The following is a 57,671-nucleotide window of genomic DNA, read 5'->3' on the forward strand; positions in this document are numbered from 1 at the left end:
TCATTTTGGAAAAAGCTTGGAGAAATGGGCTTTTTAAGTCCTCAAGTAGAAGAGCAATACGGCGGGCTTGGCCTGGATTTTCGTTATGCGGTCGTAATTGGAGAAGAAATGGAGCGGGTGGGCGCCAGTTTGACAGGTGTTGGGCTCCATAATGACATTACGGTTCCTTACATTGAAGCCTATGGAAACGAAGAACAGAAACAGCGCTGGCTGCCAGGCTGTGTTTCTGGCGATCACATTACAGCGATTGCCATGACAGAGCCGGGAGCTGGATCTGACCTGGCTAATATATCAACCACTGCCGTTCGGGATGGCGACAATTACATAGTCAATGGCCAGAAGACCTTCATCACCAACGGCATCAATTCGACGTTGGTTTTAGTGGTGGTGAAAACCGATCCAAAAGCAGAACCGAAGCATCGCGGAATTTCGTTGCTGATGGTGGAAGAAGGAACGCCAGGCTTTACAAAAGGGCGCAAGCTCGACAAGGTCGGCCTCCATGCACAGGATACATCCGAGCTGTACTTTGAAGACTGCATAGTTCCTGCAGCAAATTTGATCGGCGAAGAAAACAAAGGCTTTACTTACCTGATGGAAAAACTGCAGCAAGAACGCCTGGTGGTTGCCATGGCAGCTCAAGTGGCTTCAGAAGATATGCTGGAAATGACCTTGGATTACGTGAAATCAAGAAAAGCCTTTGGCAAACCGATCGGCTCGTTCCAGAATTCCCAATTCAAGTTGGTGGAAATGGCGACGGAAATCGAATTGGGCCATTCGTTTTTGGAGTCGCTCATTGAAGACCATATGGCTGGCAAAGACATCGTCTCCAAAGTATCGATGGCGAAATTTTGGCTGACCGATACGGCGAAAAGGATTTCCGGAGAATGCATGCAATTGCATGGGGGATATGGATATATGGAAGAATACAAAATTGCCCGGCGCTACCGTGACATTCCGGTAGCCGCGATTTATGCGGGTTCCAATGAAATCATGAAAACCATCATCGCCAAACGGATGGGGCTCTAAATGAAGGATGCGTTGAAAGGCGTTCGCGTACTGGATGTCACTTATTATGTTCCGGGACCGTATGCCAGCATGCGGCTCGCTGAATTGGGAGCGGAAGTCATCAAAGTGGAGCCGCCTGCCGGTGACCCTGCTCGCTATATGAGCGGCGGCCATGTCCATCGGGCCAATAACCGGGGGAAGAAAATTGTCCATATCGACTTGAAATCACCTGAAGGGCGTTTAGAGATGTTGGATTTGGTGAAAAGTGCGGACGCGCTCATTGAAACATTCCGGCCGGGCGTCATGAAAAAATTAGGCTTGGATTATGACAGTTTGAAAGCGGTTAAACCGGATTTGGTTTATTGCTCTTTATCGGGGTACGGGCAAACCGGTGAAATGGCAAGCCTTGGCAGCCATGATCTGAACTATATGGCTTTATCCGGTGCCTTGGATCAATTGGCGGATGCTTCCGGAAAACCGGTCCATCCGACCAATACTTTTGCTGATTTTACTGGAGGCCTATTGGCGTCTGAACAGCTGATTGCGGCATTGTTGAAGAAATTCAGGACCGGCGAGGGACAGTATTTGGATATCGCCCTTGTGGAAGTAATGGCGGAATTTCTTGGCAACCATGATGTCTACCATGAAGCGGGCATTTCAGAAAAAGGAGTACCTGAAATCGGCGGCGCACGTGTCAGCTATGCTATTTATGAAACAAAGGATAGCCGTTATATGACGTTAGGCGCGCTGGAAGACAAATTCTGGCGGGCGTTCTGTGAGTTTGCCCAACGGCCAGAATGGCTTGAGTGGGCAGAGAAACCACTGGATAGCCCCGAACACCGAGAAATAACGGAGTTTTTCAAATCGAAAGACTGGCTGGAATGGTACCAAATATCCTTGCAGGTGGATGCCTGCCTGGCGCCTGTATTAAAAGCGCATGAACGGCATGAGCACCCGTTTTTCATCGAAAAAAATAGAGCGAAAAAGGAGTCGGATGTGACATGATGGATTCGCCATTATTATTATCAGCTTTCGTAAAAAGAGCAGAGCGTTACTTTCCGGAAAAACTGATCATTTCACGGACTGGAGAAAACAAGGTCCATCGCATTCCTTATAAGGAGTTTGCTGTGCGGACTCGAAAATTGGCTGCTGCTCTAACGAAAATGGGGATGGAGCGGGGCACGAAAGTTGGAAGTTTTGCCTGGAACCATCATCGTCACTTGGAATTGTATTTTGGCGTGCCGGGTGCCGGCGCGATTCTGCACATGATCAATATTCGCTTGTCTCCGGAACACATCGCCTATGTCATCAACCATGCGGAAGATGAAATTCTGCTGGTTGACCATGATTTATTCCCATTGATTGAAAAATTGGCGCCGATGTTGAAAACAGTTAAACATTTTGTCGTCATGAAAGATGGCAACGATTTGCCGGAAACGGCACTTGAAAACGTCTATTCCTATGAAGAGTTGTTGGCTGCTGAAGACGGCAGCTTTGAATTCCCGGAAGATCTGGATGAAAATACACCCGCTGGCATGTGCTACACGTCGGCAACGACCGGCAATCCAAAAGGCGTGGTCTATACGCATAGAGGATTGGTGCTCCACAGCTATGCGTTGGGTATGAATGATGCTATGGGCTTGTCAGAACGTGACATTGCCTTATCGATTGTGCCGATGTTCCATGCCAATGCATGGGGCTTGCCGTTTGCTTGTGTTTTGTTCGGGACGACGCAAGTATTGCCGGGGCCTGGATTTGCTCCAGGGATGCTGCTGGATTTGATTGAATCGGAGAAAGTGACGTTGACTGCCGGCGTTCCGACGATCTGGATGGGTGTTTTGAAGGAATTGGAAGCCAATCCGCGAAATATTGATACGCTGCGGATGATCATCTGTGGGGGATCCGCTTCACCAAAAGGGTTGATCCGGGCGTTTGAAGAGAAATACCATGTGCCTTTCGTAACAGGATACGGCATGACGGAAACATCGCCGCTTGTCAGTCTGGCCGTCACAACTTCAGCTATGGCTGATCTGACGATGGACGAGCGCATCGAGCGCCGCTCCATGGCCGGCTTGCCGATGCCGGGACTGGAAGTGCGGATCGTCAACGAAAACGGCGAGGCTCCATGGGATGGTGAAACGATGGGTGAGCTGAATGTCAAAGGCGCATGGATCGCTGATGAATACTATAAAGACGAACGGACCACAGATGCGTTCAAGGATGGTTGGCTTTATACGGGTGACATTGCTGTGATCGAGCCGGATGGCTACATCAAGCTGACAGACCGCACGAAAGACCTGATTAAGAGTGGCGGAGAATGGATCTCCTCTGTCGATTTGGAAAATTCCTTGATGACCCATGATGCAGTCTTTGAAGCAGCTGTGGTCGCCGTTCCTCATGAGAAATGGATGGAACGCCCACTTGCTTGTGTGGTGCTGAAAGAAGGCTACGCGGAAGACGAGGCGACGAAATCGGAATTGCTGGCCTATCTGGAGAGCCAATTCGCCAAATGGTGGGTACCGGACGATGTGGTCTTCTTGAAGGAAGTGCCGAAAACATCAGTCGGAAAATTCCTCAAAGCGGCTTTAAGAAAAGAATTGAACGGCTATTACCAGTAATTTTTATTGATTTGAGCGCAAGTGCCCAGAAAACTTTGGGCACCTGCGCTTTTTTTTTATCCGTTTTGATGGAAAATAGAACTACTTTGCTGGTCTTTCTTGTATCGGTTAAAGTGGTATGGTGCCTACGCATTTCTTTTACTTGACAGAATATACAAAACCTTTTAACATAAGGGTCAACTTGTTGTACGAGAAGCAAGTCCTTTTGAGAGAAGAGCCCAGAGAAGACGAGAATAGAAGAGTGTATAAATCGAGGATTGAGACGAGTAGGCAGGGAAATCCATTTAGAGAGTCAGCGGCTGGTGGGAGCTGATTGGGTGATCTGCGCGAATGGACTTAGGAGAGCTGGCCTGAAAGCGGAAGCGAGTAAGGGAGACGTAAGCCCTGCGTTAAAGGGAAAGGCGAAGAGCCTGTTTAAGTGAGTGCAGAAATTTATTGCATTAATGCGTGGTGGTACCGCGGTTTCAACCCGTCCCCGCAATCAGATAGCTATCTGATTGCGGGGATTTTTGTATTTAAAAACGAGACGAGGAGAGATTAGCATGAGCAGAGTAGAGAATATGAGCGAGCAAACAATGTACGAAAAATCATTGGAAATTTTGAACGGCACTATAGATGAGCAACGGGTAAAAGCATTTTTAACAGGTTTGCATGAAAAAGGTGAAACAGCAGATGAATTGGTGGGCTTAGTCAAAGCGATGCGCGAAAAAGCGGTAGAGCTGCCAATGGTAGAAGGGGAACTGGTTGATGTTTGTGGTACAGGTGGTGACCGCTCATACAGTTTCAATATCAGTACGTTGACCGCTTTTGTGCTGGCAGGTTGTGGGTTGACAGTAGCGAAGCATGGAAATCGCAGTGTTTCGAGCAAAACCGGCAGTTCGGATGTATTGGAGGCGCTTGGCATTTCCACCGAATCGGACATCGAATCGATCCCAATGATGCTTGATCAGACAGGGATAGCGCTTTTATTCGCCCCGGCCATCCATCCGGCACTCGGAGGAATGCGCCAAATCCGTAAAGAGATCGGGACTCCGACTATTTTCAATTTGGTGGGGCCATTGGCGAATCCGCTGCCGATTACCGTTCAAATGACCGGCGTCTACCGCCGCGATATGCTGGAACCGATGGCGGATGCTTTGATCCGGTTAGGCCGAAAGAAAGGCGCACTGGTTCATGGGGCCGGCGGACTGGATGAATTATCGCTTGCAGGAACCAATGAATTGATCATCTTCGACGAGAACGGCAAGCGGAAAATGACCATCCATCCAAATGAAGTCGGTTTGGAAGTTGCTTCAATTGAAGCGATTCGTGGAGGCGATCCGGAGCGCAATGCAGAAATCTTTATGGATGTACTGTCTGGAAATGACAGCCCTTATCTGGATACAGTGGCATTGAATGCAGGTACGGTTCTGTATGTCAGCGGCAAGGCTGAAACGGTGAAAGAAGGCGTTCAGCAAGCGAAGGCTTCGCTGCAAGCAGGCGAAACTGCACGGGTCTTTGACTTGCATCGCTTAGCGGCGGGGGTGTTGGTATGACGACGATACTGGATAAAATCATTGCAACCAAATATGAAGAAATAAAAACATATCAACCAATCGGACAAAGTGCTGCTGTTTTTCCCGAAAAAACGAAGTTGCTTCAGCGCCTTCAGGAAAAGAATGGCGTCATTTCGGAAATCAAACGTGCTTCTCCTTCCAAAGGTGATATTCAGACCGAAGTGGATATCGTAGCACAAGCAAAAAAATACGAAAAAGCAGGCGCAGCTGCAATTTCAGTGCTGACCGATGAAACTTATTTTAAGGGATCGATCGATGACTTGCGCGAAGTGGCGCAAGCGGTGTCCATTCCAGTCTTGTGCAAAGATTTCATGGTCAGTGAAATTCAGATTGACCGGGCTCAACAAGCAGGGGGCACCATTATTCTGTTGATTGTCGCAGCGTTGGAAAAGCAGCAGCTGCAACATCTTTACCGATACGCGCTCTCTAAAGGGCTCGAGGTTTTAGTGGAAGTTCACGATGAAGAAGAGCTGCAGGCGGCATTGGAGCTGGATGCCAAATTGATCGGCATCAATAACCGTGATTTGAAAACTTTCGAAGTATCGATCGAACGGACCGCTCGATTGGCGGAGAAGTTCCCCTTTGACGGCGAACGCGTACTCATCAGTGAAAGTGGGATGCACACAAGAGAAGATGCGAAATTTGCCTATGCGAACGGAGCTTCCGGAATTTTAGTGGGCGAAGCGTTGATGCGGTCTGAAGATCCCGGCAACTGGATCCGTCAAGCAACCAGTGAGGAGGCAGTCAAGTGACCAAAGTGAAAATCTGTGGTTTGAAAGAAGAACAGCATGTCCAAGCAGCGAAGCGGGCTGATGCAATCGGATTCGTCTTTGCCCCAAGCAAACGGCAGGTGACAATTGAGCAAGCCGCGCAATTGGCTAAGCACATTCCAGCAGATACAGATAAAATCGGTGTCTTCGTCAACGCTTCTTTAGAAGAAATTGAAGATACAATAGCTGGCGTTCCGTTGACGATGGTTCAGCTGCACGGGGATGAGCCGGACGAATTGGTCGAGGCGATTCGCGTACCCGTCATACAAGCTTTCTCGATCCGCACAAAAGAAGACGTCGACCAATTGAAAAAATCACGGGCAGATTATGTACTGGTGGATGCACCGGGTACCGATTACCGTGGAGGCAGCGGCAATGTCTTTGATTGGACTTTATTGGACGGAGCCGATATCGACTCATCCCGCCTGATTGTGGCGGGAGGCTTGAATCCCGAAAACGTCCATGCGGCAATCGGCCAAACGGCTCCTTATATGGTGGACGTTTCTAGTGGAGTTGAAACCGAGGGACGCAAAGACTCTTCGAAAATACAGGAATTCATTAAACAAGTAAAGGATGATTCGATGGAACAGACAATAGAAAAAACAGGATTTTTCGGTAAATATGGTGGGCAATTTGTGCCGGAAACCTTGATGAAAGCAGTTAAGGAATTGGAGGATGCTTACAACGAAGTAAAAGAAGATCCTGAATTCCAAAAAGAATACCATCACTATTTGTCTGAATATGTGGGACGTGAACAGCCGTTGACATTCGCGAAACGGATGACTGAAGCATTGGGCGGTCCGAAAATCTATTTGAAGCGCGAAGACTTGAACCACACCGGCGCCCACAAAGTGAATAACGCGATTGGACAGGCGCTGCTTGCTATGCGCATGGGCAAACGCAAAATCGTGGCGGAAACAGGAGCAGGACAACATGGTGTGGCGACTGCAACCATTTGTGCACTTTTTGATTTGGAATGCGTCATTTTCATGGGGGAAGAAGACATTAAACGCCAACAATTGAATGTCTTCCGCATGAAATTATTAGGTGCCCGTGTTGAGAGTGTCACCAAAGGCAGTGCGACGTTGAAAGATGCTGTCAATGAAGCTTTGCGCTACTGGGTTGCCAATGTAGAAGATACTCATTATTTGATCGGTTCGGCTCTTGGGCCGCACCCATTTCCGACGATGGTTCGCGATTTCCAAAGTGTCATCGGCGAAGAAACCAAACGGCAGATTCTTGATAAAGAGGGCCGACTGCCTGATGCCATCCTGGCATGTGTCGGCGGGGGCAGCAACGCCATCGGCATGTTTTATCCGTTCATTCAAGACAAAGATGTCCAGTTGATCGGTGTTGAGGCTGCAGGTGAAGGTGTGGATACAGAAAAGCATGCTGCAACGTTGACCAAAGGAACCGAAGGCGTGCTTCATGGCGCATTGATGAAATTATTGCAGGACGATGCCGGCCAGGTGCAGGAAGCGCATTCGATTTCTGCTGGGCTTGATTATCCGGGAATTGGTCCAGAACATGCGCATTTGGCAGACATAGGCCGTGTTGAATACCGCGCGATTACCGATGAAGAAGCGTTGGCTGCGGTCATCAGCATGTCCCGCCTTGAAGGGATCATTCCTGCACTTGAATCGGCTCATGCGATTGCGGAGGCCGAAAAGCAGGCGAAGGCGATGACTGCCGATCAGATTATGGTCATTTGCGTATCAGGGCGCGGCGATAAAGATATGGCTACGTACGCTGAAAAATTGGAGGGACTGTCATGAATAGACTGGAACAGCTGAAAAGTTCAGGGAATAAAGCATTTGTCGCTTATATCATGGCGGGAGATGGCGGTCTCGGCCGTTTGAAGGAACAAGTGCAGTATTTGCAGAAATCAGGCGTGACGGCCATTGAAATCGGTATCCCTTTTTCGGATCCGGTAGCGGACGGCCCGACGATAGAAGCGGCGGGAAACCGTGCCTTGAAACAAGGGGTCACCCTTCAGAAAGTATTGGAAGAACTGCAAAGCTGGACTTTTCAGGTTGAAATCCCGTTATTGGTCATGACCTATTTGAACCCGGTGCTGAGATTCGGTGTGGAACGTTTCGCTACTGAATGCGGCAAGGCTGGAGTCTCAGGCGTGATTATTCCGGATCTTCCTTTCGAACATAAACAGCTGGTACAGCCTTACGTGGATAAAGAGGGCATCAAGCTGATTCAGTTGGTGACTTTGACGACGACCGATGTTCGTTTGAACGATATTCTCAGCGAAGCGGAAGGTTTTGTTTATGCAGTGACGGTTAAAGGCATTACAGGGTCGCGTGATGAAATGTCCGAAGAAGTCAAAGCGTTCATGCGGAAAGTCCGGGAGAAAAGCCCGGTTCCGGTCTATGCCGGTTTCGGTATTTCGAAAAGCAGCCATGTCGACTTGCTGCGTGATGACGTGGATGGCTTTATTGTGGGAAGTGCCATTGTCGAAGCTTTCAATGACAATAGAATTGAAGAAATCGAACCGCTTATCCATGCAGTGACTGCCGCCCATTCGGTATAATACCGATAGGAGGGGATTTTATGTTTACACCACTTGCTGCTGATTTCTTTCATGCTCCCACTTTGGAACTGTCCCGTAATTTGCTTGGCCAGATTTTGGTCCATGAATTGCCGGAAGGCCTCGTGGCGGGACGCATCGTCGAAACGGAAGCCTATATGGGAGCGGAAGATCGCGCTGCCCATAGCTTCGGCAATCGGCGCACGAAACGAACAGAAATCATGTTCGGAAAACCTGGCCTTGTTTATACCTATCAAATGCATACCCATACATTGATCAATGTCGTCAGCGGGCCGGAAGATACCCCGCGGGCAATTTTGATTCGTGCAGTCGAACCGGTCGAGGGCATTGACTTGATGGCAGAACTGCGCGGAAAACATATGCCGATCAAGCAATGGACCAGCGGACCCGGAAAGCTGACCAAAGCGCTGGGCATTACAATGGATTATTACGGCCATCACTTTACAGAAAAGCCGCTTTACATTGCACAAGGAAATCCGGTCCATGCAGTCGCAGTCGGGCCGCGTGTCGGCATCGGAAATTCACTGGAAGCTGTCCATTACCCTTATCGTTTCTGGGAACAAGACAATCCGTTTGTCTCGAAATTTCGTTAGTTCTGTGTTTAATTTCCTTCTTTCGTGGAATACTGAGAAAGAATGATTAAAACAGAAGGAGTGGAAGATAGTGGCTAAAATTGCAACGTTAATTACAGATATGTTCGAAGATGTAGAATATACAGATCCGTCGAAAGCATTCAATGACGCAGGTCACGAAGTTTTCACCATTGAAAAAGAAGCGGGCAAAGAAGTGACAGGCAAACAGGGTGAGGCGGTTGTTGCAATCGACAAGGGAATTGACGATGTCAGCCCGGACGATTACGATGCACTGTTCCTGCCGGGCGGATTTTCACCGGATCAGCTGCGTGCAGATGACCGTTTTGTTAAATTTACAAAAGCATTCATGGATGCGAAAAAACCGGTCTTTGCGATTTGTCATGGCCCGCAATTATTGATTACGGCCAAAGCGTTAGAAGGCCGCAAAGCAACAGGGTATAAATCGATTCAAGTTGATATGGAATATGCAGGAGCTACAGTAGTCGATGAAGAAGTGGCAGTATGCCAGGACCAATTGGTGACGAGCCGCCAACCGGATGACTTGCCGGCATTCAATCGCGAATCACTTCGTCTGCTGGAACAATTGGCTTAATAAGAAAATGGAAACCGGATCAGCGTTGCTGGTCCGGTTTTTTATGGATAAAAGTAAAATGAAATGGAAGAGAGCGAAAACGTTATACCGGTAGTTACAATTTCCCTCTTGAATACATAAGCATTTACTTATATAATGAAATGATTGCAGCAGGAATAAAAGAGAATGATAAGCAGGGAGTTGTATAGCACGTGGATGTTTGGTTAGCGAGTTTTATATTTATTGTGACATTGATATTTGTTATTTGGCAGCCTAGAGGCTTGTCAATCGGCTGGTCGGCAATTGCGGGGGCTGTTGTGGCGCTGTTATTTGGCGTGGTAGATTTCGGTGATGTCTGGGATGTGACCGGCATTGTCTGGAACGCGACGTTGACGTTTGTCGCCTTGATCATCATTTCATTGATTCTTGATGAAATTGGATTTTTTGAATGGGCAGCTTTACATATGGCGCGTTTTGCCAAAGGCAGTGGCTTGCGGATGTTCTTTCTCGTCATCATGTTAGGCGCGGTCGTTGCCGCTTTGTTTGCAAATGACGGTGCCGCATTGATTTTAACCCCAATTGTGCTGGCGATGGTTCGGGCTTTGAAATTCAAAGATGCCATGATTTTACCGTTTATCATGGCTTGTGGATTTATCGCCGATACGGCGTCTCTGCCTTTTGTCGTAAGCAACTTGGTCAATATCGTCTCTGCAGACTTCTTTGGCATCGGATTTACTGAATACGCCATCCGGATGGCTGTGCCGAACTTGTTCAGCATCGCTGCAAGTATGCTTGTGCTGTATCTGTATTTCCGAAAAGACATTCCAAAGCATTTTGATGATAGTGTTTTGAAAACCCCGGCTTCAGCAATAAAGGATATCAAGATTTTCCGTTTGTCATGGGTGGTGCTGGTGATTTTGCTGATCGGCTATTTCAGCAGTGAAGCTTTGAATATCCCGGTTTCCTTGATTGCCGGAGCGGTAGCCATCATTTTCCTGGCGATTGCACGGAGAAGCAAATCGGTTGAAACGATGACCGTTTTAAAAGGAGCGCCTTGGGCCATCGTCTTTTTCTCGATCGGTATGTATGTTGTCGTTTATGGCCTGAGAAATGTTGGGCTGACATCGGTGCTCGCGACGGCCATCGAATGGACAGCGAGCCATGGGTTGTATGCAGCCACCATTGGTATGGGCTTTATCGCAGCTATTCTTTCGTCGGTCATGAACAATATGCCGACAGTCATGATCGATGCACTTGCCATAGCTGAAACCGATACGACGGGAGTCGTGAGGGAAGCGTTGATTTATGCCAACGTCATCGGGTCGGACCTAGGCCCGAAAATTACGCCAATCGGTTCATTGGCAACTCTATTATGGCTGCATGTGCTGAAAACAAAAGGTGTGAAAATCACATGGGGCTATTACTTCAAAATTGGAATTATCCTGACGATACCAACTTTGTTCATCACATTGACGGGCTTGTATTTGTGGCTCAACATTTTAAATTAAAACAACGAAAAAAGGAGCTTGCCGCAGGCGAGCTCCTTTTTGCTAGTCTAGAAATTTTGCTAAATAGATTTCGTTATGTGGTTTTCCGTCGATCATCATTGATTTTTGGCGGATGCCTTCAGATTCAAAACCGGCATTTTCATACAATTTGCGTGCAGGTTCATTTTCTTCGACAACGGTCACTTCCAGTCGGGTGATGCCTTTTTCCTTGGACCATTCTTCTGCTTTTTCAAGAAGCGATTTTGCGATGCCTTTGCCTTGCGCATCTTTTTGCAGGCCGAGGTCGATAAAAGCACGATGCGCAGCACGTTTTGCATCATTCCCCATCACCATTAAAAAGCCGACATGCTGGCCATTTAAAATAGCGATGATGATGGTGGAGTGTCCGCTTTGTTTCCACTCGATGATTTGCTTACGGACTTTTTGTGTGGATTGCGTCCGCTCATCTTTTGCGTACAGCATATAATCAGACTCAGATTCCACTGTCTTTTGCAAAGCGGCCAGAGAACGTGCATCTCCATGCTCTGCTGTGCGGATAAGAAGAATGTCCTGGTCCTCATCGTCTTTATTGGAACCTTTTCCATTTGAAAGATTGGCTCTTTCGAATACAACGAAACGGTCAGGTTCCACATCGCTTACAAAATAGCCGGCATCTACCCAAGCGTGAAAATGCTTGGCAGGTGGTTTTGTTTTTTTCCACCAGCTTTTATTCAGGTAGGCAGCATTGGGCAAATTCTGCCCCATAATCTGTTCAATCTCAGAAAAGGTTAATCTTATTGAGGCATTCGTCGCTCCGGAGAAATAATCGGCCAGAGGAATGTATTTCTTTTCCAGTAAAATGGTCACAGGCATCTCTTCCTTCCACCTAACTTTGAATTAGTTAGTCATATTATACCATTCGCATATGCTAAAGTACATAATGAATTTTTAAAATACAGATAATTCTATAAACTTATACTCTTTTAGGTCTATTTTTCTTTCTTTACCAGTTGGATTTATTTGAATAGCGGTCTTATGGTAGAATAAATACAGAAACTAAGAATTCCAGGAGGCTATTATTCATGTCAAATGTTTTAGTATTGGGCCACAAAAATCCGGACACTGATTCGATTTGTTCGGCCATTTCATATGCGTACTTAAAAAATGAAATGGGCATGGTTGCGGAACCGATCCGTTTAGGAGAAGTGAACAACGAAACAATTTTCGCACTGGAAACGTTTAAGTTTGATCATCCACGATTGGTGACACAGGTTTCCAAAGAAGCATCACAAGTGATTCTGGTGGATCATAACGAACGCCAGCAGAGTGCTGAAGACATCAATGAAGTACAAGTGATCGAAGTGGTGGACCATCACCGTATCGCGAACTTCGAAACCACTGACCCGCTTTATTTCCGCGCGGAACCTGTTGGCTGCACAACGACCATCATCTTGAAGTTATTTAAAGAAAACGGTATTGAAGTACCGCCGAATATTGCGGGCTTAATGCTGTCAGCCATTATTTCGGATTCACTGCTTTTCAAATCACCGACTTGTACGAAGCAGGATGTTGACGCTGCTGCCGAATTGGCAGAAATTGCAGGCGTTGATGCACAAAGCTACGGCCTTGATCTGTTGAAAGCCGGAGCTGATCTAAGCAATAAAACATTGGAAGACTTGATTTCATTGGATTCAAAAGAATTCGAAGCAGGCGACCGCCGTTTTGAAGTCGCTCAAGTCAATGCAATTGATGTAGAAGAAGTCATGATTCGCCAAAAAGAGCTTGAAGTGCTGATGGCAAATACCATCGCTGCTAAAGATCTTGATCTTTTTGTCTTTGCTGTTACCGATATCCTTAACAACAATTCGGTTGCCATCGTCCTTGGCGAAAGATCCGGCATCATCGAAAGCGCCTTTAAATCGAGCGTTGTTGATAACCGTGTATTGTTGCCAGGCGTAGTTTCACGTAAAAAGCAAATCGTTCCAGTCATTACAGAAGCATTAAGCTGATTCCCAATGGGAGTCAGTTTTTTTCTTGGGGTGGTATTTCCGTTTGGGTTAAGATGAGTGCTTGTGCATTTCTTATTGTCTACCTTCGGCGCCTTGAATCTCGGGGTCTTAAGTCATCCCGTCTGTGCGGCAAAAAGCGCCGCTTCGACGATCTGCCTTAAGCCCGTCGATTCAGGACAGGCACCTCAGCTTTTCCTTCTTGTCCAGACTTCAGCAGCCAGCTCCTCGAGTCGCTTCACCCTTGCCAGCAATGGCTGAAGAACGACATTACCGGCAAGGCTTCCAGCGCATGTCAGAGCTTAACGGCTGCTTCCGCTTTTCTTTCCACAGGCAAAAAAATTGAGCGCTTTTGTTTTCGTTGCTATAGTTAATGGCGAGGTGGATAATATGAAAATTGAAGTTTGGTCAGATTATGTGTGCCCATTCTGCTATATAGGCAAGCGAACTTTGGAGAAGGCATTGGTTCAATCAGGTTTTGAAAGCCAAGCGGAGATTTCGTTTAAGGCCTACCAATTAGACCCGAGTACACCCATCGATTCGACTGTTTCAACTTATGACAGTTTAGCGAAAAAATTGGGGCAGACGGTGGAACAGGCAAAAGAAATGACTAAGGGAGTGGCACAACATGCCCGCTCAGTTGGTTTGGAATATGATTTCGATAACATGATGGAAGCCAATACACTGGCTGCACATCGTTTGGTGAAGTGGGCTGAAACCAAAAATAAGGATGCAGAACTGACTGAACAGCTTATGCACCAGTATTTTGTGGAAGCGAAAAATGTTGGCAATCATGATATTTTATTGAGCATTACAGAATCGATTGGATTGCCGCGAGACGAAGCAAAGCAAGTGCTGGAGTCAGATCAATTCATGGCTCAAGTTCAGTTTGATATCGCGGAAGCTGGCCAAATCGGCGTACAAGGCGTACCGTTTTTTGTAGTCAACCGCAAATATGCGCTTTCCGGTGCACAGCCGTTAGATGCCTTTGTAGAAGCCTTGGAGCAGATTGCTGAAGAAGAAGGCATTCGCCCAAAAATTAAGCCGATGGGTAAAGCGAAAACCACTTATTGTACGGGAGATTCCTGCGAAGGGGTTTAAGTTTGAGGCAGAGTAATTGACTTTTACTCTGCTCTTTCTTATGATAAGAAAGTGCTTTTAATTTGAGATAAATAATTTTAATATAATTACAAAAGGAGTTTTACATTAGATGACTAACGTTTTAGTAGTAAAAGCAAATAACCGCCCTGCATCTGAAGGAGTTTCAAGCAAAATGTATGAAGTATTCATGGATTCGATCGGAACAGGTTCTGATCTTGACATCAATACGTTCGACGTATTTAAAGAAGATATGCCTTATTTCGGTCAGGACTTCTTTGACGCAATGCAAAAATCAGCTCAAGCTGAAGAAATGACTGAATTGGAGCAACGTATTCTGACTGCTGCCAACAAAGCAATGGACGCATTCATGGATGCTGATGTGGTTGTCTTCGCATTCCCATTATGGAATAAAACAATTCCTGCGCCTTTGCAAACGTTCATCGACTATGTTTACCGTGCAGGCGTTACGTTCAAATATACAGCTGAAGGCCCGGTTGGCCTAGTTCCTGAGAAAAAAGTCATCATCTTGAATGCGCGCGGCGGAGTTTATTCAACACCAGAAATGGCTCCTGCTGAAATGAGCGTTAACTATATCCGTTTGATCATGGACTTCTTCGGCATCACTGACATTGAAGAAGTGATCATTGAAGGACACAACATGTACCCAGACCGCGCTGAAGAAATCATTGCGGACGGCATGAAACGCGTAGAGCAAGCTGCAAATTCATTAGTAAAAGTAAACGCATAATTTTAAAATGAAGGACTGCCCTTAAGGGGTGGTCCTTTTTTGCGTTAACAGGCGGTTGGACAGTAAATATGCCGGAATGGACAGTAAATGAGTCGAATCGGACAGTATGTCCAAATAACTGGAAATTTCCACTGCTCTCCCATTATATTGATTAGGATTTTTCAATGGGGGTAGACATTTACTAAAAGCTTTCTTAAGGAGGAACGGCATGGTACAAGGTGATAACGTGAGTCGGGTTCCAGAAGAGCAGAAGTCGTATTGGAGAGAATACAAGGATATACCGAGCTATCCCGCTTTACAGGAAAATGAATCGACAGATATTGCAGTTGTAGGCGGAGGCATGGTTGGGATCATCAGCGCTTACCTATTGGCGAAAGCCGGCAAAAAAGTGACGTTGATTGATGCTGGGAAATTAGTGGACGGGGTTACGGGTTATACGACGGCAAAAATTACGGCGCAGCATGGCCTGTTTTATTACCCGCTGGTCAAGCTGGTGGGAGAAGAACAGGCGAAGCTCTATTATGAGGCAAATATGGACGGGCTGAAATTCATTGAAGAAACAGCGAGAGAGCTCAATATCGACTGCGATTTTTCCTATCACAATGCATTTGTTTATGCCAATACGGCAGTAGGAGCGAAATTGGTAGAGAAAGAAGCCGAAACTTATCGGAAGCTGGGCATCGAGGGAGAATTGGCGAAAGATGAAGTTGAGTTGCCATTCCAAGTAAAAGAAGCAGTGGTCATGCGCGGACAAGCGCAATTCCATCCGGTGAAATTCCTTGCTGGGCTGGTAAAGGAAATTGAGCGGCTGGGCGGCAAGATTTATGAACAGACCCGTGCTGTGAAAATTTTAAGCAAAAACGATCCCGTGATCCAAACCGAAAATCTATCGCATTTATCGTGCAATAAAGTCATTGTGGCTACCCATTACCCATTCAATGATTTTGATGGGATGTATTTCTCCCGCTTATCGATCAATCGATCATATATCATCGCAGCCAAAGTGAATGGAGATGTACCGAACGATATGTACATCAGCGGCGATATGCCCTCCCGTTCGTTGCGCTATGCACCGGGTGAAAACGGAGAGAAGCTGTTGTTGATCGGCGGCGACGGCCATGCGACTGGAAAAAGCTCCAGCGAAACGATGGAACATTACCGCAATCTCGAGAAATTCGGAGAAGAGCATTTCGGCATCCAGGAGATTCCGTACCGCTGGTCTGCACAGGACATGACAACACTGGACCAAATTCCATATATCGGAACCATCACTGCAGGCTATGACAACATCTTGGTAGCTACAGGTTTCCATAAATGGGGGATGTCGAACGGCGCACTGGCGGGTATCCTGCTGACTGATCAAATTTTAGGCAAAGAAAATCGCTACGCACCGGTATTCAGTCCGACCCGCCCGAAAATGAAAGCGGTGGATGTTGCAAGCTTTGCGAAAGACAACGCCTCAGTTGCGAAGGAATTGGTGAAAGGCAAGCTGAAAAGAGCTTCCAAAACAGTGGATGATTTGGGCAAAGATGAAGGTTCACTTGTTAAAGTCGGCAAGAAGAAAGCAGGCGGCTACCGTGATGAATATGGCCAGGTCCATCTTGTTGATACCACTTGCACCCATATGGGCTGTGAAGTAAATTGGAATGATGCAGAACGGTCCTGGGATTGCCCATGCCACGGTTCCCGCTTCTCTTATACGGGGGATGTGCTGAACGGACCGGCCGTAAAACCGTTGAAGAAAATTGAACAGGAATACTGAAAAGCGTAAGCGCCCGTTTAGCTCTGCCGGGCATAAGACGATCTGGCGAAGCGGCGTGTTTTCAGCCGCATAGGCAGAGTGGCTTATGACCCAAAGAGCTGGGCGCTGGAGTCTAGACACTGAAAAGCGTAAGCGCTTGTACAGAGGAACGTAAGCTAAAGGCGCGACTTCCTGTCGCACCGCTTACGTGATCCGCGTCCTGCGGACCTTTGGCAGACATAAAATAATAAAATAAAAAAGCAGTGCGAGAAAATTTTCTCGCACTGCTTTTGCTTTATTCCTTAAGCTGGGTTGCCTTCTAATTCTAATGTGATTTTGATATCTTCGCCGACAAGTACCCCGCCAGTTTCAAGGGCTTGGTTCCATGTAAGGCCAAAATCTCTGCGGTTTACTTTGCCTTCTACGTTAAATGCCACAACTTCAACGCCCCATGGGTTTGTTGCTTTGCCGCCGTATTCCACTTCAAATGTAACAGGGCGAGTAACGTCTTTCATTGTAAGATCGCCAGTCAATTCGTATTCATCACCTTTTTTGATGATGTCATTCGCTTTGAATGTAATATATGGGAATTGTTCAACATCAAAGAAATCAGCAGAGCGCAAGTGGTTGTCGCGATCTGTGTTGCTTGTATCGATGCTTGCTACGTCAATTTTAAAGTCGATCAATGCGCCTTGCAAATCTTCTTCATTTGCTTCAACGGTTGCTTCGTAAGATGTGAAAGCGCCTTTTACTTTTGAAATCATCATGTGTTTTACTGAGAATCCGACTTCCGAGTGTGCTGTGTCTACTGTCCATTTTTTCATGTTAAATTCCTCCTAGATATAATGTTCTGAAATCAATATACCAGGTATAAATCTCGATGTCAATAGTTATTAATTAATAATTCTCGAATTCAAGATATTATTTTATTGGACTTTCGTACCTAAGAACGTTATATCGCTTGTCAAATCGGGCTGAAAATTGGATACTAGTAGAAGCTATAAGTTTAGAAGGGATTTGCTTTGAATGACGAAAGAACAATGGTTGACGGATTTACGCGAGTTTTTGGCGGATGATCACGTCAAGATGGATGAGCCGCTACACCTCCATACATTAACTAAAATGGGTGGGCCAGCTGATATTTTTGTGACACCGACTACTGAAGACGAAACTGCATTTGCAGTTAAATACGCATATAAAAACAATATACCTTTATTGCTTCTAGGAAACGGATCCAATATGGTTGTCCGGGACGGAGGGTTCCGTGGAATCGTTCTGACGCTGAAAAGCCTAGAGGCGATTCGTATAGATGGAACTCATGTTTATGCGCAAGGTGGAGCGAACATCAAGAAAGTCTCGAAAATCGTGGCAGCGAAACAACTGACTGGATTTGAATTTGCTTGTGGGATTCCTGGGTCCATCGGTGGCGCCATGGCGATGAATGCCGGCGCATACGGCGGGGAAATCAAGGACATCATTAAACAGGCGACAGTTCTTTCGAAAGAAGGAGAAAAATTGGTTTTGTCCAAGGAAGATTTGGCTCTTGGCTACCGGAAGAGCATCATCACTAAAAAAGGCTTTTACGTCTTGTCGGCCGAATTTGAACTCGAAGTCGGTAAACAAACGGTCATTGATGCCAAAATGAGTGAATTGACTTATCAGAGAGAAAGCAAGCAACCGCTGGAATTTCCTTCTGCAGGCAGTGTCTTTAAACGGCCGCCTGGTAATTTTGCGGGGAAATTGATTCAAGAAAGCGGTCTGCAGGGACGAGGATTCGGCGGAGCGGAAGTATCCACTAAACACGCTGGCTTTATTGTCAATAAAAACAATGCTTCCGCCAACGATTATATTCAGACGATTGAAATGGTCAAAGCGGCTGTTCAGGAAAAGTTTGGCATTGATTTGGAGCTTGAGGTGAAGATTGTAGGAGAAGATTTAACTTAATTAGACGGAAGATGCCCTTTTGCCGGGCATCTTTTTTTTATGGAAAAAGGAATTGATCCTTCGACAGTCGAATAAAACATAATACGAAAAAAGGGGGCACGACAATGGGTGGGAAAGTTAAGAATAAGAGATGGCTGAAATGGCTTTTAGGGATTTTGGGTGTACTCGTCGCAATTGCAGTAGCAGCGCTTATTTTTGTAAACGTTTACATAGGGAAATCCAAGCCGCTTATTGAAGGGGAAGCGGCAGTAGCAATATTGGACAGTAATGTGACAGTTGTGCGTGACGATATCGGCGTTCCGCATATTCGAGCTGAAACCGACGCAGACCTTTACCGTGCGCAGGGCTATGTGCAGGCACAGGATCGCATGTTCCAGATGGATTTATCCCGCAGGCAAGCAAGCGGCCGTTTGGCGGAAGTGATTGGAGCGGATGCAGTCGATACCGACAAGTTTTTCCGGACATTCAGTTTACGGGATGCTGCCGAGAAATCCTGGGACGGCTATGACGCAGAAGCGAAACAGGTGCTTGAGTGGTATGCAGAAGGCGTTAACGCTTATATGGAAGAAGCCAAAGAAAGTGGGGATTTGAGTTTTGAATTTGCGCTGCTCGGTTTTGAACCGGAGGAATGGACACCTGTCGATTCCTTGACGATCGGTAAGTTCATGGCTTATGACCTTGGGGGACATTGGAACACGCTGGCCGTCCGCCACTGGGCAATAAATGAATTCCCGGAAGACAAAGCACGGGAATTGTTTATCGAATACCCTGAAGATGCACCGGCTATCTTGGCGGCCAACAAACAATCGCAAGTTAAAGTGGCAGGTGAATTCGATGCTTCTGTCATTCCGCCCGAATTCAACGGCAGCAACAACTGGGTGGTATCCGGAGATAAAACAGCAAGCGGCAAACCGTTGCTTGCGGACGATCCGCATCTGGGGCTCAGCACCCCATCCATTTGGTACCAAATGCATTTGGAATCGCCCGAACAAAACGTCAGTGGCGTCATTTTTGCCGGCATTCCTGGGATTATTCTGGGGCATAACGAAGAAATTGCATGGGGTGTGACCAATGTGGGGCCGGATGTTCAGGATCTTTACATTGAAACGCCGAACCCCGATGACCCGACACAATTTCAGTATGAAGGCAAATGGGAACAGGCGGAAGTAAGAGACGAACCGATTAAAGTGAAAGATGGAAAAACAGAGGCATTTGAAGTGTTGGTGACGAGACATGGGCCAGTTGTATCGAATGTCCTCTATGAAGACGAAGATCCGGGCGCAGTCTTTTCGATGCAGTGGACTGCCCTTGAACCGACGCTTGAACTGCAAGCGGTCCTTAATTTCAATAAAGCATCCAATTGGGAAGAGTTCGAATTGGCATTAGAGGATTTTCAGGCTCCTGCACAGAACTTTGTTTTCGCATCCACGGATGGCACCATTGCCTATAAAGCGAATGGCCGTATTCCAATCCGCAAATCCGGGGACGGCCAGTTGCCGGTTCCAGGAGACTCAGCGGAATATGGATGGGAAGGATATGTGCCATTTGATGAATTGCCGCAGTCGGTCAATCCGGAAAACGGATTTATCGCTACAGCGAACAACGAAGTGGTTGACGATTCCTATCCTTATCACATCACCGATTTCTGGGCACAGCCCTATCGCTATGAGCGAATTGCGGAAGTGCTGGAAGCATCAGATGAGTTGACTGCGCAGGATATGATGGACCTGCAGATGGACCAAAAGAATTTATATGCCGCAGAGTTTTTGGCAGACATGATTGCTAACGTACGCAACAGCACTGATGAATACAATGAAGTGCTGGCTTTGCTTGAAGAGTGGGATCAGGTGGACAGCAAAGATCAGGCGGCGCCATTGGTTTTCCATAAATGGATGAAGCAATTGCCTGAGACGTTATTGAGCGAACAATTCCCTGATGACGTATTTGAAATGTTGGCAGGCAAAAACCACATCACCGATGAAATGATGCGGAATGCATTTGCAGGAGATGAAGGTGCTTGGGTAACCGAATACGGCGGATTGGAAAAATGGCTGCTCGATTCGCTGGAGACGGCAGTGAGTGACATTGAAGAAGAGCAGGGAAGTGATTTGGCTGACTGGACGTGGGGTGAGCATCACCAATTGACTTTCCCGCATCCGATTGCGGGCGCTTCGTCCATTTTCGCCGCATTCCTGAACCCGGATCCAGTACCGATCGGCGGTTCCAATATCACGGTTCAGGCAGCTGCGTCCACACCAGAAGGCAATGTCAATCACGGAGCGTCTTGGCGATTTGTGGCCGATCTTGCTGATTTATCGAGTGCCTACCATATTGTTGGACCAGGATTGAGCGGACATTTGAAATCTGATTACTTCCATAACCAAGTGGACGATTGGGCTGAAGGCGATTTTCATGAGACGGAAATTACCGAAGACGTAAAAGGGTCGACATTAATTTTAAAGGCTGAATAAGTTCTAGCCGAAAATCGTTCGAAAAGGTCTGTAGATAGTCGCGAACGTTCGTAAAAGTACACTTTTACGAACGGTTTTTTAATAGTTAATTAAAAGTGAAATTGCGTTTAGCTTATTCGGAATAAACAAATAATGGTAATGTAAAAAGAAGGGAAAATAACTTTTTAGTCTATTTTTGTAAGAGTAGAGCATGGTGTCTAAGTGAAAGATATAAATGAAGGAGGCGACTAAATGAAAAAATGGAGTTGGATTTTACTCGTGCTTAGTGTCATCCTGGTATATTGGCTTTGGCCAAAGGCAAGCATCGAAAAACCAATTGTGGTATCGGCTCAAGTAATGGAGTCCACCAGCACGATGACTATTTCCTATATCACTACAAAAAAAGATGACACGCATTTAATGGAGGTCGCAGTGAACGGAAAAGGCTTTTATGCTCCATCTCGAACCGAGAATGGAGCAGAAGGAAGAAACAACCAAGTTGCCAGAAAGCTGACTACCCAAAATGGCTATCAGCTGCGGGAAGCTACAATTAAGTTAAACAAAGAGGAACTAGCTTATCTCCTACCTGATGATTCGAACCGCACTTTTTCGGCGGATTTTTCCTTCGCAGATTATTCACCCGTAAAAGCTGATGGTATTCTGCTATTGGAAGATGAAGCGGCAGAGGGAAGCTTGGAACAAGATCAGCTGCATTATACATTTACGGCATCTGAACCATTGTCTGTTTTTACAATAGGCCATTACAGTTCAGTTGCCACCGTCTCCTGGTCCCATAATGGCAGAGAAATGAAATTGCCATTAGCAATGGAAAAAGGAGATATGTTGGACATTCATTTTGACGGAACCTATCAAATGGGATCAACGGATGAACTTCTATTGGAAATTCAAACAGCAGGCGACAACTATTACACAAAACATTTAAAAGAAACCGTTCAGCTGCCAGATGGATACTTAAAACAACTTGTAAACGAGAACCGAAAGTTGTCGTATTGAGGGGAATTTGCCTATCCTGAATTGTTGGCAGTCCGATAGGGGGAGGGTCTGAAATACATAAAAGGTGCTAATTTAGAGGAATCGAATTTAACTTATGTGCAGTTAAATTACATTCAAACGTAGTTAAATATTTAAGAATATTATCTAAACAAAAATGAAATATAAGGAGTTTGTGATGAAAAAAAACATAAGTTCTATAATCGTGATTTTGGCATTGATCGGCTTATTAGTTGCAACGTTTTTTCTTCAGTATGAATTTTTATTTCTAACTCGTATTGTTTCACTTATCTTCGCAATCGTTTATTTAGTAATTGAAGTAAAGCAAGAGTATTTCTCAAAACGCAAGCCATTATTTATTCTCTTTAGTGTCATTAGCATGTTAGTTATAGCTGTAGGCATTATAGTTGATGAGACTTCAGCGACTGATGGATTCCATGCTAGAAGTTTTATGCTCCTAGTATTTGTTTTCATTCTTCTGGTCGTTAGCTATAAAGATTTATACAACAAAAACGAGGGTGGAAAGTAATTTCAGTTCAACTTTAGCTTTATAAATTCTATGATTTGAATGTAACTTATTGTGAATTAAGTTACATTCAAATGGCCAGATAAGAGAGCTCTCCTATCTGGCCTTCGTTGTTACTCTTCCTTATTTTTAAACTCTATTTTCCTCTGATTGCACTTTTTGACTAGGATGTTTGATTCTCCAAAGGAAAAATATAGTTAGTAAAACATAAAATACTGTAGCAATAAGAAAAAAGGGTTTGTTTTGAGAATAGGAAAAGGAATCACTAGTGAATAAGATTAGAAAGTATACCGTCCACATTCCGACGATTTGAAGCAGCTGGTTCATGAGATTAGATTTAAACATGTCATCGTCCCTTTCGCTAGAAAAATTTTAATAATTTATTTGATATTATATATACCATTTTTCTCCAGTGAGGTTTCGTTTTTTCTCAAAATAGAGATTTTAAAGTTTTTGAATGTAACTTATTAGCAAGTAAGTAACATTCAGTTCCCTTTGTTATCTCTACTCAGTTAAAGTTCCATAGTTGAAATAACTTCAGGTGCTATTCTCTATTTTTAGTTGTTCAGTAGATTAATTTTCTACCAGAATTTTTTCTGCAACTTCTTTATTTGCACCTGCTTTTTCGATCCGGATTTTCACCTTATCCCCACGTTCTAGATCACTTAGCTTGTCTTTAGCACCATCTATCTCAGTGTTTTCAGATAAGAAAATCTCATAAACAGGGTAATCTCCTTCACGCTCTGTCATAGGGGGCACTATGACAATGCTATTTTCCTTAATTTCTTCAATAAAGCCTTCATAGTCACTCGAATTATTTGCAGGACATCCAATCAAAAAAATTACAAGAGTGAGTGTAATGATAAGTCGATTTATCAATAGAGCCCTCCTTCAAAAAAAAGTTTTTTCTGTTACTTTATCATGAAATTTATTGATGGATGGAAAAATTTTCTACTGAGTTTGAATATAACTTAATCCTAGTTAAGTTATATTCACACCCCTTATTCTAGCGAAGTTGTAAACATAAGAAGAAAAAGTGAATTTGCTAGAAAAAATGATATATTGAAAAGACCATTCAGTACGTTTTTATAATTATAAATTAACGGACTAACGAAGTGGTTTAGTTGAAGGAAGCATATGGATTCCAAATAGAAGTGTACATCAAATAAGATATATTTAAATGCATGATTGGTTTGAACGAGATAAGACGCAAAACAATCTCCCTGTTTCATTTCAAAAGAAAGGAAATGTGAAAATGACATATAAATTACATTTTACTATCCCTACATTTACAGAGGACTTGGATACCTTTCCAATCCCTGAAAATGAAAATTATGATTATTGGGTTCCTTTAATAAGCTATTTTCTTAAGCAATCAACTATCATCGAAATCCATTGCTGGAATGACGAAAAAAATGTTATTGAGGAAACGACCTTGTTGTTCAAAGACTCTTTTAAAATAGTAAATGGAAGAGAGGTTACTGTTATTAAAGGAAGCAAAACGGATAATATATCACACCACTTGTTGTACGAGAACCTAAAAAAAAACGGTAAATTAAAATGGTTTTCGATTTTTTTTATTAAAAACAACATTCCCCTTTTTCACTCTGAGCATTGGGGAACCGAGTTTTTTGCTCCGAATCTCAGTGAAGAAAGCATAGCATACATCAAATCGATCACACCCGCAGGTACAGATTTTCATCAATACAACTAAAATAATTGCACTAAGCTGTTTCGTTCAATGAGATGCATAGCAGTTGCCAGCGAAAAGGTTAACTTTCTTAAGGGGTTTCAATGCAATAGGATTTAAAGAAAGTTAAACCCGGTTCATTAATTTCGTTACATTTAAAAATACTATTCATGTATTCACTGCCTAGTATACATATCATGAAGTCATCGGAAGAAGACCGCTGGAGAAGGAAATTTATTTCTAGAAAAAAGAAAGGCCAAAAGCGAATTTTTTTCGCTTTGGGTCTTTCTTTTTGAAGCGATTATAACTTCACTCTGTTTATTTCGCTGTTAATTCCTCTTCGGTCGCCCATTTGTGATTGGTTATTAATTCACTGCCGGTCGTAGGGATTAAATCGATCATATAGACGATTGTGTCCTTGACCGAATCAATCGTAGCCGTTGCACCATCCATTCCCTCCATATGATTGAAAAAGTTTTGAAAACTGAATTTTCTCCATCATTTCTCGATAGTTTCTTTTTATAATCAACAGTAGAATAGTGGATTTTTCCAAGCTAGAAAATCGAAGGAAGCAGTGGCCCGGACAATGGGGTTATTGATTGGCCTGTCGAAAAAGACCGATTGGAAACTGGTACAGAATTGGTGGCGGACCACTGGTTACAAGATTTTCGCGATTAATGTAAGACGGTTGAAAGCGTAAAACGAAATTGGCTGTAAGATTCCAACAACATTCTTTTAACTGGGGGAGTGGGAATGAAAATTCAGGTCATCTGCGAAGACTGTGAGAGTATTGAAGAGTTTGATTCACCTAAGAAAGATGGAGAAGTTGGCATTCACTCAATCGAACAAAGTTTCAGAGTAGGTGTGAGTTGGAAGAACGAAGTGATTGAAAATTTTCAAGACGAGTTCATCGACAAGATAGGCAAGGCAAAATCGAATAAAGAAAGAAGGCGAATTCTGGAAGATGGGATTACAGAAAATGCGTTTTCAGAGACAATCGATTTTGAACTGAGTTTTACCTGTAGGGGATGTGGAAATCGGATTATCTTGAATGACTTTCATATGTTAGATTTGATGGGATTCTAAGTGATGCAGCTTTTTTGTAATATTTCTTTACGGCTGGGTCTATTAAGGAAAAAGGGAAATAGCCATTACAATGCGGACAGAATAAAATAAAAAACGTTGTGGAACATTTTCTTGATTAACATACGAGGGCTTATCGGAAGTTAGCGGCAAATACTAAATATAAATTCGAGGTTTCTATTAGCTGTGTCGAAAAAGGGCACCACGCATTTGTAATAATTAAAGCAAAGTGAAGCGCAACAATGATGCCCTCCATTAAAGCAGCCAATAAATATGATATTTTTCAATAAGTTATACTGAAGAAAAACAGATGTGAGGCGTATGAGATGAAACGGATACTGGCAGTAGGATTTGGCGGAATGGCGGGTTCGCTTTTGCGGGCGAGTGTTTATATGGCAGTCACGGGTGGGCTGGGGCTATGGATTGTCAATCTAGTTGGCAGTTTTCTGATCGGTGTGGCAGCAGTCCGTTTGAGTCGCCAGTCCGCGGAACTGCGCTTATTGGTATCGACAGGACTGCTGGGTTCATTTACGACGTTTTCTGCTTTCTCCGCTGATTGGTTCCATTACCTGGAGTCGTCCATCTGGTGGGGCGTAGCGTTTGCCGGGAGCATGACGGCGGCTTGCGTAGCGTCGGCAGCTGCTGGGCTGTGGGTCGGCAGGAAAGGAGTGGCGTCATGATCGGCATCGCAATAGGCGGATTTTCAGGGGCGATTACACGTTACTTTTTTTACTTGCTGATCGAGAGTAAAATGTGGCAGCCAAAAGCTGCAACTTGGCTGGTCAACAGCATCGGCTCATTTACGCTTGGCCTGTTTATCGGCAGCGGCAATTTATCGTCTTTCTGGATTACTGGTTTTCTCGGGGCCTTCACGACCTTTTCGACCATGGCTTTGGACATTGTCAAAGATCTGGAAGACGGCAAATGGCTGCACGCTGTCGGTTATGTTGGCGCAACTTTAGCTGGCGGCATTGGGCTGTTCAGCCTCGGCTATGTTTTAATTTGATAAATCTCTGAAACTCCTGCGGCGATTGCAGGAGTTTTTTTGTGAACGCCCACAAATTCTATCGAACGCTCATAAATCAGCAATAAAATAAAAATCCAGCCGCTTTTCAGAAATCCCGAAAAGCGGCTGGATTTATTTGACGATGATGACAGGGGACTGGACGCGTTTGGCCACTTTATGGCTGACGCTGCCCAGAACCATTTCCTGCAGCGCATTCAATCCGCGGCTGCCGATTAATACGACATCATAGCCGGTTTCATTGGCATGCTTGACGATGGTCGGTCCCGGAGCACCATGAAGTGTTTTGGTTTCAAACTCAACACCGGCTGAACGAAAGATTTCTTCAAGCGGTGCCAAGTGCTTGCGGCGTTCGAAGTGGACTTCGTCGCTGCTTTGGCCATGCAGGATTTCAGTTCGTGCTTTTTCATAATCAATAACGTACAGCAAGGTGACAAAAGCTTGTGGATTGGCTTTTGCCATCTTGACCGCTTCATGAGCGGCCCGTTTCGAATGGTCCGAACCGTCAGCTGCAACTAAAATTTTCTCGTACATGAAGCATCCCCCTTAGTGTGTACTCTTGCCTGCGTTACCGTATGTCGCCAATTTATCTACAAGTTTTTGGCTGGAAGCATTCAAACCGGTGATTTCAACGGTTTGCCCTTGGGCTTGAAGTTTATTCATCACCCGGTCGATGGCTCCTACGCCTGAATCGTCCCAGACGGTTGCATCGGAAAAGTCCAAAATGACTCCTTGGGACGGCTCCACCTGATCAAATGCAGAAACAAAGTCCTGGGAAGACGCAAAAAACAATTGTCCGTGTATGGTATATCTATTCGACGCATCGGACTCCAATCCTTCTTTGCGGACTTCCACTTTGGAAATCTTGGCAGCAAACAGGACTGCGCTTAAAATGACGCCGGCGAATACGCCTTTAGATAAATCATGTGTGTAAACGACAACAACGACAGTCAATAACATCACGACGGCATCTGATTTCGGAGCTGTCACCAAGTATTTGAAGGATCCCCAATCAAAGGTTCCGATGCATACCATCACCATGATTCCAGCTAGGACCGGCATCGGTATTTGGACGACCCAATTGCCAAGGACGATAATCAGGAACATCAGGAAAACCCCAGCGACAAACGTGGACAAACGACCACGGCCACCCGATTGGACGTTGATGCCGGACTGGCCAATCATTGCGCAGCCAGCCATGCCGCCGAAAAATCCAGTGATGATGTTGGCGATCCCTTGTCCGCGGGCTTCTTGGTTTTTATCCGATCCGGTTTCTGTAGCATCATCGAGGATCGATGCCGTCAGTAAAGACTCAAGCAAACCGATGATGGACAAAGCCAGTGCTGTCGGGAAAATAATTTGCAGCGTTTCGAAGTTGAACGGAACATTCGGGATGAAGAAACTTGGCAGGGTTTGGGAAATGGTGCCCAAACTGCCGACATTTTGCATGTCGATGCCGCTGTACATGACGACACCTGTCAACGCCAAAATGGCAATCAAAGGAGCCGGGATGCCTGTGAAGAACCGCGGCAGGATATAGACAATCGCTAACGTGATTCCCACAAACGCGTAAGTGATGGCATTGATGCCGAAAATGAACGGCACTTGTGCCATGAAAATCAGGATGGCCAGTGAATTGACAAAGCCGATCATGACAGCACGGGGGATGAATTTCATAAAGCGTGCGATTTTCAAAAAGCCGAAAATCAACTGCAGCACACCCGTCAGGATAGTGGCAGCCAACAGGTAATCCAGCCCGTGGTCACGGACCAGCAACACCATGGCCAATGCCATTGCACCGGTGGCGGCGGAGATCATAGCGGGCCGGCCGCCGACAAAGGAAATGATGACAGCGATGGAAAACGAAGCATACAAGCCAACCATTGGGTCGACTCCGGCAATGATGGAGAAAGCGATGGCTTCCGGAATAAGCGCAAGGGCTACCACAATTCCCGACAAAATGTCTCCGCGGATATTGCCAAACCATTGCTCTTTATAAGATAAGGTATTCAAACAAGTGCACTTCCTTCTATATAAAATGAATTGATGATTCTCTTTACTATGCTTGCTTAGCATAGCAGAGAGAATGGGGTAACATGACTCCTTACTCTCAAAGAAGTCCCGGGGCACAGCAACAGCTAAAACTGTATCACCTTTTTTTCAGAGTGTAAATATGCTTCATTCAAATCAGCGTTTGACTGTAATTGCAGAGGCATATATACTGAAGTTAACAATCAAATGCTCGTTTGAATGAAAGAGGTGGCAGTATGAAAGAATTGTGTGAAGTGACCAAAGTCAATCCGGAAGTGGTGGACCATGTACAGGAGCGTATGGCCGATTTGAGTGAAGTTGCCAACCTGTTCAAAGCGTTGGCAGATGAAACAAGGCTGAACATCGCGTATGCCTTAACGATAGAAGAAGAAATGTGCGTCTGTGACATTGCAGCAGTCATTGGCTCCTCCACAGCTACGGCTTCCCATCATTTGCGTTATTTGCGGGAGCGCGCCTTGGCGAAATCCGAGCGCAAAGGAAAACAGATTTATTATTCCTTGTCTGACGACCACGTTCGTCAATTGGTGACAATCGCTCATGAACACACGAAAGAAGGTGTGGAAAATGGTTAAAACCTATCGTCTTGAAAACTTGTCGTGCACCAGTTGTGCAGCCAAATTCGAAAAGAATGTCCGCGAATTGCCGGAAATCAGAAATGTCAATTTGAATTTTGGTGCCTCTAAATTGACGGTTGATGGAAATGTATCCATTGAAGCGCTTGAGAAAGCGGGAGCGTTTGATCATATCCGCGTCTATCCGGAAAAAGAAAAAGTAAAGCAAGTGCCATTTTACCAACGCCGCCAGACAATCGAAACAGCTTTCTCCCTGTTGTTGCTGATTGCAGGAATCATCGTTTCGTTCCAAGCGGGTGAAACACACCCTTGGTCGATTGCGCTCTTTGGCGGGTCTATGGCAATCGGCGGTTACCATATGTTCTGGACAGGGCTGAAAAACCTCAGCACATTCCAGTTTGATATGAAAACCTTGATGACGATTGCAATCATCGGTGCGGTGATCATCGGCGAATGGCGTGAAGGAGGGGTTGTCGTGTTCCTGTTCGCTGTCAGCGAAGCATTGGAGTCTTTCTCCATGAACAAAGCGCGCCAGTCGATCCGCAGCCTGATGGATCTGGCTCCGGCACGGGCATTGATTCAGCGCGACGGGGAATTAGCCGAAATGGATACGGAAGACATCCGTATTGGAGACATTCTACTTGTGAAGCCAGGACAAAAAATCGCTATGGACGGCACAGTCCTGCGCGGACAGTCCGCCGTCAACCAGGCAGCGATTACAGGAGAGTCGATTCCTGCAGTCAAAACGGTGGGAGATGAAGTTTTTGCCGGTACGATAAATGATGAAGGGGCGCTTGAAGTCACTGTCACAAAGCGTGTCGAAGATACAACCATTGCGAAGATCATCCATCTCGTCGAAGAAGCGCAGGCTGAAAAAGCACCGACACAGAAATTCATCGATCAGTTTGCCAAATATTATACACCGGCGATCATCGCCATCGCCTTTTTGGTTGCATTGGTGCCTGGCTTTATAACGGGGAACTGGGAGTTGTGGGTGTACCAAGGCTTGGCAGTTCTGGTCGTTGGATGTCCATGTGCACTGGTCGTCTCCACTCCAGTAGCTATTGTGACGGCCATCGGCAATGCTGCGCGCCAAGGTGTGCTCATTAAAGGCGGCGTTCATTTGGAAGAAACGGGCCGTATCAATGCGGTCGCTTTTGATAAAACGGGAACATTGACCAAAGGGTATCCGGAAGTGACAGATGTTCTAGTCCAAGGGACTGTCACGAAAGAAGAGTTGTTGAAACTTGCGGCATCGGTGGAAGCCATGTCGCAGCATCCTTTGGCGAGAGCCATTACAAAAGAAGCGGCAGGTGTTTATGCTTCTGAAAACTTCAATTCCGTAACAGGCAAAGGCGCTTATGCAGATGTCAATGAAGAAACTATCTCTGTCGGCAGCCTGACTTGGGCCGAAGAGAAGGGCTTACACATTCCGGAAAAAGCGCGTAAACTGCAGAAGAGCGGAAAATCCGTCACTGCTGTATTTTCAGAAACAACTTTACTGGGCATCATCGCAGTAGCGGATGCCATCCGTACAGAAAGCCCTTCTATCATTCAGAAACTGAAAGCGATGGGCATCAATCAGACCATCATGCTGACGGGGGACCATCCTGCAACAGCCAAGGCTATTGCAGCGGAAATTGGTGTAACCGATGTTCGCGCTGGGTTGATGCCTGAAGATAAACTGTCAGCGATTAAAGGCTTGCAACAACAATATGGCCGTGTAGCGATGGTCGGTGATGGCATTAACGATGCACCGGCTCTTGCTGCATCAAATATCGGCATTGCTATGGGTGGAGCTGGGACAGATGCAGCTCTGGAAACAGCGGATATCGCATTGATGGCTGACGATTTGGAGAAATTGCCTTATACGATTCGACTCAGCCGAAAGACATTGCGTATAATAAAAGAAAATATCGTCTTTGCATTGGGGCTCAAGATCCTTGCATTGCTTTTGATCATCCCAGGTTGGTTAACCTTATGGATTGCGATTTTCGCAGATATGGGTGCCACCTTATTGGTGGTTTTGAATGCATTGCGTCTTGTGAAAGTCCAGAAGTAAGGTAGGTTTGGAGGGTAACCATTGAAATTAACAGAGTGGACAATGGAAGAACAAGAACAGCTGATTCATTTTATGACAACGAATTCATGGCCATTTCACGGTCACGAACATCCGGTCCGCGCCTTGATTGAGAAGACCATCGAAGAAGGCGGATATAAATCAGATCAAGTCACGACTTTTTGGATAGAAAACGAGGAAAGCCTGCAAGTGGGCTTAGTCAAAATCTTTGACCTGCAGGATGATATCCCGCTTTTCGATTTGCGGATTGCAGATCCGTACCGCAATAAAGGTTACGGCCCGAAGGCGTTGAAAATGGTTGCTGACTTCGTCTTTTCATTGCCGGAAAAGAAAATCCGTCTGGAAGGCAATACGCGTCATGACAATTTTGCAATGCGCAAAGCTTTTGAACGGACAGGATTTGTCAAAGAAGCACATATGCGGCAAGCCTGGTTTTCTCCGCGGGAAAACCGCTATTACGATGCCGTAACTTATGGGATGACGCGCGAAGATTGGCAGGCTGGCATCACGACACCGGTCCTGTGGGATGATGCGGTGGTGGAAGCGAAAGAACCGCCTTTCAATCCGGTATTGCTCGATTTTCCGGAAGAATTCGAATCGGAACGCCTGCTGATACGGGCGCCAAGAAGAGAAGATGCACAGGCGAGCTATGAAGCGGTTGTGCATTCATTGGAAGCTTTTCGCCCCTGGTTGCCATTTGCGCAACAGGAGCCGGATCTTGCAGAAACGGAAGCGACGCTGATTGAAGCTGAGGCGAATTTCAAATTGCGCAAGGATCTGCGTCTGCATTTCTTTTTGAAAGAAACCGGGCAATTTATCGGTTCTACAGGGCTTCACCGGATTGATTGGGAAGTGCGGAAATTTGAAATCGGCTATTGGGTCGATAACCGTTATGAAGGCAAAGGCTACGTCACGGAAGCAGTTGAGCGCATTACTCGATTTGCTTTTGAGGAGTTGGAGGCCAATCGGGTTGAAATCCGTTGCGATCCGGACAATGTCCGCAGCCGCGCAGTAGCCAACCGCCTGGATTTCGAGCTGGAAGGCATCTTGCGCAATGATACGATTTCTAAAGTAGGAAATAAACTTCGGGATACATGCATCTACGCCAAAGTCCGTCAATAAAGTGTATGGAGTTCCCTGACACTGAAAAGCAGGAAGGAAAATCACTAACTTTTCCTTCCTGCTTTTCCTATGGGGTTGTTGAATAACAGACATAAAGAAAGGGTTGTCCCAACAGCCATTTACAATGACTGTTGAAACAACCCTGTTGTTTAATTAACGCTGTGGCTATACGCCCTTACGTCCAGTTACTAAATTGATAACTAAAACGATTGCAGCAATAATTAAAAGAATGTGTATAAGTCCGCCTGCTACGTCCATTAAGAATCCGATAAGCCATACTACAATAATGACTGCTAAGATAATCCAAAGAATACGTCCCATGTTTTTCACCTGCCCTTTCGATAATAACTATTTTGCTTATAGTAATAACTACCCTGACAGTATTTAGCTTAAACCTTTCTGAAAAAACGGACTGTTTTAAGGACGGCAAGTCCAGTTGTTTCAATGATGGCGGTATAGTAAACTGAACATAGCTACGTGAGGGAGGAAAGAACTTTGCCTACTCCAAGTATGGAAGACCATATTGAAATCATTTATTCATTAATTGAGCAAAAGGGCTATGCGCGTGTTTCGGATATCGCGGAGGCCTTATCTGTGCTGCCTTCTTCTGTCACTAAAATGGTGCAGAAGCTGGATAAAGACGGCTACTTGATATACGAACGCTACAGAGGACTGGTTTTGACGCCAAGGGGCCAGAAGCTGGGCAAACGCCTATTGGAGCGGCACAGCCTGCTTGAACAATTTCTTCGGTTGATCGGTGTAGATGAAGAACGGATCTACGGGGATGTTGAAGGAATCGAGCACCATTTAAGCTGGAATTCAATCGATCGGATTGCCGATTTGGTCCAACTGTTGGAAGAAAGCCCGGATTTTATGGAAAAGCTGGAACAGCTGAATAAAGAAGAAAAAGATAGTTAAGAGAAATAGGAGGAGCTAATTATGGCTTTACACCCAGGATTGAAAGCGACATTGCAAGTGAAAGACCGTTCAACGTCTCAGTGGATTTTATCGGATGGTTCAGGCGACGAAGTAATGATGAACGCATCAGAAATAGAAGAAGGTCAGGAAATCGGAGAAGAAATTGAAGTCTTCCTTTACCGCAACCGCCAAGGAGGCGTTTCGGCAACACCGATGATTCCTCATATTCTGCCAAGTGAATATGGCTGGGCAAAAGTATTGAAAGTTTCTCCACGTGAAGGTGCAGTAGTGGATATTGGTACGACTCGTGAAGTGTATCTGCTGCCGGCTGATCTTCCGCAAATCATGGAATTGTGGCCGAAGCAAGGCGACCATATTTTCATGACGCTTCGGACAGACCGCCATGGCGATTTATACGGACGCCTGGCAACGGAAGAAAAAGTATTGGAATTGATGCAGCCTGCACCAGAAACCGCTTTTAATCAAAACCTGCAGGCACGCGCTTACCGGTTGTTGCCAGTCGGGACCTTTATGCTATCGGTTCCTGAAATGTACCGTATTTTTATTCACGAAACAGAACGCCATGAAGAACCGCGCCTTGGGGAAGAAAAAACTGTCCGCATCATCGATGTAAAAGACGATGGCACACTTAACGGCTCGTTGCTTCCAAGAAAACAGGAACGTTTGGCAGATGACGCGGAAGAAATCATGCGTTATCTCGAAGAATCGGGCGGCAAGATGCCATTCACCGATAAATCTTCTCCGGACGAAATCCAGGAAATTTTCGGCATGAGCAAAGCGGCATTCAAGCGTGCACTTGGCAAATTGTATAAAAATCGCCAAATTATCCAGGAAGATGGCTGGACCAAGTCAACGAAGTAAAGGAACCTTTTCAAATTGATTTCGTATTAATTTGGAGAAAGGGGCAATATACTAATGAAAAAATTACTCACTGCCATAGCATTACTGTTTACGCTATCTGCTGTTTTGCCATCACACAGTTCGGCAAATGTCGGCATCAACGAAAAATTCGGTCTGCCGATCGTGGTTTACGGAGGCAATTTATCAGCAGATGAAAAAGCAACTGTTGCTGAAAGCCTGGATGTAGCTGGAGAAGTGGATGTAGAAGAAATTGAAGTGACGGGCCAGGATCTGATCAAGTACATTAAAGATGGCGATTCTCGTGCCAATATGTATTCATCTGCAAAAATCACGCGCAAAGATGAAGGTGCTGGACTGGTGATTGAAATTGTAACGCCTGACAACATTACTCAGGTAACCTCTGAAATGTACGGCAATGCCATGCTGACTGCGGGTATTGAAAATGCTACCGTGGAAGTGGCAGCACCCAAAGCGGTAACTGGCCACTCGGCACTTGTAGGGATCTATAAAGCCTATGAAGTAAATGGTGAAGAGCTCGACCCGGAACGGACAGACGTCGCAAATGACGAATTGACCGTTGCAACGGAACTTGCAGACGGCGGCGTGGAAGACGCTAAAGTCAGCGAATTGTTAACTGAAATCAAAAAACAGATTGCTGAACAGAATCCAGCTTCGCGTGAAGAAGTGGAGCAGATTGTGGAGGAGCAATTGAGTAAGCTCCAAATTGAACTGAGCCCGGAAGACCGCCAATTGTTGGTGGATTTGATGGACCGCATTCGTAAGCTTGATATCGATTTTTCCAAATGGTCCACACAATTAGAAGATTTGAGTAAGACCATCGAAGACAAAATCGGCAAAGTCGTCAATGATGAAGGCTTTTGGGAAAGTGTAAAAACTTTCTTCAGAAATCTTGCTGATACTGTCCGCGGCTGGTTGAATTAATTTGAACAGGCAAGTCCCATTTATGGGGCTTGCCTGTTTTTGGTTTAAAGTGTGATAGCTTGCGCGTGTGAAAAGACAGTGATAATATGAAATTAATATCTCGAATTCAAGATAATTAGGAGGAAATTGATATGAAATTAGAAGGAATTCACCATGTTTCAGCTTTAACAGCCAACGTCGATGCCAATCATGACTTTTTTACACGGATCTTAGGAATGCGTTTAGTGAAAAAAAGCGTTAACCAAGACAATCCGTCATCCTATCATTTATTTTATGCAGATGCGGTCGGAACCCCAGGCACAGATATGACGTACTTTGATATTCCAATGGCTGGACGTACGCATCCAGGTGTTTCGAGCATCAGCAATACGGCGTTCCGCGTAAAAAATGAAGGAGCGTTGGATTATTGGCTCGCGCGTTTTGATGAATTTGAAGTTCCACACGGAAAAATTGAACAGCGTTTTAATCGTCCAACTTTGACTTTCCAGGATTTCGAAGGTTCCAGATTAATGCTGGTTGTTGATGATGGGAGTGGCATTGAGCATGGTATCCCTTGGACAAAAGCCGGTATTCCCGAAGAGTTCGCCATTGTCGGATTAGGCCATGTACGCTTGACGGTCCGAAAAAGCGATAAAACAGCTGCCGTTCTGACAGATATTATGGGGTTTGAACAAATTGGCCATTATCCGTCCACAGTAGACGGGCAAAAAGATATTTTAGTCTTTTCGACAGGAAAAGGCGGTCCCGCTGGCGAAATACACTTAGAGGAACGTTCAGACCTACCGCCCGAAAGACCGGGACGAGGCAGCGTCCACCATGTGGCGTTCCGTGTCAAAACGTACGAAGACTACAGCAAATGGAATGAATACTTGCGTTCCAATGGTTTTATGACTTCCGGAGAAGTAGACCGCTATTATTTCAAAGCGATATATTTCCGTGAGCCTAATGGCATTCTTTTTGAATTGTCAACAGATGAGCCAGGCTTTGCAACGGACGAACCGATGGACGCTTTAGGACGAACCTTGGCATTGCCTCCGTTTTTAGAGCCTAAACGTGCTCAAATCGAAGCATCTCTTCGTCCGTTGAGTATTAATCAATGAATAGGAGGAGAATGGAAATGGATTTTAAATTAATCGAATTAGGCAGTGACGAATTTGCGTATCGGCTTGAAGAAGAAGGCCAAACAAAAGCGGAAATTACGTGGACGGAACTAGCGAATGTTATGGTCATTGAACATACCTTTGTAGACGAATCAATGCGCAATCAGGGACTTGCCAAAAAACTATTAGATCGGGCGGCCGACTATGCCCGTGAAAACAGCTTTAAAATGGAGCCGGTTTGTTCTTATGCTGTAACGGCTTTTGACCGCTATAAAGAATACGATGACGTTAAAATATAAAGGACCTACACTTTGGTGAAGGTTTTCGGCTTTGCTGAATTTTTTAGGCACGCAAAAAGCAATCCTCTATCAGTTGAGTGGATTGCTTTTGCTATGTTATACATATGTAATTGATCATTCGTTACCTCCGTTTTTAAATGCTTGTCATAAAGAATACAATGGCAGTTAAAATTGAAGCTCCTCCAACACCATACATAAAATCAGCTTGACTAAAAATTAGATTTTTTTCCATTTTTTAGAACTCCTTTCAAATCTTTGTTATTAATATTCTACCCTTTTGGAACGTCATTAAACATTTTTTTGACAAAAGTCTATTGCTTCATCTACTCGGAATGCTGGACAGTCTTTACAGGTTTTATTAGTTTTTTTAAGGGAACAGAATAATTAAGTAACCAAATCCTTATTTGTACGTATACTGATAAGAGACTATAGGAAGAGGTGGAATGAATGAATCAAGAAACAGTTAACAGAGCGGGAGAAAAAGTGCTCGGGATCATCGGCATCGTCTTTAACATTTTAGCAATTGCCTTAATCGGATTTGGAATGGCGAGTTATTCGAGTGTTCAAGGTACACCGGAGTTCCAACAATATATAGAAGACGAAATTATGGCAGATCCTGCATTCTCCAATCCGGAAGAAGCACAAATGGTTATTGATATGATGTCTTCAAGCTTCAATATTGTAGGATGGGTATTAATTGCGCTGTTGGCGTTAAGTACAATTTTCGCTATTGTTGCTTTGGTCAATCTCCGTAAACGAGGAAAAGCGTCTATGGCAGGAGTCTTCTTTATTCTTGCCGGATTATTTGCCGGACTTCTATCGTTAACATCTATCTTGTTCTATATTGCCGCTATTATGTGCTTTGTCCGCAAACCGCGTGCATCAAACAATCAAAACTTGCGCGATGATGACTTCAAGTACCAGGAAGATCAGCTGCGCCGCAAAGAAGAATCCGTTCGTCGAGAAGATGAATTGCGCCGCGATGACACAACCACAACACGCAATGACGACGATACACCCTATCGTCCGTTGTAAGTGAATGAGCTTTAAAAGAACGAATAGGCACCTTGGCAATAGTTGCCAAGGTGCCTATTTTGATGAGTACACAAAAAACAGCTGCCTATAAAGCAGTGGCAGCTGTTTTCAAATTGTAAACGTATTTGGCTGTTTGCAGTGGATGGCCTTCGAATAATTCCTCGAACTCTTCCAGCAGCTCGAAGCCGTTTGCTTCATAAAAGTTGCGGCCTTTACTGTTTTCGCTTTCGACATAAACAAAGAGCTGGTTGCCGTTGAGCAGATAGCTCAAACCGCTGTTCAACAATTGTTTGCCATAACCCGAGCGCTGGAATTCGGGTTTCATATAGATGGCAATCAATTCGGCATCGCCATCTTCATCGACTTTCGTGAAGTTGGCGAAGCCGACGGGCTGGCCTTCATGTTCCGCAAGCAATATGATTGTTCTCTTTAAACGCATCTCCATCATCGGAGTAGAATAGGATTTATCTAAAAAGCTTTGTTGGATGGTAGAGGGAATGATTCCGGCATACGTATCATTCCAGCTAACTTTGGCAATCTCTTGAACAGATGCAATATCTGCAGATGTACCGGTACGAATCATGTAATCACCTCTAAATTCTTTTTGTAATCATATCAAAAATACAGCCCAATAGCCACTAATGTGGAATAATAGAAACAAAAGGAGGGTGCTGAATATGGACTGGAAGACCTATTATTTCGAAGAGTTGACGGCAAAAAAACTATATGAGGTACTGAAGCTGCGAGTTGATGTATTTGTAGTGGAACAAAACTGTCCATACCCCGAGCTGGACAACCTGGATCAGCAATCCATTCATTTGCTTTACAGTGAAGATGGGGTCATCCAAGCCTATGCACGTCTAGTCCCAGGTGGTGTAAAGTACGACCTGCCATCCATTGGCAGAGTCATTGTCCGACAAGAAGCCAGAGGACGCGGATTGGCCAAGCAACTGCTTGAACACAGTATTAATTACATACTAACCGAGTGGAAGGCACCGGCAATTCAACTGCAGGGGCAAGTCTATCTTCAGGAGTTTTACCAATCTTTCGGATTCCAACCGATTTCTGAAAGCTATGACGAAGACGGCATTCCGCATGTGGATATGAAATTAACGGACAGCAAAATGTAATACTTTTGACATACAATAAAGGATTAGCTTCATACAAAAAGGGTAAATATATTGTAATAACCAAATTGATTGATGAAGGAGTGCTGTAAATGGCAAGAGGAAGAGGTCTCTTATTAGCAGGATTAGCTGCGGGAGCATATGCATATTTCAAAAACCCTGAAAACCGCGAAAAAGCCACAAAGGCTTTTAATGAAGCGAAAGTGAAGGTGAACTCTTACATGGAATCACAAAACCTGGATAAAGACGGCAACCCGATTTCAAAAACCATGGATACGCCAAGCACTACCGAAAAACGTGAAAACAAAATGGTCGCTGAAGGCGGAGCTTCCGCAAGTGTCCAGTATTACAACGAGCAGCAACAGAAAAAACAGGACAAAGAGAAGGATGACGTAAAATTATCATCAAACGATGTCGGCAGCGAAAAAGCTGAAAATACGGCATCAGCATCTCCGGAAAATAAAATAAGCACAGATAACTTATAAGAAAAAGGATGGTCCAGGACCATCCTTTTTACTGCCGATTATTCTTTCTTAACCGTCAACCAATTCAATAAAGCAATTGCCAATAAGAGAAGGCTGCTGACGATAAATCCATGATTGGGGCTTAAAGCAAATGCTCCTGTAATGCTTGAGCCAGCAACAACACCGATGGAAAAGAACGCGTAAAAATACCCATAAGCCCGTCCGCGCGATGCTTCATCCGTTGAATCAATCAACAGTGAATTGATTGAAGGGAACAGCAGAGCAAAGCCGATTCCATACGTACACATGCTAGCGTACAATAGGGATTCAATGGATGCTGCACTCAAAAAAAGCAGCGATGCACCCATCACAGTAAAGCCGGCGATTAAAGTATAGATAGGTTTTGTGACATCAAAAATGCGATTGATGGGGAGCAGAAAAACCAGAATAGCTGAAATTCCGAAAACGCTTAACAACAGACCGCTCAGCTGAGAATCCAAACCAAGCGCTTCGACTTTGAGCGGCAGCATATAGGCCAAAACCCCTTGGGAAAACATCAGAAAGAATGCGCCTGAAAAAGAGCGGATCAACCCTTTGTTCTTCAGAACATCCATGAGCGCGACAGTTTTCCTGGCCGTTTTGTTTTTGGTTATGGCTGTTTGCCGCAACAAGAAAAATGCAGCTATGCCAATCAGCAAAACCAGCATACCGGTAAGAAACATGGTTTGTGGAACGTCATTGCGGCTGGTATATACTGCGCCGTAAGCCGGACCGACGATAGCGGCGAGCCCGACGAATGCACCCGACAACGCTGCGCCTTTTCCTCGTTTGGCGGTTTCTGTTCGATTGGCCAAATAAGTGAAGGCAGCGGGAACAGTCAGCCCTGCTGCAATTCCGTGGAAAAAGCGGATAGCTAACAGGCTATACGGCCCTTCTATCACTGAATAGCTGAATAATGCAAGGCTGGTAGATAATAAGCCAACCACTAAAATCTTAAAAGGTCCTTTGCGGTCGGAAAAAATACCGGAAATGACGTTTCCGAATGTATTGGAAAGCGAATACATGCCCACCGCCAATCCGGCGATAAAGGGACTGGCGCCTAAAGACACTGCATACGTGCTCATGATGGGCAGCTGGGCAAATAAATCAAAAAAAGCAAAGAAGATAATGAGATAAATAAAAATACGCAAGGCGGCTCCTACTTTCCTGAACAAATTGCAGTTTTCTGGATTTGTTCACCCTAAGGCAGGGACAAATGTAACTATAGCCGTATTATACCATCGGAGGTCTGATGATGAAAAAAGCAATGTTCATATTAAATCCATCCGCAGGAAAAGAACGCGCGTCCGAATACCGGGAGCAAGTAGAAGAAACGCTTGCATCCATGGGCTATGAAGTCGATACAAGAGAAACAGAAAAAGCGAAAGACGCCACGCATTTTGCAGCTGAAGCCTGTGAAAAGAAATATGATTTCGTTGTGGCAATGGGTGGCGATGGCACCATCAATGAGGCGGTATCAGGAATAGCAGAGCAAGAGCATCAACCTTTATTTTCCTTGATCCCTCTTGGTACCGTCAACGATTTTGCGCGTGCATTGGGAATTTCACTCGACCCGCCGGAAGCGATTGAAGCCCTTAAAACAGGATATGAAAAGCGCGTAGACATTGCCAAGGTTGGAGAGCATTTCTTCATGAATATATTGGCAATTGGTGACATCGCTGAGTCCACCTACGATGTTGATCCAGAGCAGAAAACCAAATTGGGAGCATTGGCCTATTTTATTGAAGGTGTTAAAGCCATCACAGCAGATACAGAAACATACTTTGAAATTGAGCATGATCATGGAACATGGTCCGGAGAAGCAAAACTGGTGTTGGTCGCATTGACCAATTCAGTAGGCGGCTTTGAGAAATTAGCCCCTGAAGCTTTAACGGATGACGGCCTGTTGCATCTATATATCGTGAAAAATGCAGCTCTGCCCGCATTTCTCCGCATTGCAACTTCGGTGCTAAGAGGGAAACTGGAAGAAGATCCGGCGGTGGAAGCGGTCCATACGACCAAAGTGTCTATTAAAACCAGTGAACCGATGTCCTGTAATATTGACGGTGACGAAGGATGTACGACTCCCTTCATGATTGAGGTATTGCCGCAGCATATACGTGCACTCATTCCACCCGATGATGCCGGGGAATAAAAAAATGGAATTCACCCTTTAAAGGGGCTGAAACGATGGCGTACGGAACAGGAATACAGGACAAGTCATTTTTCTGCTGTGGCTTGTTTTGTCATTCTGTTAAAATCGAGTTTTTAAAAGTAGGAATGGAACCTTTTTAAAACGATTTCGTTTAATATAGTATAAATTTTGTATTAAAACGTTACTGAAGGCGCAAGACTGTGTTTTTTATACTAGAGCAAATTACATAAAAAATATACAATAATAGCAGCATATCTCTATTATTTTGCGCTATTTCAGTATATAGTTGAGAGATGCAGCACAAACTTGTACAAAGAAAGACGGGGAAACGATGAATCTTATCACTGCACCATCTATACAAGAAACGATTTCAAAAATATTTATGAACGAGACAGAAAACTTAAACCAGGTTGAGGGATTGGATAAGTTTTTTGAAATTGAAACGCAATTGATGTATGAAATTCACCATTTGGAAAAAGAGCGGGCAAAAGAAACATTGAGAGAATTGATTGATATGCTTTCGCTTCGTCCAGAAAAAGATATCATCCGCTCTATCCGCAATTATTTCATCATCCTATCTTCCGTTATGGCACGTAAACTTTATGAAATGCGTGTACCACCTAAGAAAGCATTTGCCTTTAACTCCGCTTGCGTAGAGTTAGTGGACAAACATATGAACGACTCTGAATTCATGTTCGTTGCAGATGAGCTGATTGAATTTTTTGTATCGATCATTTCTGAACGCAAGCAACCTTCTTTCGGGCACCAAACAGTAAATAAAGTTGTTATTTACATCAATGACGAAGTAGAGCGTGATTTGTCCGTTGAAGAAATCGCCAAGCATTTCAATATTTCGACCAGCCATTTGTCGCGTATCTTCAGAGAACATGCCGGCATTACGCTTGTTGAATATTTGAATGTCCGTCGTGTGGAAGAGTCGCAATACTATCTTCGCCATTCGGATAAAGGCATTTCAGACATCTCCAAGCAGTTCCACTTCTGCAACCAAAGTTACTTTACGCGGATTTTTAAAAAATACACAGCCGTCACACCAAAGCAATTCCGTGACAGCCAGCACATTCCGTATTTCCGCTATACATTGCCGAATGCCAAGTAAGGAGAAGAAATTCTCCTTTTTTTCTTGCATACGAATAGGAAGAAGACATGCCGTAATTTCGTCACAAAAATGAAAAAATCCATCGGTCTTTTACTCACGGATTGAATTTTGCAGCGCTTATCGTTATACTTCTTAGTAGTTGAAAAAGGTGAAGGTGACTAATTTGAAAAAGAAAATTACATTATTGATGATGATGGCGGTAGCTGCTGTTTTATTGAGTGGATGTGCCGCTGTTGAAAACAAAGAAGGATTCTTTTATTCCATCTTTGTGAAGCCATTTGATTTCTCATTGGATTATTTAGGGGGATTGTTCGGCGGTAGTTATGGTATGGCTATTGTTGTAATTACCATTATTATCCGTTTGGTGTTAATGCCATTCATGCTGCGTACCTATAAACGCCAGCAAGGAATGAAAGTCAAGATGGATAAGATGCGTCCTGAAATGGAAGATATCCAAAAGCGTTTGAAAGAAACGAAAGATAAAGAAGAACAGATGAAATTGCAGCAGGAAATGATGGGACTTTACAAAAAGCATGAGGTAAACCCGTTGAACATGGGTTGTTTGCCTGTTGTTATCCAAATGCCGATCATCATGGGTCTTTATTTTGCCATTCTATACTCGCCAGATGTCCGTTCACACGAATTCCTATGGTTTAACCTGGGTTCACCGGATGTTATCATGACATTGATTGCTGGTGCGGTTTACTTCTTCCAAGCCAAAGTATCTTTGTGGACGATGCCAGAACAACAGCAAAAGCAGATGAAGCTGTTTGTTTACATTTCTCCAATTATGATTATGTTCATTTCATTCACATCGATGGCAGCTTTACCGGTTTACTGGGCAGTTGGAGGAATCTTGTTGATCATCCAAACATTCATCGGCCGTAAATTCTATTCGAATCATCCGGAAAAAGCGCTTGAAGCAGTAGAAGATAAAAAATAATTTAGAAGAGGCCGGCAAATATTGCCGGTTTTCTTTTTTGGGGAGATACTTACATGAATATGAAACTTATACAGGGAATAGGCATTGCCTTATTAAGTATCACTGCCTTGACCTTCTTGATCTTTGGTTACCTGGAAGTGGCAGTATTGTTTATGACGCTGTTATTTGTGTTGACAAACAGTTTTCGTTATCGACACATGAAAGCACAAGGAATGCACCGGGAGGCAAAATGGATGCTCGGTATGGCTATCATTTTCGGACTGCTGTTCTTTGTCGTGTTGGCAACCATTTTAATGTAGAATGAAAAACAGCGCTATCTCATTGAGATTGCGCTGTTTCTATGTATTCGTACTTTTCTTTCGAGCGTTCTTCTAATAGTGTATCCAACCGGTTCATCAACACCTGGATATCACGTTCCGATATATGATTCAATGTTTCCAACTCCTTATGTGTTTATACTTAGTTATTCGTAAAAAACATGGGGCTTAGGGGGGTGTTTAAATAAATATAAGTAAAAATAATGGCCGTTAAATTTTTAAGTGAGTCAAAACTGTTTACAGATTGTTCGAAGAGTTCTTTTCTAGAAAAAAATTCGATCCATTAGAGAAGAAAAAAGCTTGGGAAAAATGCTACTTGTTACGGAAGAAATCCACCAACAAGAATGATAGAATAATAAAGAAGCTGATAGAAGGAAGGCCTAGTATGAAATCTATGGGTACAAAAAAACCAAAAGATAAAAAGTTCTATATAAAATGGATGGTGATTAGTTTGTCAGCAATAATGGCTTTTTTAGCAGCGGCGTGGTTTTACATACATGACTGGGATATGGAAAAAAGCATGACAGCTTTAGCAGAATCGTTGACAAGTGAAGAACCCGCTGAAGAGATGAAGAAAGAGGAGCCTGTAGAAATACCGGCTGAACCTAAAGAAACAGAAGAACCCGCACAAGAAGAACCGGCATCAGAAGAAAAAGCAGATGCGACCATTTATCCTGAAGACAGTGTGCTGCCCGCAGAGCCCACTTTAATCAATGGTGTACTTATCGCCAATAAGCAGCATCCATTGCCTGCAACATACGCTCCTGGGGAAGTCCCGGAAGCACGTGCAGCTTTTGAAACCATGAAAGCGGCAGCTGCTAAAGATGGCCTCAACCTGAATGCATTCAGCACGTATCGCGATTTTGCACGCCAAAAGCAATTATATGAAGGCTACACAGCAAAAGACGGCCAAGAAGCGGCAGACCGCTACAGCGCGCGCCCTGGTTATTCGGAACATCAGACGGGCCTCGCATTTGATATCGGTGAAGCAGGCCAAGAACAGCACTGGGCTTCCTCGTCCTTCGGTGATACTGAAGGAGGCAAGTGGCTGAAAGCGCACGCCCACGAATACGGGTTCATCCTTCGCTATCCAGAAGGCAGTGAACACATTACAGGGTATATGCATGAAGCTTGGCATTTCCGTTACGTAGGGAAAGAAATTGCTGAAGAAATTCATCAAAAAGGAATCACGCTTGAAGAATATTTAGGTGTATAGAAAGGAAAAACGTCTCCGGTTTATCGGAGACGTTTTTCTTTGAGTAAAATATTGGGGACTCTTTATCATTTTTTAAGTCGTAACTTTCTATTGTTATAAAATAGGCGCCAGTAAACGGGCAATCGACTCTTTGGTTTTAATCATGCGGGTGCGGTCCAAATACATCATATAGGTTAATTCCGTCGAAAGCTTCATATCCCGGTGGAATAGTTCTGCAAGATCGGTGGATACTTTTTCATCGTAAATGAATGCATTCACTTCGAAATTCAATTTAAAGCTTCTGACATCGATGTTAGCAGTGCCGACGGTAGACGCTTTGTTGTCTGTAACAATCATTTTTGTATGCAGAAAGCCGTTGTCATAGATGAAGACGCGGGCTCCTGCGCGCAACATTTGGCCAGCGTAGGAATAAGTAGCCCAATAAACGAAAGGGTGATCGGGTTTGTTTGGAATCATAATCCGAACATCGATTCCTGACAAAGCCGCAATGCGGATAGCATCATAGAAACTGGCATCCGGTATAAAGTAAGGAGTTTGTATGTAGATATAATCGCGCGCCAAGTTGATGAGCTTCAAATAACCGTCCTTAATCTGTTCCCATTCTTCATCCGGTCCACTCGAAACAATCTGCATGGAAGTGTTTCCTGTTTCCTGTTTTACTGGAAAGTAAGCTTCGTCATATTCGATATCATGACGCGCAGATGCTTGGTTCCAGTCTCGGATGAAACGCGTCTGCAATGGGTAAAGGGCACTTCCAGTTATTCGCAGATGCGTATCCCGCCAATAGCCGAATTTTCGGCTAAGCCCTAAATATTCATCTCCGACATTAAAGCCGCCGAGATAACCGACGTCCCCATCAATCACCACGATTTTCCGGTGATTTCGGTAATTGAGCCGCGGATTGATAATCGGCAAGATGGAAGGGAAGAAGGTTTCGACTTCTCCGCCTGCCGCCGTGAGTTTCTTGAACAGGCGTTTGCTTATTCTTCTGGAACCCATATCATCATAAAGCAAGCGAACCTTAACGCCTTCTTTAGCTTTAAGAGTCAAAGCATCTACAATTCGGTTGCCCAGTTCGTCCAAACGGAAAATATAATATTGGATATGGATGTGATCAGTGGCATTTTCGATATCCTGAAGAAGCGAATTGAACTTTTTTCGACCATCATTAAAGATCTGCAAGTTGTTGTCTTGTGTCAACAAAGCTCCGTTGTTGCGAAGGTGGAGGTAAACCAAGTCCGTATAGTTTTTTGCATTGGGATCCTGAAATTCAAAACTGTTGTCATGCAGTTCGTTCATTTGCGTAGCGATCAAGTGTTCAATACCGACGCGTTTGCTGCCTTCCCATTTAAAAAGAGTTTTCTTGCGGAGCTGCCTTCCCAAAAGCAGGTAAATAAAGAATCCTAAAATAGGAATGAAAAATAGGACCAGCAGCCATGCCCATGTGGAAGAGGCATCCCGTCTTTCTAAGAAGACCAGAGCTGCTGCCAGAATAACGTTGAATATGAAAATCGCGGCAGTTAATACACTGAAAATAGTTACAGTCATTGTCATTCTCCTAACTTATCAATCTATGGGAGAAACCAAACCAATAAAATTAAGGGTTTCAAGCGGAATTACTCGCTTTTTCTTGGATAGTTCAAGTATAAACTACCCGGGTTATAGAGAGAAGAAACTAATGGTATAGAAAAAACTTCCTCTTGTCTGAAGGGAAAACTAAAAGATTTAAAAAAACCGGCCTCCTGATAAAGCGAGGCCGGAAAAATCAACTTAAACGTTCTTCTTGTTTCAATTGTTCGACGATGCCTTCGACTTCCTGGCGGCTCATCTTTTCTTTTCCGGATTTCAATGCTTTCAACGTACTATGGGCTAAAGCTAACGGAACTTTACAGAACATGAGAATTCGTTTGTTTTTGATCGGCTTGACGTAAAGGTCTGCTTTTGCCAAATTGTCTTTAGCGTAGTTGAACATATCTTCGCGCGTCCAGCCTTCAGGAACAAACGTGACGCCCCGTTCGAAATCTTCATCGTAATTGCGCAGCATGTTGACAGCTTGCAATCCACGGCCGAAAGCAATGGCGTGGTCATCATTTGTTTCTGTTCCATCGTACCAGCGCCAGATATCCGAAAGCATCGTTCCGACAAGGCCAGCTACATAATACGTATATTCATCCAGGTCTTCTTTTGTTTTGATAACCCAGTCCTTTTCAACCCATTTGGCCATGCCCCCGGCCATGATGGCAGTGGACTCCATCACTTTTCCTCTTATTTCTTCAGGGCAGACACTGATCCAGTCAGCTAAACGCATAGTGACAGGGGGCAGGGATGCTTCATAAGGAGAAACGAGTTCCAAGTAGCGGATTTCATCAAAATCTGTAGCCAGCATTTCTTGAATGCTGCGCAGCAGGTTGATTTTCACTTGGTCTTCAAGCTCCGGATGGTCTTCAATTTCATCAATCGCCCGCATACAAAGATAAGCAGAACCGACTGTTTTCTTTAAGGTAGATTCCAAAAAGCTGATTGGGATGAAAAAGGTCCGGCTTGTTTCTTTCAGCATAAGCAAGGACTCTTTCTGTAAATTCGAAACTTTGCTCATCTCAATTTCCTCCTGTTGTGGATTGACGTTTATTCTTCTTATGTACAAAAAATATCTGGTCTAAAAATGGCTTCCTACTAAATATAAACCATACAGGCGAAAAAACAAACGATTACCCATAAACGCCAACTTTTGAATAAAAAAATAGCCCCTTTGAACACATTTTTCATGCTCGTAAGGGGAAAGGTCAGTCGGTATGGAAATGGTTCCAGGCTTCCAAGATGCCTCCTGCATATTTTTCTTTGGCTCGGTAAATGAATGGATGTTCTGCTTGTGCAAGCAATTCCGGTTGAGCGTTCCCGACGATGACAGATGGAAACCCCATCGTGAGCATTTCAACGTCGTTTCCGGAATCGCCAGCTACCAGCAATTTGGATTCGGCTAGTTGGTATTTGTCCAGAATATATTGAAGGGCTTGTCCTTTTCCGCTTCCTGGAGGAAGAACATCGACATCGCGGCCGCCGCTGTAAACGAGTTTATGTGGAATTTCGGCTCTATTCAGTGCTGAGCGAAATGCTTCCACAACAGCGGAATCGGACGTGATATAAGAACAGCGGTTAGTTAAAGGAAGATCTTGGGGAGTCAGCCCAGGTATGCGCTTGGCGATCTCCTTTACTTTTTCAGGCTGCCACCTTTCCTTCAGCTGTTCTGCCCATTCCAAATCTGCTTCCAATGATTGGCCTGTGTAAATGCCAGTCCCGACGTCTGTAACCAGTACGTGAGGAACTGGTAAATTCTCTTCTTTTATCAAAGACAAGGCGGATTCATAATAGCGCCCAGTAATGTAAACCAGTGAAACCTTGTAGGTCTGGCTGTCGTAGAAGTCCAGCAATGCTTTTAAATTGCCTTTATCACCGACCAGCGTCCCGTCCAAATCTGTTGCTAACAAATGCGTTGCTCCGTGCACCAATGATCACCTCATACAATGAATTTATCCGATTGGAAATTGAGTCCCAATCAAAGTCTTTACGGGCTATTTGTACCGCTTGTCGGCTTAAACGTTCAGTCAAAAGAGTATTTGCTGATAAAACACCCATGGCGATCGCCAAATCGATTTCGTTTTCTGTTTCGACCAGTAAGCCGGTAACGCCGTTTTGGACAACATTCTTCAAACCGCCGACATCTGATGCAATCACCGGACTGCCGCAAGCCTGGGCTTCCGCGGCAACCATTCCAAACGATTCGTAGAAGCTTGGTACGATTGTAGCTGTAGCTGAATTGAATAGCAACGCCAACTGTTCCTGAGACTGTGGCCCGATGAATTCTACCATGTCTTCGATGCCTCTAACGGCTTCCCGTAATTTTTTATCTCTAGGCATTTTAGTTTCCAGGTCAATAGCTTCTGCATCTCCTCCTGCAATAACCAGATGTGGAGTATTAGAAGAATCATTTTTTTCCACCAACAACTGAAAAGCTTTTAACAAAGTGAAAATGCCTTTGGTTACTTCCAATCTTCCGGCAAAGACAAAGAGGGGATTGCTGTAGCCAAATTTTTTGCGCAAATGCGCCCGGTTGCCACGCACTTTAAATGCCTGGTCCACTCCGATGGGGATAACTTTGATGGGAGAAGGAGAATCAACAAATCTTTTAATCAGCTGCTTTTCGTTGTTGGTAGTGGCCAAGACCTGATCAGCATTTTTTAAAATTGCTTTTTCCGCATTGATGCGGCGCTGGTCATGGACTCCCGTTGCTTTTTCTTTTGCCCAGCCGAGTGAATGCGCAGTATGCACATAAGGCAGACCGAAGTCTTTCTTCAATTTTTTCCCGATTAGTCCTGATAACCAGTAATGGGTATGGGCAATGTCATAAGAATCAATATCTACCATGCTCTTCAACTCTTCGTAAAAAGCAGGGAGCATAGAATACATTTCGTCCTTAGAAACGAATCCTCTATGTCCAGCCTCAAGTCTAATGACGCGGCATGAATTTCCGAATTCTTCTATTTGAGGTGCTGAGGAATCGCACCAATGAGTTGCTACATCTACCTGCCAACCTTTATCTTCTAATGCAAGTGCTAGTTGTTTTACGTAATTATTTTGGCCGCCGGCTTGCTTTCCGCCTAACTTAGCCAATGGATCGCCATGATCCGAAATAAATAATGCTTTTTTACTCATCAGAGCTCAACTCCTTTTCATCGTCCTGATGTCCCTAATAAAACAGAGACTGCTTTACTGTTATACCCGTATTAAATAAATGTTAAACATCGTATTTCGAATTTTCCTTTTTTTAAGATAACATGAAAATCAGCAAAAAACAGCAGAGGGTTAATCTCGCTGTTTTTTGCTGGAAATTGAATGGCGCTGTTTCTATAACTGACTAAATCTATGGCTCCATGGGATATTCCTTTTTTCTCTCTGTAACAGACTTTCTTTATTTTGTATGGACATACTTTCCGTAAGCAGGCACCGCTGTCTTCTGGAAGTTTTCCGCGAGTGAAACCAATCCTTTGGCGAGTGCCGCCCCTTTCATTGGTTTGCCGTGCCCAGTTGCTGCGATAGACGGTTGGAGGTCCGCCAGTTTGCAGACAGATTCCCAAGCAGCACGCCAATTTGTCGTTAAATAGACCGGGGGACCGTGAACTTCTTTTTTCTGGCGTATCACTTTGTAGAGGGAATCCTGTTTAACCGTCACAAAAGCATCTCCAGCAATCAGAACGCGACCTTGTTCCCGGAACAAGGAAACGTGTCCTTCTGAATGGCCAGGCGTATGGATCCATTGCCAACCAGACATACCCGGCACACTGCCATCTGAAGGCAATTCATGAAGGTGGGCCGTGATATCGATGGCCTTAACGGGGAACATCTTCGACATTTTTGCGACCATGCCACCTTCCACAGACGAATCAGGCTGTGGATAGTCGGTGATGCCTTTCAAATACGAATATTCAAGCGGATGTGCGTAAACCGGTACTTTGTACTGTTCCAGAATATCAATCAGTCCGCCGACATGATCAAAATGGCCATGGGTTAAAATGATGGCTTTCAATTGATGGTCAGGCCCAAAGCGGTTCTCTGCCGCCTTGAGGATTTTTTTTGCGGAATGCGGCATGCCTGCATCGACCAATACCCATTCGTTGCTGACTTCGGGGTTGCCGATAAAGAAGACATTCGCGATTTGTACGGTATAGCAGTAAACATCAGGGGTCATTTCGATTCCCGATCCGCTTCGAATGGACGTCATAGGCAAAATGCTTTCAGTTGCTGAACTTCTTTCCATAAGACTGATTCCTCCTCTTAAAAACTTCCGTTTACTTTCTAGTATGTTAAGCTTTACCCCAAAAACTAACATTTGAATCCGTTGACGGACAAATTCATGGAATAGGTTTGAGTCTCCTTGCTTACTGGATTAGAATGAAGACACAAGTCTTTGTGAAACTGGGTGTTTAAATGAAATCATTGATTATTATTGGATCAGGAATACTAGGGGCTTCTGCTGCATATCATGCGGCTAAAGCCGGAGCACAAGTACTATTGATAGATCGGGGCGACAAAGGGCAAGCTACGGGAGCGGCGGCAGGAATTGTCTGTCCATGGATTTCGCAACGGCGAAACAAAGCGTGGTACGGACTGGCAAAGGGCGGTGCCAAATATTATCCGGAACTGATTCGTGAGCTGGAAGCTTTAGGGGAAACGGATACGGGTTATAAGCAAGTGGGAATCGTCAGTATCCATGAAGACAGCAAGCTGGATAAGATGGAGCAAAAAGCTCATGAACGGCGTGTAGATGCACCGGAAATGGGGGACATCCAGCGGTTGTCGCCGGATGAAACAAGAGAGCTCTTTCCATTTGCAACGGAAGAATATGGTTCGTTGTGGGTCAGCGGTGCCGCACGTGTCGATGGCCATGCCATTCGCGATGCGTTGATTTCAGCAGCTGTAAAACTGGGAGCGCGACGCCTGACAGGCAATGCGGAATTGCTTATCGAAGAATCACAGGTGATAGGGGTCACCATAGGCGGGGAACGTTTGCTGGCAGATCGGGTCGCTTCAACAGGAGGCGCCTGGGCAGCTGACTTGTTCAAGCCTTTGGGGTTGGATTTGGACATTGTTCCTCAGAAAGCCCAAATCCTTCATTTGCAGGCGGAAGGACAGCCGACCGGCAACTGGCCGGTTGCAATGGTTCCTTACGGCCAATACATCGTCCCTTTTGATGACGGAAGAATCGTGGCAGGAGCCACACATGAAAATGGCGCCGGTTTTAATGAGAAATTGACGGCAGGCGGCATGCACCACATTCTCGATAAAACATTGGAAGCAGCTCCAGGGCTTGCGGGGACTGAAATCGCGGGAGCGGCTACAGGCTTCCGCCCAGCAACGACAAGTGCCTTGCCCTTTATCGGACGAGTGCCGGGACAGCCCAACTTTTTTGCAGCCAATGGTCTGGGAGCTTCAGGGTTGACCGCTGGACCTTACCTGGGAGGACAACTGGCAAAGCTGGTGCTGGGGGAACCTGTTGATATCGATTTGAGTCTTTATCAAGTAGAAGAAGCAATCAAGAGCTGAAAAGGGGGCGGACAGCTATGTATTGGTGCAAGATTGCCCGGACGCAAGCTGAATTCGATGAGATTGCACGCCTGAATTATGAAACCTTTGTCGAAGAAATTCCCCAACATGAGAAGGAAGCCAGTGGTATGCGCACCGATCCTTTCCATGAGCAGAACACCTACCTGATTGTATTGTCGGGGACGGACCTTGTGGGTATGATTGCGCTGCGTTCTGAGCGTCCTTTTTCTCTGGATCTGAAAATCGGGAAAGTTGAAGCATTGTTGCCGGACGTCGGCCGCATCTGTGAAATTCGCCTATTGGCAGTCCGTAAAGAACACCGCAACGGCCGTGTCTTTTTCCTTTTAGCCAGCGCATTATCCGATTTCTGCCTGGAGCTGGGCTTTGACTCGGCAGTCATTTCCGGAACGACTCGGCAATTGAAGCTGTATGGCCAATTGGGTTTTCGGCCATTTGCGGATCCGGTTGGAAAGGGTGAAGCCATCTTTATTCCAATGGTCACCACTGTAAGCCAATACAACGCTTCTGTCGCAGCAAGGCTGCAGGTGAAACGCCGGTTGTTCGTCCCTGGACCTGTCGCATTAACTGCGCAGCTGGGGGAACCTTTTCAACAACCGCCGGTTTCCCACCGGTCAGCGGCTTTCCACAACATTCGGAAGGAAGTGGACCGCTTGCTCTATGGCATGGCAGGCTCGACGCCTTATTTGCTCGCTGGAAGCGGAACCTTGGCCAATGAAGCGATGCTTTCACAAATCAAGCGGCTGGACGCTAAAGGTCTGGTTCTGGTAAACGGGGAATTTGGCAGGAGACTGGCCAATCAGGCAGAACGCCTCAACTTGGATTTTAAAGTGAAGGAAGAAGTCTGGGGCCAGGCATTTGATTTTGACATGATAGCGGAACAGCTGGGTGCGGAAGGGTATGGCTGGGTGCTGATGGTTCATGGTGAAACCTCAACCGGCCAACTGAACGATTTTCGTCGGTTGGCGAATGTCTGTAAACAGCAGAAGATCCGGCTATGTCTGGACTGTATCAGCAGTTTTGGCGCATTGCCATTTTCGTTGGAAAATGTCTGGATGGCGACCGCGGCAAGCGGCAAGGCCATCGGAACAATGAGTGGAATCGCCATCGTCTTTGCCCACCATGAGATTCAACCGGATCCCAACTTGCCGAGCTATTTGGATTTGGGACTTTATTTCGCCAATATTCCGTTTACGTTTCCTGCCAGTTTGCTGGAAAGCCTGAAGCGGGCATTAGGCGCTTACCCCTTGCGCTGGGAGCTTTTGGAGCGGCGCTTCAGGCAGCTGGAAGCAGATACAAAGGACTGGCCTGTGCTGGCTGCCGGTTACCCGACATCCCGGACTTTCCAGACAACAACCAACACTGAATTTTTGGCTCAGGATGCCCATTTATCAGGATTTGAGCTTCATTCAGCAAGTGGTTATTTGAGGGAACGTGGTCTTTTCCAGGTATCCTGCATCCAGCCGGAATTTGAAAAAGACTGGGCGCAGTTCCTGGAATTCCACGATTGTTATCAGCGTTATCATACAACAGCAAAAGCCCGCCATAGTTGATGGCGGGCTTTTGCTATGCGGTCATTTGCTCATAGACTTTCAGGATGAGCGTTTTGTGTGGCGAATCGGGCATGGGCTGGATCAGCTCTTTAGCGATTGTGGCATGCTTTAGCGCCAATTCATTTTGGCCAAGCTCTGCATAAACCAGTGCCAGATAAGCGTCTTTTTCATAATGAACCGATAAATCATAAGGGTGGTGCAAGAACTCCCAAAGCTTATGTTTATTCAGCCATATCAAAGCATCTTCGAACTGTTCAAGCCCGTACAAGGCTTTTCCTTTTTCCAATGCGAATAAAAAGATGCTGTCTTCCGGATGTTTTTCCAAGTTCTTTTCAACTAAAGCCATGGCTTTTTCGTAGTCGTGAGCAAAAGAATTCAGGTAATGGATTTCAAGGGCATCCGCAACCGCGTTGATTTCTTCGTCATCGGTAAAATCAGCGAACAGGCGAAGCTTGGAAATGTAGAAATCCTTATTGACGATATCTCCGTTCAAGATAGCCTGAAACCCAGCCAAGCGATAAAGCGCATCAATTCGGTAAAACAGCTGTTGTTCTTTGGAGTAAGTGATGGCTTCTTCCATTAAACGTTTCGAGTTTTCTCCATCTCCGACAGCTGAGTAAAGAATAGACTCGTAATAATCAAAATCCAATTTCTTCAAGGGATCCAACATGCCGGTGCGTTCTTCAAAAGTGCTCCGGGATTCCTGGATGATGGTCAGGGCTTCCTTATAGCGATGTTCTGTGAAAGCCATTAATGCCCGGAAAATGTAAAGGTCAGCACTTTGATTGATCATGTGCAGGCTTTCGTAAATTTCTTCAGCCTGCGCTAAAGGGATTTGCCAATCATTCTGCTTGGTATGGTAGCTGCAACGGCTGTAGATTTCAAGGAGCCGTGCAGATTCGTAGCGAAAAGGCAGTTTGTCAATATAAGGTTTTATTTTGCCGGCAATTTTTTTGTACTTTATGATCAGCTCATTGCTGATCATTTCTTGCGTATAAAGTTGTTCAATCTCTTTTAATAAATCTCGCAATTCATGGGTCGGAATGTCTGCCAACAATTCGTTTCGGTCCACTTCCAAGCGTTCAGCTATATAAGCAAGGCTTTCCATGGAAGGGTTTGCCTTATTGTTTTCAATCAAACTCAGCATGCCTTTTGTCAGCTGGTCGCCTGCCAGAGCCTGCAGTGTTAATCCTCTTTGTTTGCGTAAATTTCGGATGCGTTCACCCAAAGTAGCCATTAACTCACCTGTCCTTTCGATAGTTTAATTATATTAAACTTTTTATTGCAATGCTAGTTTTCTCGTGTTATATTTTGTTTAATTAAATTAAACTTTCACTGGGGAGTGGAAAAGAATGAATGAGGCAGCACGCATCAAACAAGCAAGTTATCATCTGTATACGTTTACAGCCAGCAAGTTGATTTCGACATTCGGCAGTTCTGTCTACGCATTTGGCATCAGTTTATACGTATTGGCGTTAACTGGATCAGCTGCGAGTTTCGCGATTAATTTGATCTGCAGCATTTTGCCGCGATCGCTACTGGCGCCTTTTGCAGGGTACACCGCGGATAAGTATTCGAAAAAAACCATCGTCGTTCTGTCTCAAGTGGTCAGTATGTTATCAGTTGCAGGATTGCTCATTTACAGCCTGCTGAATGGCTTATCGCTGACGGCCATCTATACGACGACTGCGCTGCTGTCCATCAGTTCAATGTTTACCGGTGTCACATTTTCTTCTTCAATCGCCAATCTGATTGACCCAGACCGAATCCAACGGGCAATGGGCTTTAACCAATCAGCGATTTCCATCGCTGCAATCGGTGGGCCGGTGGTCGGTGGCATGCTCTTTGGATTTGTTTCGATGAATGTCTTTTTAATGATCCAAGCAGGGGCTTATGCGATTGCGGTTCTGCTGGAGTCGACAATGAACTTCAAGTTGTACACCGTCCGCGCTGAACGAGCAGTAGGCGAAGCGACAAAGACCATGCTGACAGAAATGAAAGAAGGATTCTCTTATTTAAAATCCAATCGCGTCATAACCGTTATTGTAACGGTTGCTATTGGCATCAATTTCTTTTTCTCCTCTATGATGATCGGTTTGCCCTTTATCGCAGTTCAGCAATTAAATGTAAAAGCCACGCATTTTGGGATGATTGAAGCGATGATCGCAGTAGGGATGCTGGCAGCTTCCATCTATTTTTCAATCAGCAAGGAAGTGAGATTTCCTTTGCTGTTTGCTAAGAGAGGAATACTGGGGATGTCCGTGTTGCTTGCGGGGATGGCAATTCCTTTAATTGTTGGCATGTCCTATGGGGTAATGGTCGTTTATTTCCTGTTGCTCATGCTGACTTTCGGTATGACAAACGTGTTTGTCAACACGCCGATTGGTGTCATGATGCAGAAAGATGTGGATGAGGAATACCGCGGTCGTGTTTTCGGCATTCTCGAATCGATGGCGATGGCTATGATGCCGCTCGGTTATCTTTTATTCGGCTTGCTGTATGATGTGGTGCCGGCAGAATATGTGGTAGGGGCAAGCAGCTTTTGCCTTATTGTGTTAACCGGATACTTGATGCGCCCGTCCGTTCTTAAGGAAGCCCATCCGGAGCTGCAAAAGAATCTTTCAAATCAGCCAGAACCTCTGTGAAAACAGAAGTTCTGGTTTTTTATTGGCAGGTTTATTTTGTAAGAATAAGGGAAAAACGTAAAACAATCTGAAATAAATAGTTGGAGGGATAAAATGGAGAAAAATAAACCTGAAAATATACCCGCGCAGGAACAGGAACGGCAACCGGGATTTGAATCGGAAATGGAGCCGAAACCTGATTTTAAAGGAAATTTGGCCGGACAGGCACAGCGGCTGCCGAATAAGACAGCTTTAATAACCGGTGGCGATAGCGGAATCGGCCGTTCAATTGCGCTTGCTTTCGCTAAAGAAGGAGCAGATGTGGCAATTGCTTATCTGGATGAACACGAGGATGCTGAAGAGACGAAGAAATTTGTCGAACAGGAAGGACGCCGTTGCCTGTTGATTTCAGGAGATTTGGGAGATGAATCCTTCTGCCAAGAAGCGGTCGGAAGAGTGGTCGATGAATTCGGAAAATTGGATATCCTGGTCAATAACGCAGCAGAACAGCATGTCCAGGAATCTTTGAAGGATATTACTGCCGAGCAGTTAGAGCGGACATTCCGCACCAATGTATTCAGTATGTTCCACCTGACAAAAGCCGCACTGGATCATCTGAAGGCTGGCGCATCCATTATCAATACGACATCCATTACAGCTTTTCGCGGAGAGCCGACGTTGATCGATTATTCCTCGACCAAAGGAGCCATCCTGGCTTTTACACGCGCGTTGTCAGGCTCACTTGTAAAAGAAGGAATCCGAGTCAATGCCGTAGCGCCGGGACCTATCTGGACCCCGCTGATTCCGGCATCTTTTGATGCAGAAACGGTAGAAGGGTTTGGCAGCGACTCGCCGATGCAGCGCCCGGGACAACCGGACGAACTGGCGCCCGGCTATGTCTACCTGGCATCCGACGACTCCTCTTACGTAACTGGCCAGGTCCTGCACATAAACGGAGGATCACCTTACTAAGGAAAAGCGGAAGCTGCCAATAGCAGAAGCTAACCTAAGAGCGCGACGTCGTGTCGCAACGGTTAGCTGACTCGCATCCTGCGAGCCTCCGACAGGCGTAAGACGATCTGGCGAAGCGGCGTACTTTGCCCCATAGCCAGAGTGGCTTACGACCCGAGGAGCTGGCAGCTGGAGTCTGGACAATGAAGAAAAGCGGAAGCTGCCGCACAGCTCCGCCCACTATAAGCACCATGTAAAAAAATAGGTCTGCATCTTCTCAGATGCGGACCTATTTTTATGCGCTTCTTTTTAGAATCTATCAAAACCGAAAATATATATTATTAAATACCTATGATTATTGTCTAGAACACCTCTTTTGTGGGTAGCCCATTACTAAGGATACACAGCCGGTTAAAAAGGGGAGGTGTCGAGTATGGGGACGGAAGAGCGGAGTACGCCGTTGAAAAAGCATATTTGGAGTTTGGTGATTTTGAATTTCCTTGATGGCTTTTTGACGTATATGGGCCTTTCTTTTGGCGCCATTACAGAGGCCAACCCACTGC

Annotated in this window: 58 protein-coding genes and 1 other annotated feature (2 of these 59 running past the window's edge); of the genes, 43 read left to right on the forward strand and 15 right to left on the reverse strand. The window is 45.0% G+C overall.

The genetic code is table 11. The features are described from left to right. The 10 genes from QMA01_RS12980 to QMA01_RS13030 all read left to right on the forward strand — a co-directional run. Positions 1-1,026, forward strand: the 3' portion of a protein-coding gene (locus QMA01_RS12980) for an acyl-CoA dehydrogenase family protein (RefSeq protein WP_290186801.1). It extends 123 nt beyond the left edge of the window; only the last 1,026 of its 1,149 coding nucleotides appear in the window; its start codon lies beyond the left edge, outside the window; its stop codon occupies positions 1,024-1,026. Beyond that, positions 1,027-2,010, forward strand: coding sequence for a CaiB/BaiF CoA transferase family protein (locus QMA01_RS12985; RefSeq protein WP_290215161.1), 984 nt, complete (start codon positions 1,027-1,029; stop codon positions 2,008-2,010). It begins immediately after the preceding gene. Continuing rightward, positions 2,007-3,623 carry a long-chain fatty acid--CoA ligase gene (locus tag QMA01_RS12990; RefSeq protein ID WP_290186798.1) on the forward strand — a complete coding sequence of 539 codons (1,617 nt, stop codon included), beginning with the start codon at positions 2,007-2,009 and terminating at the stop codon, positions 3,621-3,623. Before QMA01_RS12985 ends, QMA01_RS12990 begins: the two co-directional genes overlap by 4 nt. Before the next feature lie 244 nt (positions 3,624-3,867). After that, positions 3,868-4,103: a binding site (T-box leader), on the forward strand. A 62-nt stretch (positions 4,104-4,165) separates the two neighbouring features. Then, positions 4,166-5,158 (forward strand): anthranilate phosphoribosyltransferase, encoded by a 993-nt coding sequence (gene trpD, locus QMA01_RS12995; protein ID WP_290215162.1) that lies wholly within the window; start codon positions 4,166-4,168, stop codon positions 5,156-5,158. Beyond that, complete coding sequence (gene trpC, locus QMA01_RS13000) at positions 5,155-5,931, forward strand: indole-3-glycerol phosphate synthase TrpC (RefSeq protein ID WP_290215163.1); 777 nt, start codon at positions 5,155-5,157, stop codon at positions 5,929-5,931. The genes trpD and trpC overlap by 4 nt, the downstream gene beginning before the upstream one ends. Further along, entirely contained in the window at positions 5,928-7,724 is a 1,797-nt protein-coding gene (gene trpB, locus QMA01_RS13010) for a tryptophan synthase subunit beta (protein WP_191715513.1), read from the forward strand. The genes trpC and trpB overlap by 4 nt, the downstream gene beginning before the upstream one ends. Further along, a complete protein-coding gene (gene trpA / locus QMA01_RS13015) occupies positions 7,721-8,491 on the forward strand; it encodes a tryptophan synthase subunit alpha (RefSeq protein WP_290215164.1) in 771 nt (256 codons plus the stop codon). The genes trpB and trpA overlap by 4 nt, the downstream gene beginning before the upstream one ends. 20 nt (positions 8,492-8,511) lie before the next feature. Further along, positions 8,512-9,102 carry a DNA-3-methyladenine glycosylase gene (locus QMA01_RS13020; protein WP_290186793.1) on the forward strand — a complete coding sequence of 197 codons (591 nt, stop codon included), beginning with the start codon at positions 8,512-8,514 and terminating at the stop codon, positions 9,100-9,102. A 70-nt stretch (positions 9,103-9,172) separates the two neighbouring features. After that, the gene (locus tag QMA01_RS13025) at positions 9,173-9,694 is read left to right on the forward strand and encodes a type 1 glutamine amidotransferase domain-containing protein (RefSeq protein WP_290186792.1); all 522 of its coding nucleotides are present in this window, start codon (positions 9,173-9,175) and stop codon (positions 9,692-9,694) included. A 191-nt stretch (positions 9,695-9,885) separates the two neighbouring features. Continuing rightward, positions 9,886-11,181, forward strand: coding sequence for an arsenic transporter (locus tag QMA01_RS13030; RefSeq protein ID WP_290186790.1), 1,296 nt, complete (start codon positions 9,886-9,888; stop codon positions 11,179-11,181). Positions 11,182-11,223: 42 nt separating this feature from the next. Here the strand turns inward: QMA01_RS13030 and QMA01_RS13035 are convergent, their stop codons facing one another. Further along, entirely contained in the window at positions 11,224-12,033 is an 810-nt protein-coding gene (locus tag QMA01_RS13035) for a GNAT family N-acetyltransferase (protein WP_290215165.1), read from the reverse strand. Positions 12,034-12,242: 209 nt separating this feature from the next. Between QMA01_RS13035 and QMA01_RS13040 the strand changes: the two genes are divergently transcribed. The 4 genes from QMA01_RS13040 to QMA01_RS13055 all read left to right on the forward strand — a co-directional run bounded on the left by QMA01_RS13040 (position 12,243) and on the right by QMA01_RS13055 (position 16,777). Beyond that, entirely contained in the window at positions 12,243-13,169 is a 927-nt protein-coding gene (locus QMA01_RS13040) for a manganese-dependent inorganic pyrophosphatase (RefSeq protein WP_290215166.1), read from the forward strand. Between the two features lie 387 nt (positions 13,170-13,556). Further along, on the forward strand, positions 13,557-14,267 hold the full coding sequence (locus QMA01_RS13045) for a DsbA family oxidoreductase (RefSeq protein ID WP_290215167.1): 711 nt from the start codon (positions 13,557-13,559) through the stop codon (positions 14,265-14,267). A gap of 109 nt (positions 14,268-14,376) precedes the next feature. Continuing rightward, positions 14,377-15,015 (forward strand): FMN-dependent NADH-azoreductase, encoded by a 639-nt coding sequence (locus QMA01_RS13050; protein WP_191715519.1) that lies wholly within the window; start codon positions 14,377-14,379, stop codon positions 15,013-15,015. Between the two features lie 208 nt (positions 15,016-15,223). Then, the gene (locus QMA01_RS13055) at positions 15,224-16,777 is read left to right on the forward strand and encodes an FAD-dependent oxidoreductase (RefSeq protein WP_290215168.1); all 1,554 of its coding nucleotides are present in this window, start codon (positions 15,224-15,226) and stop codon (positions 16,775-16,777) included. Between the two features lie 281 nt (positions 16,778-17,058). On the opposite strand, the gene QMA01_RS13060 is transcribed toward QMA01_RS13055, so the two are convergent. Continuing rightward, positions 17,059-17,580: a YceI family protein gene (locus QMA01_RS13060; RefSeq protein ID WP_191715521.1), complete on the reverse strand. Its 522-nt coding sequence runs from the start codon at positions 17,578-17,580 to the stop codon at positions 17,059-17,061. Between the two features lie 202 nt (positions 17,581-17,782). Here QMA01_RS13060 and murB point away from each other — a divergent pair, with 202 nt between their 5' ends. The 4 genes from murB (at position 17,783) to QMA01_RS13080 (ending at position 22,690) form a co-directional block, all read left to right on the forward strand. Continuing rightward, positions 17,783-18,700 (forward strand): UDP-N-acetylmuramate dehydrogenase, encoded by a 918-nt coding sequence (gene murB, locus QMA01_RS13065; protein ID WP_191715522.1) that lies wholly within the window; start codon positions 17,783-17,785, stop codon positions 18,698-18,700. Positions 18,701-18,804: 104 nt separating this feature from the next. Then, the gene (locus tag QMA01_RS13070) at positions 18,805-21,171 is read left to right on the forward strand and encodes a penicillin acylase family protein (protein WP_290215169.1); all 2,367 of its coding nucleotides are present in this window, start codon (positions 18,805-18,807) and stop codon (positions 21,169-21,171) included. A 231-nt stretch (positions 21,172-21,402) separates the two neighbouring features. Continuing rightward, a complete protein-coding gene (locus QMA01_RS13075) occupies positions 21,403-22,164 on the forward strand; it encodes a hypothetical protein (RefSeq protein ID WP_290215170.1) in 762 nt (253 codons plus the stop codon). A 175-nt stretch (positions 22,165-22,339) separates the two neighbouring features. Next, positions 22,340-22,690, forward strand: a complete 351-nt coding sequence (locus tag QMA01_RS13080; RefSeq protein ID WP_191715525.1) for a hypothetical protein — start codon at positions 22,340-22,342, stop codon at positions 22,688-22,690. 570 nt (positions 22,691-23,260) lie between these two features. On the opposite strand, the gene QMA01_RS13085 is transcribed toward QMA01_RS13080, so the two are convergent. Then, positions 23,261-23,566, reverse strand: a complete 306-nt coding sequence (locus QMA01_RS13085) for a hypothetical protein (protein WP_191715526.1) — start codon at positions 23,564-23,566, stop codon at positions 23,261-23,263. 301 nt (positions 23,567-23,867) lie between these two features. Here QMA01_RS13085 and QMA01_RS13090 point away from each other — a divergent pair, with 301 nt between their 5' ends. After that, positions 23,868-24,401 (forward strand): hypothetical protein, encoded by a 534-nt coding sequence (locus QMA01_RS13090; protein WP_290215171.1) that lies wholly within the window; start codon positions 23,868-23,870, stop codon positions 24,399-24,401. Between the two features lie 294 nt (positions 24,402-24,695). Here the strand turns inward: QMA01_RS13090 and QMA01_RS13095 are convergent, their stop codons facing one another. Next, a complete protein-coding gene (locus tag QMA01_RS13095) occupies positions 24,696-24,839 on the reverse strand; it encodes a DUF1541 domain-containing protein (RefSeq protein ID WP_191715527.1) in 144 nt (47 codons plus the stop codon). Between the two features lie 291 nt (positions 24,840-25,130). On the opposite strand from QMA01_RS13095, the gene QMA01_RS13100 reads away from it, so the two are divergent. From QMA01_RS13100 to QMA01_RS13110, 3 genes are all read left to right on the forward strand, one after another. Beyond that, positions 25,131-25,463 carry a hypothetical protein gene (locus QMA01_RS13100; RefSeq protein ID WP_290215172.1) on the forward strand — a complete coding sequence of 111 codons (333 nt, stop codon included), beginning with the start codon at positions 25,131-25,133 and terminating at the stop codon, positions 25,461-25,463. Between the two features lie 323 nt (positions 25,464-25,786). Further along, on the forward strand, positions 25,787-26,140 hold the full coding sequence (locus QMA01_RS13105; protein WP_290186771.1) for a fluoride efflux transporter FluC: 354 nt from the start codon (positions 25,787-25,789) through the stop codon (positions 26,138-26,140). Further along, a complete protein-coding gene (locus QMA01_RS13110) occupies positions 26,137-26,466 on the forward strand; it encodes a fluoride efflux transporter FluC (protein WP_290186769.1) in 330 nt (109 codons plus the stop codon). The genes QMA01_RS13105 and QMA01_RS13110 overlap by 4 nt, the downstream gene beginning before the upstream one ends. Positions 26,467-26,598: 132 nt before the next feature. Here the strand turns inward: QMA01_RS13110 and QMA01_RS13115 are convergent, their stop codons facing one another. Together QMA01_RS13115 and QMA01_RS13120 are read right to left on the reverse strand one after the other, a co-directional pair. After that, a complete protein-coding gene (locus QMA01_RS13115; RefSeq protein WP_191715531.1) occupies positions 26,599-27,018 on the reverse strand; it encodes a universal stress protein in 420 nt (139 codons plus the stop codon). Between the two features lie 12 nt (positions 27,019-27,030). Next, positions 27,031-28,497, reverse strand: coding sequence for a SulP family inorganic anion transporter (locus QMA01_RS13120; RefSeq protein WP_290215173.1), 1,467 nt, complete (start codon positions 28,495-28,497; stop codon positions 27,031-27,033). A gap of 254 nt (positions 28,498-28,751) precedes the next feature. On the opposite strand from QMA01_RS13120, the gene QMA01_RS13125 reads away from it, so the two are divergent. The 3 genes from QMA01_RS13125 to QMA01_RS13135 are packed head-to-tail and all read left to right on the forward strand — an operon-like array spanning position 28,752 to position 32,310. After that, on the forward strand, positions 28,752-29,108 hold the full coding sequence (locus QMA01_RS13125; protein ID WP_191715533.1) for an ArsR/SmtB family transcription factor: 357 nt from the start codon (positions 28,752-28,754) through the stop codon (positions 29,106-29,108). After that, on the forward strand, positions 29,101-31,170 hold the full coding sequence (locus tag QMA01_RS13130; RefSeq protein WP_290215174.1) for a heavy metal translocating P-type ATPase: 2,070 nt from the start codon (positions 29,101-29,103) through the stop codon (positions 31,168-31,170). The genes QMA01_RS13125 and QMA01_RS13130 overlap by 8 nt, the downstream gene beginning before the upstream one ends. A gap of 21 nt (positions 31,171-31,191) precedes the next feature. Beyond that, entirely contained in the window at positions 31,192-32,310 is a 1,119-nt protein-coding gene (locus QMA01_RS13135; protein ID WP_290215175.1) for a GNAT family N-acetyltransferase, read from the forward strand. Positions 32,311-32,475: 165 nt separating this feature from the next. Here QMA01_RS13135 and QMA01_RS13140 read toward each other — a convergent pair whose 3' ends face one another. Then, positions 32,476-32,631, reverse strand: coding sequence for a lmo0937 family membrane protein (locus QMA01_RS13140; protein WP_146558271.1), 156 nt, complete (start codon positions 32,629-32,631; stop codon positions 32,476-32,478). Positions 32,632-32,805: 174 nt separating this feature from the next. Here QMA01_RS13140 and mntR point away from each other — a divergent pair, with 174 nt between their 5' ends. From mntR to QMA01_RS13170, 6 genes are all read left to right on the forward strand, one after another. Next, positions 32,806-33,228 (forward strand): transcriptional regulator MntR, encoded by a 423-nt coding sequence (gene mntR / locus QMA01_RS13145; protein ID WP_290215176.1) that lies wholly within the window; start codon positions 32,806-32,808, stop codon positions 33,226-33,228. Between the two features lie 21 nt (positions 33,229-33,249). Further along, positions 33,250-34,110, forward strand: a complete 861-nt coding sequence (locus tag QMA01_RS13150; RefSeq protein ID WP_203340441.1) for a CvfB family protein — start codon at positions 33,250-33,252, stop codon at positions 34,108-34,110. A gap of 54 nt (positions 34,111-34,164) precedes the next feature. Then, a complete protein-coding gene (locus QMA01_RS13155; RefSeq protein WP_290215177.1) occupies positions 34,165-35,052 on the forward strand; it encodes a DUF1002 domain-containing protein in 888 nt (295 codons plus the stop codon). Positions 35,053-35,183: 131 nt separating this feature from the next. Beyond that, a complete protein-coding gene (locus tag QMA01_RS13160) occupies positions 35,184-36,152 on the forward strand; it encodes a ring-cleaving dioxygenase (RefSeq protein WP_290215178.1) in 969 nt (322 codons plus the stop codon). 17 nt (positions 36,153-36,169) lie between these two features. Then, positions 36,170-36,451, forward strand: coding sequence for a GNAT family N-acetyltransferase (locus QMA01_RS13165; RefSeq protein WP_191715540.1), 282 nt, complete (start codon positions 36,170-36,172; stop codon positions 36,449-36,451). A 447-nt stretch (positions 36,452-36,898) separates the two neighbouring features. Continuing rightward, positions 36,899-37,486, forward strand: a complete 588-nt coding sequence (locus QMA01_RS13170) for a DUF4064 domain-containing protein (protein WP_203340437.1) — start codon at positions 36,899-36,901, stop codon at positions 37,484-37,486. A gap of 85 nt (positions 37,487-37,571) precedes the next feature. Here the strand turns inward: QMA01_RS13170 and QMA01_RS13175 are convergent, their stop codons facing one another. Continuing rightward, entirely contained in the window at positions 37,572-38,069 is a 498-nt protein-coding gene (locus QMA01_RS13175) for a GNAT family N-acetyltransferase (RefSeq protein ID WP_191715542.1), read from the reverse strand. Between the two features lie 94 nt (positions 38,070-38,163). On the opposite strand from QMA01_RS13175, the gene QMA01_RS13180 reads away from it, so the two are divergent. Beyond that, positions 38,164-38,616, forward strand: a complete 453-nt coding sequence (locus QMA01_RS13180) for a GNAT family N-acetyltransferase (RefSeq protein ID WP_290215179.1) — start codon at positions 38,164-38,166, stop codon at positions 38,614-38,616. Positions 38,617-38,705: 89 nt separating this feature from the next. Next, complete coding sequence (locus QMA01_RS13185) at positions 38,706-39,098, forward strand: hypothetical protein (protein ID WP_290215180.1); 393 nt, start codon at positions 38,706-38,708, stop codon at positions 39,096-39,098. A gap of 38 nt (positions 39,099-39,136) precedes the next feature. Here the strand turns inward: QMA01_RS13185 and QMA01_RS13190 are convergent, their stop codons facing one another. Further along, entirely contained in the window at positions 39,137-40,267 is a 1,131-nt protein-coding gene (locus QMA01_RS13190) for an MFS transporter (RefSeq protein ID WP_290215181.1), read from the reverse strand. 101 nt (positions 40,268-40,368) lie between these two features. Here QMA01_RS13190 and QMA01_RS13195 point away from each other — a divergent pair, with 101 nt between their 5' ends. From QMA01_RS13195 to QMA01_RS13215, 5 genes are all read left to right on the forward strand, one after another. Then, positions 40,369-41,271 (forward strand): diacylglycerol/lipid kinase family protein, encoded by a 903-nt coding sequence (locus QMA01_RS13195; protein ID WP_238943195.1) that lies wholly within the window; start codon positions 40,369-40,371, stop codon positions 41,269-41,271. 331 nt (positions 41,272-41,602) lie between these two features. Beyond that, positions 41,603-42,388: a helix-turn-helix domain-containing protein gene (locus QMA01_RS13200; protein WP_191715546.1), complete on the forward strand. Its 786-nt coding sequence runs from the start codon at positions 41,603-41,605 to the stop codon at positions 42,386-42,388. A gap of 163 nt (positions 42,389-42,551) precedes the next feature. Next, positions 42,552-43,331 (forward strand): membrane protein insertase YidC, encoded by a 780-nt coding sequence (gene yidC, locus QMA01_RS13205; protein WP_191715547.1) that lies wholly within the window; start codon positions 42,552-42,554, stop codon positions 43,329-43,331. A 53-nt stretch (positions 43,332-43,384) separates the two neighbouring features. After that, a complete protein-coding gene (locus QMA01_RS13210) occupies positions 43,385-43,630 on the forward strand; it encodes a hypothetical protein (protein ID WP_191715548.1) in 246 nt (81 codons plus the stop codon). Between the two features lie 403 nt (positions 43,631-44,033). Next, positions 44,034-44,864, forward strand: a complete 831-nt coding sequence (locus QMA01_RS13215) for a M15 family metallopeptidase (RefSeq protein ID WP_301610454.1) — start codon at positions 44,034-44,036, stop codon at positions 44,862-44,864. Between the two features lie 93 nt (positions 44,865-44,957). Here QMA01_RS13215 and cls read toward each other — a convergent pair whose 3' ends face one another. The 5 genes from cls to QMA01_RS13240 form a co-directional block, all read right to left on the reverse strand. Beyond that, the gene (gene cls / locus QMA01_RS13220; RefSeq protein WP_191715550.1) at positions 44,958-46,412 is read right to left on the reverse strand and encodes a cardiolipin synthase; all 1,455 of its coding nucleotides are present in this window, start codon (positions 46,410-46,412) and stop codon (positions 44,958-44,960) included. 217 nt (positions 46,413-46,629) lie between these two features. Further along, complete coding sequence (locus QMA01_RS13225; RefSeq protein ID WP_191715552.1) at positions 46,630-47,460, reverse strand: squalene/phytoene synthase family protein; 831 nt, start codon at positions 47,458-47,460, stop codon at positions 46,630-46,632. A gap of 187 nt (positions 47,461-47,647) precedes the next feature. Continuing rightward, positions 47,648-48,349 (reverse strand): HAD-IIB family hydrolase, encoded by a 702-nt coding sequence (locus tag QMA01_RS13230; RefSeq protein WP_290186747.1) that lies wholly within the window; start codon positions 48,347-48,349, stop codon positions 47,648-47,650. Then, positions 48,312-49,574, reverse strand: coding sequence for a glycosyltransferase (locus QMA01_RS13235; protein WP_191715554.1), 1,263 nt, complete (start codon positions 49,572-49,574; stop codon positions 48,312-48,314). Before QMA01_RS13235 ends, QMA01_RS13230 begins: the two co-directional genes overlap by 38 nt. 256 nt (positions 49,575-49,830) lie before the next feature. After that, positions 49,831-50,676, reverse strand: a complete 846-nt coding sequence (locus QMA01_RS13240) for an MBL fold metallo-hydrolase (RefSeq protein ID WP_191715555.1) — start codon at positions 50,674-50,676, stop codon at positions 49,831-49,833. Positions 50,677-50,846: 170 nt separating this feature from the next. Between QMA01_RS13240 and QMA01_RS13245 the strand changes: the two genes are divergently transcribed. Together QMA01_RS13245 and QMA01_RS13250 are read left to right on the forward strand one after the other, a co-directional pair. Then, entirely contained in the window at positions 50,847-51,962 is a 1,116-nt protein-coding gene (locus QMA01_RS13245) for an NAD(P)/FAD-dependent oxidoreductase (protein ID WP_290215182.1), read from the forward strand. A 17-nt stretch (positions 51,963-51,979) separates the two neighbouring features. Next, positions 51,980-53,533: an aminotransferase class V-fold PLP-dependent enzyme gene (locus QMA01_RS13250; protein WP_290215183.1), complete on the forward strand. Its 1,554-nt coding sequence runs from the start codon at positions 51,980-51,982 to the stop codon at positions 53,531-53,533. 13 nt (positions 53,534-53,546) lie between these two features. Here QMA01_RS13250 and QMA01_RS13255 read toward each other — a convergent pair whose 3' ends face one another. After that, entirely contained in the window at positions 53,547-54,770 is a 1,224-nt protein-coding gene (locus tag QMA01_RS13255) for a helix-turn-helix domain-containing protein (RefSeq protein ID WP_290215184.1), read from the reverse strand. A 115-nt stretch (positions 54,771-54,885) separates the two neighbouring features. On the opposite strand from QMA01_RS13255, the gene QMA01_RS13260 reads away from it, so the two are divergent. From QMA01_RS13260 to QMA01_RS13270, 3 genes are all read left to right on the forward strand, one after another. Continuing rightward, the gene (locus tag QMA01_RS13260) at positions 54,886-56,178 is read left to right on the forward strand and encodes an MFS transporter (protein ID WP_290215185.1); all 1,293 of its coding nucleotides are present in this window, start codon (positions 54,886-54,888) and stop codon (positions 56,176-56,178) included. Between the two features lie 93 nt (positions 56,179-56,271). Then, positions 56,272-57,129: an SDR family oxidoreductase gene (locus QMA01_RS13265; RefSeq protein WP_191715560.1), complete on the forward strand. Its 858-nt coding sequence runs from the start codon at positions 56,272-56,274 to the stop codon at positions 57,127-57,129. Positions 57,130-57,541: 412 nt separating this feature from the next. Next, positions 57,542-57,671: the start of a DUF5658 family protein gene (locus QMA01_RS13270; protein WP_191715561.1), read on the forward strand. It continues 191 nt past the right edge of the window; the window shows 130 of its 321 coding nt (coding positions 1-130); the start codon lies at positions 57,542-57,544; its stop codon lies beyond the right edge, outside the window.

The organism is Planococcus notacanthi (genome assembly GCF_030407825.1).
Classification (GTDB): domain Bacteria; phylum Bacillota; class Bacilli; order Bacillales_A; family Planococcaceae; genus Planococcus; species Planococcus notacanthi.

Excerpts from the sequence above, each read along its gene's own strand:
- QMA01_RS13075 (WP_290215170.1), top strand. The coding sequence starts at position 21,403 with ATGAAAAAATGGAGTTGGATTTTACTCGTGCTTAGTGTCATCCTGGTA.
- QMA01_RS13055 (WP_290215168.1), top strand. The coding sequence starts at position 15,224 with ATGGTACAAGGTGATAACGTGAGTCGGGTTCCAGAAGAGCAGAAGTCG.
- QMA01_RS12985 (WP_290215161.1), top strand. The coding sequence starts at position 1,027 with ATGAAGGATGCGTTGAAAGGCGTTCGCGTACTGGATGTCACTTATTAT.
- QMA01_RS13210 (WP_191715548.1), top strand. The coding sequence starts at position 43,385 with ATGAATATGAAACTTATACAGGGAATAGGCATTGCCTTATTAAGTATC.
- QMA01_RS13195 (WP_238943195.1), top strand. The coding sequence starts at position 40,369 with ATGATGAAAAAAGCAATGTTCATATTAAATCCATCCGCAGGAAAAGAA.
- QMA01_RS13040 (WP_290215166.1), top strand. The coding sequence starts at position 12,243 with ATGTCAAATGTTTTAGTATTGGGCCACAAAAATCCGGACACTGATTCG.
- QMA01_RS13265 (WP_191715560.1), top strand. The coding sequence starts at position 56,272 with ATGGAGAAAAATAAACCTGAAAATATACCCGCGCAGGAACAGGAACGG.
- QMA01_RS13215 (WP_301610454.1), top strand. The coding sequence starts at position 44,034 with ATGAAATCTATGGGTACAAAAAAACCAAAAGATAAAAAGTTCTATATA.
- QMA01_RS13090 (WP_290215171.1), top strand. The coding sequence starts at position 23,868 with ATGCATGATTGGTTTGAACGAGATAAGACGCAAAACAATCTCCCTGTT.
- QMA01_RS13240 (WP_191715555.1), bottom strand. The coding sequence starts at position 50,676 with ATGGAAAGAAGTTCAGCAACTGAAAGCATTTTGCCTATGACGTCCATT.
- QMA01_RS13160 (WP_290215178.1), top strand. The coding sequence starts at position 35,184 with ATGAAATTAGAAGGAATTCACCATGTTTCAGCTTTAACAGCCAACGTC.
- trpD (WP_290215162.1), top strand. The coding sequence starts at position 4,166 with ATGAGCAGAGTAGAGAATATGAGCGAGCAAACAATGTACGAAAAATCA.
- QMA01_RS13105 (WP_290186771.1), top strand. The coding sequence starts at position 25,787 with ATGAAACGGATACTGGCAGTAGGATTTGGCGGAATGGCGGGTTCGCTT.
- QMA01_RS13020 (WP_290186793.1), top strand. The coding sequence starts at position 8,512 with ATGTTTACACCACTTGCTGCTGATTTCTTTCATGCTCCCACTTTGGAA.
- QMA01_RS13110 (WP_290186769.1), top strand. The coding sequence starts at position 26,137 with ATGATCGGCATCGCAATAGGCGGATTTTCAGGGGCGATTACACGTTAC.
- QMA01_RS13225 (WP_191715552.1), bottom strand. The coding sequence starts at position 47,460 with ATGAGCAAAGTTTCGAATTTACAGAAAGAGTCCTTGCTTATGCTGAAA.
- QMA01_RS13080 (WP_191715525.1), top strand. The coding sequence starts at position 22,340 with ATGAAAAAAAACATAAGTTCTATAATCGTGATTTTGGCATTGATCGGC.
- QMA01_RS13200 (WP_191715546.1), top strand. The coding sequence starts at position 41,603 with ATGAATCTTATCACTGCACCATCTATACAAGAAACGATTTCAAAAATA.
- QMA01_RS13060 (WP_191715521.1), bottom strand. The coding sequence starts at position 17,580 with ATGAAAAAATGGACAGTAGACACAGCACACTCGGAAGTCGGATTCTCA.
- QMA01_RS13170 (WP_203340437.1), top strand. The coding sequence starts at position 36,899 with ATGAATCAAGAAACAGTTAACAGAGCGGGAGAAAAAGTGCTCGGGATC.
- QMA01_RS13095 (WP_191715527.1), bottom strand. The coding sequence starts at position 24,839 with ATGGAGGGAATGGATGGTGCAACGGCTACGATTGATTCGGTCAAGGAC.
- QMA01_RS13165 (WP_191715540.1), top strand. The coding sequence starts at position 36,170 with ATGGATTTTAAATTAATCGAATTAGGCAGTGACGAATTTGCGTATCGG.
- QMA01_RS12990 (WP_290186798.1), top strand. The coding sequence starts at position 2,007 with ATGATGGATTCGCCATTATTATTATCAGCTTTCGTAAAAAGAGCAGAG.
- QMA01_RS13035 (WP_290215165.1), bottom strand. The coding sequence starts at position 12,033 with ATGCCTGTGACCATTTTACTGGAAAAGAAATACATTCCTCTGGCCGAT.
- QMA01_RS13125 (WP_191715533.1), top strand. The coding sequence starts at position 28,752 with ATGAAAGAATTGTGTGAAGTGACCAAAGTCAATCCGGAAGTGGTGGAC.
- trpA (WP_290215164.1), top strand. The coding sequence starts at position 7,721 with ATGAATAGACTGGAACAGCTGAAAAGTTCAGGGAATAAAGCATTTGTC.
- trpC (WP_290215163.1), top strand. The coding sequence starts at position 5,155 with ATGACGACGATACTGGATAAAATCATTGCAACCAAATATGAAGAAATA.
- QMA01_RS13100 (WP_290215172.1), top strand. The coding sequence starts at position 25,131 with ATGAAAATTCAGGTCATCTGCGAAGACTGTGAGAGTATTGAAGAGTTT.
- cls (WP_191715550.1), bottom strand. The coding sequence starts at position 46,412 with ATGACTGTAACTATTTTCAGTGTATTAACTGCCGCGATTTTCATATTC.
- QMA01_RS13045 (WP_290215167.1), top strand. The coding sequence starts at position 13,557 with ATGAAAATTGAAGTTTGGTCAGATTATGTGTGCCCATTCTGCTATATA.
- QMA01_RS13245 (WP_290215182.1), top strand. The coding sequence starts at position 50,847 with ATGAAATCATTGATTATTATTGGATCAGGAATACTAGGGGCTTCTGCT.
- QMA01_RS13255 (WP_290215184.1), bottom strand. The coding sequence starts at position 54,770 with ATGGCTACTTTGGGTGAACGCATCCGAAATTTACGCAAACAAAGAGGA.
- QMA01_RS13185 (WP_290215180.1), top strand. The coding sequence starts at position 38,706 with ATGGCAAGAGGAAGAGGTCTCTTATTAGCAGGATTAGCTGCGGGAGCA.
- murB (WP_191715522.1), top strand. The coding sequence starts at position 17,783 with ATGACGAAAGAACAATGGTTGACGGATTTACGCGAGTTTTTGGCGGAT.
- QMA01_RS13235 (WP_191715554.1), bottom strand. The coding sequence starts at position 49,574 with ATGAGTAAAAAAGCATTATTTATTTCGGATCATGGCGATCCATTGGCT.
- QMA01_RS13175 (WP_191715542.1), bottom strand. The coding sequence starts at position 38,069 with ATGATTCGTACCGGTACATCTGCAGATATTGCATCTGTTCAAGAGATT.
- QMA01_RS13180 (WP_290215179.1), top strand. The coding sequence starts at position 38,164 with ATGGACTGGAAGACCTATTATTTCGAAGAGTTGACGGCAAAAAAACTA.
- QMA01_RS13050 (WP_191715519.1), top strand. The coding sequence starts at position 14,377 with ATGACTAACGTTTTAGTAGTAAAAGCAAATAACCGCCCTGCATCTGAA.
- QMA01_RS13150 (WP_203340441.1), top strand. The coding sequence starts at position 33,250 with ATGGCTTTACACCCAGGATTGAAAGCGACATTGCAAGTGAAAGACCGT.
- QMA01_RS13155 (WP_290215177.1), top strand. The coding sequence starts at position 34,165 with ATGAAAAAATTACTCACTGCCATAGCATTACTGTTTACGCTATCTGCT.
- QMA01_RS13115 (WP_191715531.1), bottom strand. The coding sequence starts at position 27,018 with ATGTACGAGAAAATTTTAGTTGCAGCTGACGGTTCGGACCATTCGAAA.
- QMA01_RS13140 (WP_146558271.1), bottom strand. The coding sequence starts at position 32,631 with ATGGGACGTATTCTTTGGATTATCTTAGCAGTCATTATTGTAGTATGG.
- QMA01_RS13250 (WP_290215183.1), top strand. The coding sequence starts at position 51,980 with ATGTATTGGTGCAAGATTGCCCGGACGCAAGCTGAATTCGATGAGATT.
- QMA01_RS13070 (WP_290215169.1), top strand. The coding sequence starts at position 18,805 with ATGGGTGGGAAAGTTAAGAATAAGAGATGGCTGAAATGGCTTTTAGGG.
- QMA01_RS13130 (WP_290215174.1), top strand. The coding sequence starts at position 29,101 with ATGGTTAAAACCTATCGTCTTGAAAACTTGTCGTGCACCAGTTGTGCA.
- QMA01_RS13260 (WP_290215185.1), top strand. The coding sequence starts at position 54,886 with ATGAATGAGGCAGCACGCATCAAACAAGCAAGTTATCATCTGTATACG.